The following is a 57,671-nucleotide window of genomic DNA, read 5'->3' as shown; positions in this document are numbered from 1 at the left end:
GCGACCAGCGTCGGCATCGTGCTGGCGCCGCGCGACGGCACCACGCAGCTCGACATCATGAAGAATGCCGACGCCGCACTGTATCGCGCCAAGAAGGCAGGTCCCGGCACGGTCTGCTTCTTCGAGGAAGCCGATGACAGGGTGTCACGCGATCGCAAGGCGCTGCAAGCGGACCTCGAAGGCGCCATCGCCAGGGACGAGCTGTTCCTGGTGTTCCAGCCGTTCCTCGATCTCGGCGAGAACCGCATCACCGGCTTCGAGGCGCTGCTGCGCTGGCAGCATCCCCGGCGCGGACTAGTGCCGCCGAGCGAATTCATCCCGATCGCAGAGGAGACCGGGCTGATCCACGAGATCGGCGAATGGGTGATCCGGCGTGCCTGTGCGACGCTTTCGGACTGGCCGGAAGACATCAGGGTCGCCGTGAACTTCTCCGCCGCGCAGTTTCACAGCACCGGCATCCTCCAGACCATCGTGCAGGCGCTCGCGGACGCGAAGGTCGCCCCGCACCGGCTCGAGATCGAGATCACGGAATCGATGCTGCTGTCGAAATACGGCTCCGCGGCGTCAATCCTGAACGCGCTGCTCGAGCTCGGCATCACGGTGGCGCTGGACGATTTCGGCACCGGCTTCTCCTCCCTGACCTATCTGCGCAAGCTGCCGTTCAGCCGTATCAAGATCGACCAGTCCTTCATCCGCGACATGCTGATGCAGCCCGACTGCGCCGCGATCGTGAAGTCGGTGATCTCGCTTGCGCGAGACCTGCGCATCGGCGTGGTTGCGGAAGGCGTCGAGACCGCCGACCAGCTCGAATTTCTGCGCCAGTTCGGTTGCGACGAAGCGCAGGGCTATCTGATCAGCCGGCCGGTGTCGGCCGACGGCGTGCTGGCGCTGCTGGACACGAAGAAGCTGCGGGCGACCTACGCAGCGTAGGGCATATACTCGCAAATGTGAGGAGGTCCGCTTCCAGCGGTGAAGCAGACTCGCGCAAGGCAGAATTTCTTCAAGCCGCCCTTTGCAAATGAATCACTGCCAGGCAGTTCTGCATCCCGCGCCAGTCTTCGCGGTCATAGGGTTGGTCTGCATCCCTGACCTAAGTCTGCCCGCTGTTTTGAGAACGTTTCCGAGTGTTTCGGCGCGCTACCACTCTCAAGACGGCTTGCCGTGTCGGCCCCATTAAGCAACACTTGCCTCATTTCAAAGTAATTATTTTGAGGGGCATCATCATGCCTGAGATATTTGAAGTCGTGCTGTGGTGTGCCGCGCTTGCGACATGGTTGATGCTTCTCTTCGCCCTCGTGAGCAAGACCCTGAAGCAGCTCTCAAAGAGCATCCGCCGCGCGATAGAGGAAGCTTTCAAGCCCGACTTGAAGTGATCTCGGCTACGATGCCCGATCGAAACTGAACCGGCCCGCCCCGGTGACGAAGATCAACATCGCGCCTCCCATGATCGAGACATTCTTCAAGAAGTGGTTGTATTGACCGATCTGCTGCGCACCCGCGGGATACTCCCAGTAGCGGTGCGCAATAGCCGTTGCCGCCAATACGAACACAAATGTCAGAATTGCGCAGTAGCGCGTACCGACGCCCAATATCAAACCGACGGATATCAATACTTCCAGTACGATGTTCGTCATCGTGAACAGCTCAGCTGCTGGAAGGTTCAGGGACCTGAAATAACCCACAGAGCCGCTGAAGTTGGATATTGCTCCATACGCGCTTCCGACGAATACCCACGCGAGGAGAATGCGGCCGATCAAAATCAGCGCGTCAGCTCGCCCTGTGGCGAACGCATCGACTGCCAGCGAGACAGAATTGGATTTCATAGCTGAATCTCCACCCTTGCTGTCCAAGACCGGCTGAACACTTTTATTGCCGAGAGCAAGCCTATCATGATTGGCGGACCGCACGAAGTGCTCTTGCCGGCCCATTGGCGCTGCAAACGAAGCCCGCTTCGTCGCCGCCCTTAGCTGCCTCGCCAGGACGACCTGCGCCCATCCGTTCCCGAGAGGAGAGCCGATGCGCTCAGGCTGATCGCGTTTTCCGAGTACGCCTTCCAGCCCCGGTCAGACCGCGTCCGCCCGCAGCAGCGTGTCCACGGTGATGGTGCCGCGGGCGCGGGAGACGCAGGCGCAGATCTTCTGGTTGCTTTGCTTCTGGTGATCGCTGAAGAAGACGTCGCGATGATCGATCTCGCCGTCGACCTCGACCACGTCGATGGCGCACAGGCCGCATTCGCCGCGCTTGCAATCGTACATCACGTCGTGGCCGCTGGCATTGAGCACATCAAGCATCGAGCGCTCGCGCGGGATTTCGAGCTCGACATCGGTCCCCTTCAGGCGCACGCGAAACGTCTCGGTCGGCAGCGTGCCGCTGGAGCCGAAGGTCTCGTAGCGGAGATCGGGAAGCGGATGGCCGGCGCCGATCCAGGCGTGGCGCGCGGCATCCAACATCCGCATCGGGCCGCAGAACAGCGCCAGCGCACCTTGCGGCAATGATCCGAACAGCGCATCGAGGTCGAGCCGCCGGCCCTCCTCGCTCGCGTGAACGACCAGGCGCTCACCGAGCATTTTGGCGAGATCGTCGAGATAGGCGGCATCGGTGCGCGAGCGCACGGCATAATGCAGCGTGACGTCAGCGCCGCGACGCGCCAGCGCCTGTGCGGCACCAAGGATCGGCGTGATGCCGATGCCGCCGGCGATCAGGCAATAGTTTTCGCGCGTCCAGTCGACCGCGAGCAGCGAAGCCGGCCGGGTGATGTCGAGCCGAGCGCCGGGTGCGAGCTGCCACATATAGCGCGAGCCGCCGCGGGAATCCTCGGCGCGACGCACCGCGATCCTGAAACCGCGCGAGGACGCCTCGCCGACCAGCGAATAGGATCGCGTCTCCGGCAGGCCGTCGATGGTCACGCTGATATTGATGTGGCTGCCGACCGGATAGGCTGTGCCGTCGAACTGATCCGGCAGGATCAGGAATTCGCGGATGCCCGGCGCAAGATCGCGCGTCGCGACCAGCGTTGCCGGAATCCAGGTTTCGATGAAGCGCATGGCGATTGCCCTAGTCGGTTGCGGTCCTGATCAGCGCGAGCGCCGGCAAAAGGTCGAGATGGGTGCGGTTGCGCAGCGCAAGCCGCAAGTTTCGCACCGCGAGCCGCGCGTGCTCGCGCATCACGGCTTCGGCGCGGGCGCCTTCGCGGTTCTCGATGGCGTCGATCACGACGCGATGGTGCTCCTGCCCGATGATCAGAATCTGCTGCGCCTCGGGCAGCGCCGATTGCGCCATCACGAAACCGCTGGGCGAGGCGAACGGCAGCGCCGAAGCGCGGTCGATCTGCCGGATCAGCGGCGGGCTGCGCGACAATTCCGTGAGCAGTGCGTGGAAGCGCGCGTTCAGCGTGACATAGGATGAGAACGCGTCGACCGAGATCGGCACCTGGCGCAGCAATTCGTCAATTGCGGCAAGGCACTCCTTCAGCGGCTCGAGCTCGCGTGCGGAAACGCCGCGCTCGGCTGCGAAGCGCGCGGCGAGCCCTTCGAGCGTGCCACGCAGCTCGATGGAATCGGAGATGTCGCGTTCGGAAAACGCCTTCACCATGAAGCCGCCGGAGGGAATCGCCTCCAGCAGGCCTTCCTCCTCGAGCCGCACCAGCGCCATGCGCACCGGCGTGCGCGAGGCGCCGGTCGTCTCCACCGCCTGGAGCTCGGAGATGCGCTCGCCGGGCCGTAAGCGACCCGACAGGATCTGGTCGCGCAGCGCGAGCTGCGCCTTCACGGTCTGCGAGACGGAGCGGTCGACCTCTCGCTCGGGCGCTGGCTTCACCTGGCCTACTCCGCGGCCTGGAGCTGCTGCGGCGCGCTTTCCTTCGCCACCATCCTATCGATCAGCTTGCGCGTCCACATCGCACCGGCGTCGATGTTGAGGTTGTAGAAGATCCGATCGGGGTTCTCGTCCATGGCGCGCTGCTGCGCCTCGAGGATCAGCTCGTCCTCGTGGAAGATCCCGGAGACACCCTCGCGGATCTCGGTGGTGATGCGCTGCTCGCCGATCTGATAGTTGCGGACGAACGCCCAGAAATAGTGGCAGGTCTTCTCGGTCTCCGGCGTGATGGTGTTGAGCACGAAACCGTTGACGCCCTGCGAGCGGTCGCCTTCCGGCGCGCCCGTGCCTGTCGGCGCCACGCCGACATCGATCGCGATCGTGCACGGGGCTTCGAAGCGGATGATCTGCCAGCGGTCGACGAGGCCGGGCTTGCCGAGCTGCTTGGCCCAGAACGGCGGCGCCTCGATGCCGCGCATCCAGCGCGTCACCGTCACCGTCTTCTCGCCATGGGTGACGTCGAACGGCGCCTCGGCGACCGCGTCGTTCCCAATCGAGGAGCCGTGCACGAAAGTCTCGTGGGTAAGGTCCATGAGATTGTCGAGCACGAGGCGGTAGTCGCAATTGACGCGGATGGTCTTACCGTCGCCGGCCCAGGCCGGATCGTGATTCCAGTGCATGTCCGGCACCAGCGCGGGATCGGCCAGCGCGGGATCGCCCATCCAGAGCCAGATGTAACGATGACGCTCGACCACGGGATAAGCGCGGACGCAGGCCGACGGATTGATGGTCTCCTGCGAGGGCATGAAGGTGCAGCGCCCCTGCGAATTGTATTTCAGGCCGTGATAGCCGCAGACGACGGTGTCGCCTTCCAGCCGGCCCTTGGACAGCGGCACCAGGCGGTGCCAGCAGGCATCCTCCAGCGCGGCCACCGAGCCATCGGCCTTGCGGTACATCACGACATGCTTGCCGCAGATCGTCCGCGGCAACAGCGCCGGCTTAACGTCGGCGTCCCAGGCCGCGGCGTACCAGGCGTTCATCGGGAAGGGTTTTGTCACGGGTCGCTCTCCCAAGGCTTATGGATACGTTATGTATACAATAGCGGAGGGATAGAATCGTTCAAGGCGAAAAATGCCGTAATATAATACCTATATGTGATGTTATGTATACAGGATTAACTCCGCTGTCATTCCCCGCGAAAGCGGGGAATCCAGTACTCCGCGGCAGTCATTGGTCCACGCAGCTCGCGCCGCGGAGTACTGGATCACCCGCTTTCGCGGGTGATGACACCGGCCGATACGGCGCCCCCTCCCTCGGAGCGGGACGGTGCAAACAGCGCGTTGGCCCCGCGGCTACGCCCCGAACACCCTCTTCAACCCCGCCTGGGCCTCTTCCTGAATCCGCTTCAGGTGCTCGGTGCTGCGGAAGCTTTCCGCGTAGATCTTGTAGACGTCCTCGGTCCCTGACGGCCTTGCGGCGAACCAGCCGAAATCGGTCTCGACCTTGATGCCGCCGAACGGCTGGCCGTTGCCCGGCGCCTTGCTCAGGGTGGCGCGCACGGGATCGCCGGCGAGATCCTTCAGGCCGAGCTGCTCGGGCGTGACGGACTTGAGGATGTTCTTCTGGGGCGCGGTGGCGGCGACGTCGATGCGCGCATAGTGCGGCACGCCGAGCTCCGCGGTGAGGTCGTTGAAGAGCTGGCTGGGATCGCGACCGGTCTTGGCCATGATCTCGGCTGCGAGCAGGCCGAGGATGATGCCGTCCTTGTCGGTGGTCCACACCCCGCCGTCGCGGCGCAGGAACGAGGCCCCTGCACTCTCCTCGCCGCCGAAGCCGAAGCCGCCCGTGAGGAGGCCGTCGACGAACCATTTGAAGCCGACCGGCGTTTCGACCAGCCTGCGGCCGAGCTTCTTGGCGACGCGGTCGATGATCGAGCTCGACACCACGGTCTTGCCGATCGCGGCATCCTTGCCCCAGTTCGGGCGGTTCGCGAACAGATAGGAGATCGCGGTCGCAAGGTAATGGTTCGGATTCATCAGGCCGCCGGTGCGCGTCACGATGCCGTGGCGGTCGGCATCGGTGTCGTTGGCAAAGGCGACGTCGAAGCGGTCGCGCATCGCGATCAGGCTCGCCATCGCGTAGGGCGAGGAGCAATCCATGCGGATCTTGCCGTCCCAGTCGACGGTCATGAAGCGGAAGGTCGGATCGATCGCCTCGTTCACGACGGTGGCCTTCAGGCCGTAGCGCTCGATGATCGGATGCCAGTAATGCACGGCGGCGCCGCCGAGCGGATCGATCCCGATATTGATGCCGGCGGATTTGACGAGATCGAGATCGACGACATTGCCGAGATCGGCAACGTAGGGCGTGATGAAGTCGTAGGCGTGCACATTCGCGGATTTGCGCGCCTTGGCGTAGTCGATGCGCTTCACGCCCTTCAGGCCATCGGCGAGATAGGCGTTGGCGCGCTTCTCGATGACGGAGGTCGCGTCAGTGTCGGCCGGGCCGCCATGCGGCGGATTGTATTTGTAGCCGCCGTCCTCGGGGGGATTGTGCGAGGGCGTGACGACGACGCCGTCGGCAAGGCCGCTAGCGCGGCCCTTGTTGTAGGTCAGGATCGCGTGCGAGATGACAGGCGTCGGGCTGTAGCCGCCGTCCTTGTCGATCATGATGTCGACGCCGTTCGCGGCGAACACCTCGACGGCGCTGACCAGCGCCGGCTCGGCCAGCGCATGGGTGTCGATGCCGATGAAGAGCGGGCCGGTCAGGCCCTTTTCTGTTCTGTAGTCACAAATCGCCTGCGTGGTCGCGAGGATGTGGCCCTCGTTGAAGCTGTTCTTGAACGACGTGCCGCGATGGCCGGAGGTTCCGAACGCCACCCGCTGCGCGGGATCGCCGACATCGGGCTTGCCGGCGAAATAGGCCGTCACCAGCCGCGGAACGTTGGTGAGCGCGTCCGGCGAGACCAGCTTGCCCGCCGCGGGATCAACATCAGCCACTGAAATATCCTCGTCCTGTCGTGCAGAGTTTGTGGAGTACCATAGCATCGGCCGGCCCCCCGCCAAGGGCACAACACGGGCGGCGGGCTGGCCGTTCCTGAGATCATGCTATGGTCTTTCAAATCGGGGCTTTTTCGAGTCGGGGCATGACGTTGTTTCACAGGCTCTTGGTTGTTCTGATGGCCTGGCTTGCGACGGCTGGCATCGCGCGCAATGCGATGGCCGCGGAGTTCTACACGGAAGACCTGCGCATCCCGATGACGGAGGCCGGGCCGCAGGGGCTGGAGGCCTTTCTGGTCCGGCCGGCCGGAACGAAGCGCTATCCGCTCGCGCTGCTCAGCCACGGCTCGCCGCGCAGTTTCGACGACCGCGCGACGATGTCGGCGCACAAATATTACGGGATCGCGCTCGAATATGCCCGGCGCGGCTTTGCCGCGCTGATCGTGATGCGGCGCGGCTACGGCACCTCGCCCGGCGGGCGCGTCGACAGCGTCGGCGGCTGCGCCAATGCCGCCTATCTGCCGGCGGCGGCGGTTGCAGTCGCGGATTTGCGCGCCGCGATCGATGCGATGGGGCGCAGGGCCGACGTCACGACATCGGGCATGATCGCGGCCGGCCATTCCGCCGGCGGGCTCGCCACCGTCGCGCTGACGGCGCAGGCGCCGCCGGGTCTGATCGCCGCGATCAGCTTTGCCGGCGGCCGCGGCTCGCGCGATGACGACGACGTCTGCAACGAGGATGGGCTGGTGCAGGCCTTCGCCACGTTCGGCAAAACGTCACGCGTGCCGATGCTGTGGGTCTATGCGGCCAATGATTCGTTCTTCGGTCCCGATCTCGCACGCCGCCTCTATGACGGATTTCGCAGCAATGGCGGTCACGCCAAATTCATTGCGGCGCCGCCTTACGGCGATGACGGCCACTATCTCTATTCGGGGGTGGGCCGCCCGCAATGGACGCCCTATCTCGACGCCTTCCTGCGCGAGCGCGGGCTCGGCCACGACATCCTGAGCCTTCCCGATCCGCTGCCGCCGCCGGGCCAGCTCAACGAGGCCGCGCGCGCCGAATTCTCCCGCTATCTCGCCAGCACCATGCCGCACAAGGCCTTTGCCGTGTCGCCGAACGGCGGTTACGGCTGGCGTTCGGGCCGCACGACCGCCGACGACGCCCGGCGCGATTCGCTTAGCGCCTGCATGAAATGGTCGCCGACCTGCACGCTGTATGCGGTCGATGACCAGCTGGCCGGGGCGGCGCAAAGGACATCGACGGATCAGAGCGCCCGCGCGCGATAGGCGCGAGGGTGATCGGATCTTTCGACGGATGAGGCTAGAGCCGCTCGCTGAGCGCGAGCTTGTAGCCGACGCCGGTGACGGTCGCGATCACGGGCGTGCCGCTGCCGACGAGCTTGCGGCGCAGCCGCGCCACCAGCGCATCCACCGTGCGGATGTCGACCTCGGCCTGGCGGTTGCTGACGACCTCGATCAGATAGTCGCGGCTGAGCGGCCGGCCGTCGGCGCCGACCAGCGCCGCGAGCAGGTCGAACTCGGCGCGCGTCAACGCCACCGGCTTGCCGTCGCTGCCGAGCAGCTCGCGCCGGGTCAGGTCGATGATCCAGTCGCCGAAGGCGATCGAATTGTGATTGCGCGCCGCCTTGCGGTCGATCGAACGCCGCCGCAGCACGCTGCGCGCGCGCGCGAGCAGGTCGCGCAGATTGATCGGCTTGGTGACGTAATGGTCGCCGGCGATCTCGAGGCCGAGGATGCGATCGACGTCGGTGTCGCGGCGCGTCACGAAGATGATGCCCGCGTTACTGGTCGCCTGGATCTCCTTGGCGAGCTCGAAGCCGTCGCCGTCAGGCAACTGCACGTCGAGGAAGACGAGATCCGTGCGCGAGCGCAGCGCCTGGCGGCATTCCGCGCAGGAGCCGGCGCCGACCACGTCGAAATTGTTCTCGCTGAAATAGCCGACCAGCATCGTCCGCGTCACGGGATCGTCTTCGACGACGATCAGCCGTTCGCGGCCGGCAGGCCTTAATTCCTGACGTGCGGAATCAACCACGTTGTTGGATGTCCTGTGTGCTTGTGGCGCGGCTTGAAAGTTCAAGTCGTCGCGCAGCGCACTGTCCTGTGAACGAACATTCACGACTTATTCGAGCCCCCGAAATTTGCCTGCTGGAATACTAGGCGTGTTGTGCTGCCCGAACAATATTGGTCATGGTATTGGCGTATTAAGTATGAATTGCCCCACAATTCTCATCGCGCGCATCATCATGCCGGCGTGGCGCGTGCGAGCGACGACCAGCCCCCTCGACACCGCCGATCCCGTACATTCGGCGTCGGACTCGACCGCTGGTTAACGTAAAGAAAGGCTTCGGCTTCGAAACAGCCGGCCGCGCCTCTATGGTCTCCGCTTGCAGATGCGAAACCACGGAGCAGGCGTGATGCAGGGGCAGGCCCGGTTGGCCGCCGAACGAACCGAGCAAGGTGCAACGCCTTTCGGCCGTTCTCACACGCTCGACGTCCTGCGCGGCCTCGCGATCGTCGGCGTGATGGCGATCCACGTCTCACAATCCTTTCCTTCAAAGATCCACGCCCTCGACTTCGCCTTCATGTGCGGCTGGACCGGCGTCAACGTGTTCTACTTCGTCAGCGCCATGACGATGTGCCTGATGTGGACGCAGCGCACCGAAACCGACCCGACGCGCAAATTCTACATCCGGCGTTTCCTGCGCATCGCGCCGCTGTTCTGGCTCGCGATCCCGCTCTACCTGCTCGTCAATGGCACGGGTCCGAGCTACAACGCGCCCAACGGCATCGGGCCGCTCCAGGTGATCCTGACCGCGACGTTCCTGCACGGCTTCTGGCCGGACAGCGTCAACAGCGTCGTGCCGGGCGACTGGTCGATTGCGGCGGAAATGACGTTCTATCTCGTCTTCCCCTTCGTGATCACGGCCTTCGGATCTCGCCGCCACCTCTATCTTGCGCTCGCGATCGCGCTGCATCTCGTCAATGTCTGCCTGTTCAAGCCTTGGGCGTTCGCATTGTTCTCGGCCTATTACGGGCCCGGCCACGAGGCCTTCGTCTGGAATGCGCTGCACATCAGCTTCCTGAACCAGTTGCCGGTCTTCCTCACCGGTTGCGCGCTGTTCTTCTCGCTGCGCGACGGCTTTGCGAAGTCGGACGCCGCGATCTTCGCCGCCTTCATCGCGCTGTCCTTCATCGCCGATCGCGCCACCGGCTCGCATGAATTCAACTATTTGATGATCAACCTCGTGCTCGGCGCGCTGGTTGCAGGTTGCATCCGCCTCGCGATCCGCTGCCGGCCGATCGAGGCGCTCGGCCGCAACTCCTATTCGATGTACCTGTCGCACTTCGCGGTGATCTCCGGCCTGCGCCAGATCTGGCCGCTTACGGACGGACTGCTCTCGCTGCTGATCGCCTATGCCGTCACCGCCGCGCTCAGCTATCTCGTCGCACGCGCGACCTGGCATCTGGTCGAGCGGCGGGCGCAGGATTTTGCGCATCGCCTGACGTCCGCGGGATCGGGCCGCTCGACGATCCGGCCAACCATTGCTGCCACTGTGGCCGGTCTGCACTGACGCGCGACTTGTCTAGCTGACGCCTTCGAATCTAAAGTACGCTACGAAAGATCTTCAGACACGCCGGGACGGCGTGATCAGGTCGACCGGCTTCACGCTGGAGTAGCGCCATGGAAGTCACACTGCTCGGCACCGGCGGCCCACGCCCGGACCCGCGCCGCATGGCGACGACCACGCTGATCAGGTTCGGCGAGGAGAATATCCTGTTCGACGCGGGCCGCGGCGTCATGGTGCAGCTCCACAAAGCCGGCGTGCCGCTCGGCGCCATCAACACGGTCTTTCTCACCCATCACCACTTCGACCACATCGGCGACCTCTATGACGTGATGCTGAATTCGTGGATGCATGGGCGCAAGGACGATCTGCGCATCTACGGTCCGCCCGATACCGAACGGCTCGTCAACACGCTGATCACACAGGTCTACGACAAGGACATCGCCTGGCGGGATCAGGGCGAGCCGACCTTTGGGGGATGGAAGCCGGTCGTCGCGACGGACATCATTCCCGGCCCCGTCCTCGACACCGGTCGCTGGAAGATCAGCGCCGAGCTCGTCTCACATGGCGACGGTCTCGACATGTCGCCGGCGTTTCTCGCGCGCTGGATGTGCCTCGGCTTCCGCTTCGAAGCCGAGGGCAAGGTCATAGCGATCTCCGGCGACACGGTGCCCTGCCCCGGTCTCGAGCGGCTGGCTGAAGGAGCCGACCTACTGGTGCAGTGCTGCTTTCTCGCGACGCCTGAAATCACCAACGACCACTTCCGCCGGCTCGCGAAATACACGCTCGCCTGCGGCGACACGGTCGGCAAGATCGCAGCCAAGGCCGGCGTCAAGAAGCTTGCGCTGACCCATCACCGTCCGCGCACCGACGATGCCATGCTGGATGCGTTGCTCGCGGACGTCAGGAAGGACTATTCGGGTCCCGTCGTGCTCGGCGAGGATCTCACGCGGATCGAGGTCTGAGGGCCACAGGCACGCGAAGGCCTGCCTCAGGACGACCCGACCTCGATCCGGTACGACAGTTCTTCGTTCGCGCCGGCCGCGATGTGCATCAGCGCCGGCTTGTCGCTGAACTCGCCATCGAAACCGACGGGACTGGCATAGCCGCGCCAGGGCTCGATGCAGAGGAACGGCGCGCCTGTCGGTTTCGACCAGACGCCGAGCTCGCGAAAGCCGCGCCATGACATTTTGAGCCAGGGCCCGCCCCCCTGCCCGGCCGCATAGCGGACCGCATGGCTGTTGACGGGGTCGAGGATGACGGCGTCATTGGTGAACAGGGATTCCGACAAAGGAAGCACGGTGCCTCTGACGGGGCTCGGATCCGTTGCCGCGAGCAGGAGTCCGCCCTCGACACGGCGAACCGGAGACGGCTCCTCGTTCGTGAACGTCAGCGCGTAGCTCTCCTTCGACATTCCAGGCTGAAGCGGCCAGTTGAAGGCGGGATGGCCACCGAGCGACACCGGCAATGTCTCCTTGCCAGTGTTCACGACCGTGAGCGAGAGATCGAGACCAGCGTCGTCGATCGCATAGGTGGCCGTCAGGCGAAATGCGAACGGATAGAGCGCGCGCGTTGTCTCGCTGTCTTCGAGCGCCAGCGTGCAACGGTTCTCGCCGCGCTCTACCCACGCGAACCGGCTGTCGCGCGCAAAACCGTGCTGGGTCATCCGGTAGGTCTTGCCCCGGTGCCGCATTTCGTCATTGGCGAGACGCCCGACGATCGGAAACAGCAGCGGCGCGTGGCGTGGCCAGGCCGGCCCCGCCTGCCAGACAAATTCGACACCGCTGCCGTCCTTCAACGAGCACAGCTCGGCGCCGTGTGCCTTGATGGTCGCGGTGAGCCCGCCACTTCGGATCGTGTGCGTGTCGTCGGTCATGACAATCTCCATCGCGGCAACGAGGCCAAACGCGGCGACCTGATGCGACCGGATCATATCGCATCAGAAACGATTTCGCCCGCCCCAGGATGAGGCGGGCGAACCCGAACTTCAAACGACCAGCTTAGACCTGGGACGATCGCCCGATGCTCTCGTAGGTGAAGCCGGCGGCTTGCATCTCTTCGGGCGGGTAGATGTTGCGGAGATCGACGACGACGGGCTGGGTCATGGCCGCCTTCAGCCGGTGGAGATCGAGCGCGCGGAACTGCACCCATTCGGTGACGATGACGAGCGCATCGGCGCCTTGCGCGCAGGAATAGGCGTCCTCGCAATAGGTGATGTTCGGCAGCTCGCCCTTGGCCTGCTCCATGCCGACGGGATCGAAAGCCTTGACCGTCGCGCCCATGTCGATCAGGCCGGTGACGAGCGGGATCGACGGCGCATCGCGCATATCGTCGGTGTCGGGCTTGAAGGTGAGGCCGAGCACGGCGATGGTCTTGCCGCGCAAGCTACCGCCGAGCGCCTGGCTGACCTTGCGCGCCATCGCGCGCTTGCGGTTCTCGTTGACGGCCAGCACGGCTTCGACGATGCGCAAGCTCACGTCATAGTCCTGCGCGATCTTGATCAGCGCCTTGGTGTCCTTCGGGAAGCAGGAGCCGCCGAAGCCGGGACCCGCGTGCAGGAACTTGGTGCCGATGCGGTTGTCGAGGCCGATGCCGCGCGCGACTTCCTGCACGTTGGCGCCGACCTTTTCCGAGAGGTCCGCGATCTCGTTGATGAAGGTGATCTTGGTCGCGAGGAACGCGTTCGCGGCGTATTTGATCATCTCGGCGGTGCGGCGCGCCGTGAACATCAGCGGAGCCTGGTTCAGCGACAGCGGGCGATAGACGTCGCCCATCACCTTGCGGCCGCGCTCGTCGGAGGTGCCGACGACGACGCGGTCGGGATACTTGAAGTCGCGGATCGCCGCGCCCTCGCGCAGGAATTCGGGGTTGGAGGCGACGACGACGTCGGCCGCGGGGTTGGTCTCGCGGATGATGCGCTCGACCTCGTCGCCGGTGCCGACCGGGACGGTCGACTTGGTCACGACAACGGTGAAGCCCGACAGCGACTGCGCGATCTCGCGCGCGGCGGCGTAGACATAGGACAGATCGGCGTGACCGTCGCCGCGGCGCGACGGCGTGCCGACCGCGATGAAGACGGCATCGGCATCCGCGACCGGCTTCGACAAATCGGTGGTGAAGTCGAGCCGCTTGGCCTTCACATTGGTCGCGACCAGTTCGTCGAGGCCGGGCTCGTAGATCGGAATCTCGCCGCGATGAAGCGCCGCGATCTTCTTCTCGTCCTTGTCGACGCAGGTGACGTCGTGACCGAAATCCGCAAAGCAGGCTCCGGACACCAGTCCCACATAGCCCGTTCCGATCATCGCGATTCGCATGAAAAACTCTTTCCGTTGAAGACGGATGTTCCACTGAACACCCTAGACTATTTCTGTATCCGGCCGCACGCCCAACATTAGGGCAGGTTGCTTCGCGAACCGAATAAACCTTAACCGCCGCGCGTGACAGGCGTTGCGGTCATCTCCTGAAATACGCGACATGCATTGGTTGCATTCTACGTATGCGACAGATACGCCTCGTATGCGCGTCTTACGCCGTCCTCGAGCGAGGTCGTGGCGCGCCAGCCGAGCTTGGCGAGCCGGCTGACGTCGAGCAGCTTGCGCGGTGTGCCGTCGGGACGCGAGGTGTCGAAACTGATCTCGCCGCCGTAGCCGACGATGTCGGCCACGACGCGCGCGAACTCGGCGATGGTGATGTCCTCGCCGGTGCCGATGTTGACCAGCTCCGCGCTCGAATAGGTCTTCATCAGGTGCACGCAGGCATCCGCCATGTCGTCGACATAGAGGAACTCGCGCCGCGGCGTGCCGGTGCCCCACACGATGACGCTCTTTGCGCCTGCGACTTTTGCCTCATGGAAGCGCCGGATCAGCGCGGCGACGACGTGGCTCAGCTCGGGGTGATAATTATCGCCGGGGCCGTACAGATTGGTCGGCATCACGCTGATGAAGTCGCTGCCATACTGGCTGCGATAGGCCTCCGCCATCTTGATGCCGGCGATCTTGGCAATCGCATAGGGCTCGTTGGTAGGCTCCAGCGGACCGGTGAGCACGGAATCCTCGCGCAGCGGCTGCGGCGCCAGCTTCGGATAGATGCAGGACGAGCCCAGAAACATCAGCTTCTCGGCGCCGTTGAGATGCGCGGCCTGGATCACGTTCGCGGCAATCGCGATGTTGTCATAGATGAACTCGGCGCGCAGCGTGTTGTTGGCGACGATGCCGCCGACCTTGGCCGCGGCGAGGAAGATCACTTGCGGCCGCGTCCTGGCGAACCAGTTGAACACGGCGGCCTGGTTGCAGAGATCGACCTCGCGCCGGTCGACCGTGACGAGGTTGACGTCCTCCCGCGCCAGCCGGCGCACCAGTGCGGCTCCGACCATGCCGCGATGGCCGGCGACGTAGACGCTTTTGCCCCTCAGCTCAAACGGTGCGTTTGCCACTGGCCGCATCCCGTTTTGCCTCCGCCAGATCGCTCGTCATCATCTCCTCGACGAGCTGGGCAAAGCTGCGCTTCGGCGTCCAGCCGAGCACCTCGCGCGCCTTGCTGGCGTCGCCGACGAGGAGATCGACCTCGGTCGGACGGAAATAGCTCGGATCGATCTTCACCACGGTCTTGCCGCTCGTCTCATCGACGCCGGTCTCCTCGACACCCTTGCCGCGCCAGGCGATGCGGCGGCCGACATGGGCAAAGGACAGCTCGACCATCTCGCGCACCGAGCGCATCTCGCCGGTGGCGAGCACGAAGTCGTCGGGCTTGTCGGCCTGCAGGATCCTGTGCATGCCCTCGACATAGTCGCGGGCATGGCCCCAGTCGCGCTTGGCTTCGAGATTGCCGAGATAGAGCGTCTGTTCCAGCCCGACCTCGATACGCGCGACGCCGCGGGTGATCTTGCGGGTCACAAAGGTCTCGCCGCGGATCGGGCTCTCATGGTTGAACAGGATGCCGTTGCTGGCGAACATGCCGTAGGCTTCGCGGTAGTTCACCGTGATCCAGTAGCCGTAGAGTTTTGCAACGCCATAGGGCGAGCGCGGATAGAACGGCGTCGTCTCCTTCTGCGGGATCTCCTGCACCAGGCCGTAGAGCTCGGAGGTCGAGGCCTGGTAGAACCGCGTCTCCTTCTCCATGCCGAGGATGCGGATCGCTTCCAGGAGGCGCAGCACGCCGATGGCGTCGGCATTCGCGGTGTATTCCGGGCTCTCGAAGCTGACGGCGACGTGGCTTTGAGCTGCGAGATTGTAGATCTCGGTCGGCCGGATCTGCTGCACCAGGCGGATCAAATTGGTCGAATCCGTCATGTCGCCATAGTGCATCAGGAACGGCACGTTGCCGACATGCGGGTCCTGGTAGAGGTGATCGACGCGCGCCGTGTTGAACGAGGACGAGCGCCGCTTGATGCCGTGCACGACATAGCCGAGCGACAGCAAATATTCGGCGAGATAGGCGCCGTCCTGACCGGTCACGCCGGTGATGAGAGCGATCCGCTCAGCCATGGGCCCGCGCCTGGTTCGGGGTCAAAGAGGTTCAGAGGGACGGGATAACCACCGTTCGCGCCCGCTGACAAGGCCGCCGGCGGTCAAAAGCGCAAGAACCAGCGCAAGAACCAGCTTAAGAACCGGCTTAAGAGCCGGCATTCCCGGGCGACACGCAGGTGCCGCGGCCCGCGGGATCAGACGCCGTGGTACTTCCGGTACCATTCGACGAAGCGGCCGAGGCCATCCGCGATCGTCGTGGACGGCGAGAAGCCGACGTCGCGCTGGAGCGCGGAAATGTCGGCGCGCGTCTCCAGGACGTCGCCGGCCTGCATCGGCAACAGCTGGCGGATCGCCGGCTTGCCGATGATCTTCTCGAGCGTCTCGACAAACTCCATCAGGTTGACCGACCTGTTGTTGCCGATGTTGTAGACGCGATACGGCGCATAGCTCGACGAATTTTCCGGCCGCTCGGCATTCCACGCGGGATTCGGCGCCGCGGGCCGATCGAGGGTGCGGATCACCCCTTCTACGATGTCGTCGACATAGGTGAAGTCGCGCCACATGTCGCCTTTATTGAAAATCCTGATCGGCTCATTCGCGAAGATCGCGCGCGTGAACAGATAGGCGGCCATGTCGGGCCGGCCCCACGGGCCGTAGACGGTGAAGAAGCGAAGCCCGGTCACCGGCAGCTTGTGAACATGCGCAAAGGTATGCGCCATCAGCTCGTTGGCTTTCTTGCTTGCGGCGTAAAGGCTGACCGGATGGTTCACCGAATGCTCGGTCGAATAAGGCAAGGTGCGGTTGGCGCCATACACCGAACTCGACGAGGCGTAGACGAGATGCGCCAGACCATGGCGCCGGCCGGCTTCGAGCACGGTGACAAAGCCGTCACAATTGGCCCGGATGCTGGTGATGGGATCGTCGATCGACGCGCGCACGCCGGGCTGCGCCGCCAGATGCACGACGCGATCGGGCGAGACCTCGTCGAAGACGCGCGTCACTGCGGCGAAGTCTGCGAGATCGATCTTGTGGAATTTGAACCCTGGATGGTGTTCGAGCGTTGCGAGACGCGCACGCTTCAGTGCGGGATCGTAATACGGAGTGATTGCATCGATGCCGACGACCTGCTCGCCACGTGCCAACAGCCGTTCACAAACATGCATTCCGATAAAGCCGGCAGCGCCGGTAACGATCACTGGCCGCAAAGTTGTCATCTCGTTCATTCCGCGGAGCATTGCCAGACCAGGACATGAGAGGCAAGGTTTGGACAGTCACGACAATCATCAAATCAGTCCGCCCATGTAAGCGCATCGAAATGTGTAGGAAACATGATGGCGTCATGCACCATCGCATGCTATCCGCCTGCAAGGATGCTCGGACGATAGCGCCACATGTGCTAGACGTCATAGGACGTATATTCGGCGCCTGATGCTCAGTCTTCGGGCATTGTTCGCGCAAGAACCCGCAAAGAAAAAGATCGACTTTGAAACTCTCCATCAACGGCAGGTTCCTGTCACAATCGCTCACGGGCGTGCAGCGCTACGCCGCCGAGATCGTCAAGGCGATGGACCGCTTGCTCGCGAGCGGAGAGGCTCCGCAGCAACTGCTGGATGCAGATTGGCAAATCCTTGCGCCGCCGAATGCGCAGACGCTTCCAGGTCTTCGCCGCATCGCCATCAAGCAGATCGGATCATTGCAGGGGCACGCGTGGGACCAGATCGATCTGGCGCGCGCCGCGGCCGGCACCCGTCTCGTCAGTCTCGCCAATTCCGGCCCTGTACTCCACCGCGACCATCTCGTCGTGATTCACGACGCGCAGGTTTTCCGGCGGCCGGACTTCTTCAGCTGGCGCTACCTCGCCCTGCACCGGACGCTCGGCCATCTGCTGGCGCGCACGGCAACGATCGCAACAGTTTCGGCGTTTTCACGCAACGAACTTGCCGAGGTGCTGTCGCTGGATCCGGCTTCGATCCCCGTCATTGCGAATAGCGCGGAACATTTTGCGACCGTCGCGCCCGACTTCTCGATCATCGACAAGCTGCGTCTTGCGCCCCATCAATTCTTCCTCTTCGTCGGCTCGATGACGAAGAACAAGAATGTCGATACGGCCATTCGCGCCGCCGAGCAGCTTGGCCGCGCCGATTTTCCGCTGGTCGTGGTCGGTGGCGATAACAACAAGGTGTTCGGGGGCGCGGCCGCGGAATCGAGGGCCGGCGTCGTCATCGCCGGGCGCCTGAAGGACGAGGAGATTGCCGCGCTGTTCTCCCGGGCCGCCGCATTCGTGTTTCCGAGCCTTTATGAGGGATTCGGCGTGCCTCCCCTGGAGGCGATGTTCTTCGCCTGTCCGGTGATCGCGAGTTCCGCCGATGCCGTGCGCGAGACCTGCAACGATGCCGCCGTCTATTTCGATCCGCTCAACGCGGATCAGCTGTCGGCACGAATGCGCGAAAGAATTGAACTCGGCAGGATCTCGCCGGTGGAACAGGAGAAGCAGCGGCAGCGCCTTATGACATATTCCTGGGCCAAGTCCGCCGCAGCGATGCTCGAATTCCTCGCCAAGCCGGCATCCCGATCCACATCCGACCGTGCGAAACAATGACGCGGCCCGATTATTGCTGCTTAGCGAGGTTAGACGTGCGTCTGCAAGATCCGGCGTCTCCAGTATCTGGCGCCTTCAAGACAAGGAAGGAATGACCGTTGTCCAGCGGCCTGAAGATTCTGCATGTCGCCGAAACGGTCCGTGGCGGCATCGCGACCTACCTCAACGAGCTGCATCCGCACCAGAGCGCGAGCTTCGGCCCCGGCAACGTCAACTATGTCGTTCCCTCCGACCATCGCAGCGACCTGGTGAACATCGAGGACGACGCGGTCACCACGTTTCCGCGCGACGGACGCAACGCGGTCGGCCTGTTTCGCATGCTGTTTGCAACCATGCGCGCGGTCCGGCAGCTTCGTCCTGACGTCATCCACCTGCACTCGTCGTTCGCCGGGCTCGTGGTGCGCCCGGTGCTCTGGCTCACCTATCGGCGCTCGCGCATCGTCTATTGCCCGCACGGCTGGGCCTTCGGCCGCGAAACCGGCCGCCTCAGCCGCGAGGTGACGAAGTTCACCGAGCTCGTGCTGTCGAAATTCACCCATCGCATCGTCTGCATCTCGGAAAGCGAGCAGGCCGACGCCAAGCAGGTCGGAATCGCGGCGAATCGCCTGGTTCTTGTGCACAACGGGATTTCCAAGCAGCGTCCTGCGCTCGACAAGGGCGCAGCGCAATGGCGGTCAGAGAAGATCAAGGTCCTCTTCATCGGGCGCCTCGACCGTCAGAAGGGCTACGATCTCCTGATCGAGGCGGCGCGCGCACTCGGAGACAAGCTCGACGTGCGCCTGATCGGCGCCTCGGTCGTCAGCAAATTCCGCAGAAGCGATCTGCCCGCCAACGTCTCTTTTCTGGGCTGGATGAACCGCAACCAGATCGAGGCCGAGCTCGACCAGGCCGACATGGTCGCGATTCCCTCGCGCTGGGAGGCGTTTGGCCTGGTCGCCATCGAGGCGATGCGGGCGGCCAAGCCGATCATTGCCTTCCGCATCGGCGCCCTGCCGGAAATCGTCGAAGACAATGCGACGGGCGTGCTGTGCGACGAGGTCTCGGCCGAAAAGCTGGTTGAAGGTTTTCAACGCGCAACCAGGCTCGACCTGGCTGCGGTCGGCCGTGCCGGATATGAGCGTTTCACCCGCCTCTACGACATCGAACAGACCCACCGCACGCTCAGTCAGGTGTATGCCGACGTCGTGCATGTGCGGATGAGCGAATCCGGGCAGCAGGCGAAGTTGCAGTCCGATTTCCCGAACAATCTGCGATCGTAGCGACCGGCTGATCAGGCCAGCCGGCGGGCATCGCCCTGCGCGAACTCGCCGTCATTCACGCGGTTATCGGAGAACGACCAAGCAATAGCCGATGCGACGATCATCGCGCAGGTGAGAAAGCCGGCCGCGAACAGCAGTGATCCGGTGTGCAACATCGTCTTCGCCTTCCTTTTGTTTGGCCGACCACTAGCCGGATCAGGATTAGGAAGACCTTACGGACGCCAGCGTGACGCCAGCTTCCAAATCTAAGCGTTAACGGAGGTGGAATCCCGTCGCAGAAACATTGGTCCGATGACCCGGCGAGAACGTCCGCTCGGGCGCCATGCCCGCCGCAGGACGACGAAAACACAACGCAGGATCACTCAGGACGGGATCCAACACTTGAAGCTTATGGCGATGTCATCTCGCGACAATGCCGTCGCATCTGCATATTCGTCGCCGCGCGCTGCTCATTGGTTCGATCGCGGTCTCAATCGTGACATCGATCTGACACGTGTATGTATGGTTTGCGAACTGCTTATTTAAGAGGATGTTCCGCACAAATTTTGGACAGAGATTTCGGCGTGTATCCACGTTCACAAGTGGCAATAAGGTCACAGCCACAAGTGCTTTACCATAAAGTCGAAGACGTAGCAGTGACTCCGCAGCACGGGATTTGTACGGTGATTCCGATTTTAGATGAGTGCGAGGGAATAGTGGTGGCTAAGACCGAACGTTTTGATTTTGATTTCGGTATTAGCCGAATCCTGGCCGTTGCTGCGATCAGCTTCTCCTTGACGGGTTGCGGTAGCTTCATTCCGTTAGACTCTCCTGATGCCGTCGCAACGCAAACAAATGCGGCGCTGATCACCGAGCCGAGCGCGCCGCTGGCCTATGCCCTGATGCCGGTCAATCCGGCGATCCTGCAGGCGACCAACGCGTTCACGGACTCCGCCGGAATGGTGTTCTCCCGCCTCCCCGGCGGCAACTACCGCGACGTCACCATCGGCATCGGCGACATCGTCACCGTGACCGTATATGAAGCGCAGGCAGGCGGCCTGTTCATTCCGCGCGAAGCAGGCGTGCGACCGGGCAACTTCGTCGACATTCCGCGCCAGCAGGTCGACCAGTCCGGCAACATCAACATCCCCTACGCTGGATCGATCAAGGTCGCAGGGCTGACGCCGCGCGCCGTGTCGAACATCATCCGCGAGCGTCTCAAGGACCGCGCCATCGACCCGCAGGCCGTCGTGAGCGTGGCGGAACAGCGCGGCAACCAGATCAGCGTGCTCGGCGAAGTCAACTCACCGCTCCGCTTCCCGGTCGATCCGGGCGGGATTCGCCTGATGGGCGCGATCGCGCGTGCCGGCGGCCCGAAATATCCGTCCTACGAGAGCACGATCACGATCAAGCGCGAGGGCCGCACCTACAGCGAGACGATGTCCTCGGTCGTGCACAACCCCAACGAGGACGCGCTGCTCGCTCCAGGCGACGTCGTCTTCTTGACCCGCATTCCGCGCGTCTACATGGTGTTCGGTTCGACGCCGTCTCCGGGATCGATCGGTGGCACCAACAACCGTCGTTTCACGTTCGAGAACGACAACATGTCGCTGGCTGAAGCCATCGCGAAGGCAGGCGGTCTCGACGGCGCCCGTGCGGACTCCAAGTCCATCTACGTCTACCGTTTCGAGCCCAAGCCGCTGCTGGAGAGGATCGGCATCGCCGTATCCCAGTTCCCGACCAAGTCGGTCCCTGCCGTCTACAAGTTCGACATGAGCAAGCCGGACGGCTGGTTCCAGGCGGATACGTTCAGGATGCGCGATCACGACGTGATCTCGGTGGCGGAATCGCCGTCGATCGAATTCATCAAGCTCATGGCCCCGCTGAACGCGGCAACCGCCAACGCGGACAACATCAGCTCGGTGGTCGTGAACTCCAAATAGCCCAACTCAGCGCGCTCAATGACGAGCGCGCAGACAAGGCGGCCCCACCCCATTGGGGCCACAGAAGAGTATTAGCCTTGTCGGGTTGACGCGAGCAGGAGTGGACACGAGCGTGACCGAGCAAAACAGGAAACGCGCCCTGCGTCGTTTCCGGATGTTGATGTGCGGGCTCTGCGTCGCGGCCGGCCTCTCATATCCTGCAGACGCACAGAATGCGCAGCCGCTCGATCAGCGCTTCCTGCTGGGCGTCGGCACGCACCAGGGCCTCGGCGGCGTCACCAGCGCCCGCGGCTATGTGCCCGCGACCGCCGTCAAGCAGATGAAGGAGCTGGGGGTCACCTCGTTCCGCGACGACTTCCCCTGGTCGGATTTCGAGCTGCCCGGCAAGCGGCTCGGCTTCAATGCCCTGAACGGCCGCCTCGAGACCCAGATCAGGTCCGGCGTCGGAATCCCGCTGCTCATTCTCGGGACCGGCCATCATCTCGTCCCGAATTCCGATCCGCCGACGACCGACGAAGCGCGCCAAAGATTCGTCACCTATGCCGCGGCAGCCGCGCAAGCGGTCGCATCACGGCAGCCGATCTTCGAATTGTGGAACGAGTACAATCTCAGAGCGCGCGCGGAGCCGCTGTTCACCGTCGAAAATTATGTGACGCTCGCCCGATCGGTGCAGCCCGCGGTCAAGCAGGCGGCGCCGTCCGCGCCCTTCGTGGTCGGAGCGCTGGGCGACGATCCCGGCTGGAAATGGACCGACGCCCTGCTGAAGACCGACCTGCTTCGTATCGCGGACGGCATGTCCATTCACATCTACAACCATTGCTTACCACCGGCCGGGCGGACCGCAGCCGAGGCGATCGAACGGCTGCAAAATCTTCATCAACGCGTCGCACAGGCGACCGGCAATCCCGACTATCCGATCTATCTGACCGAAACGGGCTGGCCGACACCAAGCGCGAAATGCGGCGTGACCGAGCAGCTTGCCGCCGACAACATGGCGCAGATCATCCTCTGGGCCTCGACCGCCGGTCCCTGGCTCAAGGGGATATGGCTCTACGAGCTGAAGGACAGTGGGACGAAGCCTGGTGAACTGGAGGACAATTTCGGCATTTATCATTTCGACAATTCGCCGAAGCCTGCCGTGTGTTCCATTCGCGAAAGCTGGGCCTTCATCCGCTCCAGCCTGAAGGCAACGCGAACCACGCCGGCGCCCGGCGTCGTGCAGATTCGCAGTGACAGTGGATCGGAAACGAAACTCGCGCTTTGGTCGGAGACTGCGTCGAAGCGCTTCGAAGTTCGATTAAAAAATGCGGAACCTAATGCCGAGATCAGCTATGTATGTCAGCAAGCGCCGGGCCCTGCCGCCGGCGCCTGGACGGCGTTATCGACAACGCCGTTGCTTGTCAGCGTCAAGGGCACGGCCGTGCCGGATCTCGAGATCCGGCCATCGAACTGACGCTGCGGCGGGCTGCTAATCCGAGGCTATCCTTGAAAATACTGATCGTTAACACGCTCTATCCGCCCGAGATCATCGGGGGCGCCGAAGTGTCTGTGTCGCTGCTCGCGGAGGCGTTCGTCCAGCGCGGCCATCAGGTGTCGGTGGTCTGCCTTCAGAACAAGCAGGAACGCACGATCGACGAACTCAAGGGCGTGCGCGTGTACCGTGTGCCGATGGACAACGACTACTGGCCTTTCGGCAACGACAGGAAGCCCTCCTCGGTCCAGCGCCTGAAGTGGCATCTCAAGGACACATGGAATCGCAAATCCGCGGCGCGGTTCGCCGAAATTCTCGACATCGAGAAGCCCGACGTCGTCCACACCAACAACCTCACGGGCTTCTCAGTCTCGCTGTGGTCGGAAGCCAGGCGGCGCAGCATCAGGATCGTGCACACCCTGCGCGACTATTCCCTGCTGTGCAAACGCTCGACGCTGTTTCGGGGCGATGCGACATGCGCGCAGCGCTGCACCGTCTGCGCCGCCATGACGTCGCCTTATCTGCTGGCCTCGCGTATGGTCGATGCGGTGGTCTCGAACAGCCAATTCGTGCTCGACCAGCACACCAGGCTGAAATATTTCCCCGGCACCGATGGCCGCGTCATCTTCAACATCGCCGATCCAAGCTCCGTGGTGCCGTCACCAGCTTCGAGCTCGGATGATCTGATATTCGGGTTCATCGGGCGGCTCGAGGCTGAAAAAGGTATTGAGGTAGTCCTCAAGGCGGCCGAGCAGCTTCCCGATGAAGGCTGGCAACTGAAAATTGCCGGAAAAGGGCTTGAGGATTACGTGCGGGGGCTAAAAAGCCGCAGCGGAAGGAAGGTCGAATGGCTTGGCTTTACCAAGGCAGCTGAATTCTATGCCAGCATCGACGTCTGCCTAGTGAGTTCGGTCTGGCCGGAGCCGCTGCCGCGCACGTTGATCGAAAGCATCAACGCCGGCCGGGCGACGATTTGCTCGACGGCCGGCGGGATTCCCGAGATCGCGGGGTTTTCCAATATGGTTGGGTCCTACGAGCCCAGCGATCATAAGCGACTGGGAGAATTGATGCTGAAGGCCGTCAACGAAAGGTCACACTGGAAAGTCTCCCGGCCTCCGCAGCCAGGATTTGCCGAGAGGTTTTCGGCGGATTCAGTGACAGGACAATATTTGGACGTCTATTTGAACAACAATCGAACCAACCGGCATTGAGCCGAAACGGAGATTTCAGCAAAGCCATTTGGCAGGATAGCTGGACAGACCTTTTCGATGAAGATCCTTATCACGTCATCCCTCTATCCAACGCCATTGGCACCGAAGGTGGTCGGGGGCGCGGAAACGTTCGTCCGCCGCCTCGCCGAGACCCTGGTCGGGCAGAACGACGGCGTGGAAGTGATACGTGCCGCGTCCGCATCGAACCAGCAGATGGAGACCTGCAACGGCATCGACGTGTATTCGGCGCCCGTACACAACATCTATTTCCCTTTCGCCAAGCAGCACAGTTCGCCGGTGCGCGGCATCTGGCACGCGATCGAGGACTGGCAGACAATGTCGGAGCTCGTTGCGGCGCGCATCAAGGCCTTCAAGCCTGACATCCTGCACTCGAACAATCTCTCCGGCCTGACGACCGCGGTGTGGCGGACCGCCGCCGAGCTCGGCATTCCGGTCCTGCACACGCTTCACGACTATTATCTCACCTGCCCGCGCTGCTCGCGCTTCTCGGACGGACATGCCTGCGAATCGAGCTGCATGAGCTGTCAGATCCTGACCCTTCGCCGTCGCGGGGCGACGCGACATCTGGATGCCGTCGTCGGCGTCAGCCAGCGCATTCTCGACATCCATACCCAGCTCGGCCTGTTCACGCAGACACCGCTGAAGATCGTCATTCGAAACGCCTCGACCGCCGACGTCGGCAACGCAGACACCGCGATGGTCGACGGCACCGTCACGTTCGGCTTCATCGGACGCCTGACCGAAGAGAAGGGCATCTACAATCTCGTGCGCGCCATCGCGACGATTCCGCCTGACCGGTTTCGGCTCGTCATCGCAGGCCACACAACCGAGAGCCAGCAGAAGCAGCTCAAGGCGCTCGCTCCGAATGCGCGGATCGAATTTCTCGGCTTCGTACAGCCGAAGCAGTTTTACGAACAGGTGAACGTGGTGGTCGTCCCCTCGGTCTGGGAAGATCCCTGCCCGCTCGTCGTCGCCGACGCGCAGGCCGCCTGCAAACCCCTGCTCGGCACGCCGTTCGGCGGCATTCAGGAGGCGATCAAGCCTGGCGTGACCGGCTGGCTGACGTCGCCCGATCCCGCCTCGATCGCCAAGAGCATTTCGGCGATCATCGAAGCGCCGCAGCAGATCGTGGAGATGAGCGAGCGATTGAAGTCCGGCATCGACAAATGGGTTTTTGACGACGTCGTCGCCGGCTATCGCAACGTCTACGACGAGCTCACGCGCGGCCGCGGCACGCCTCGCACATAGCCGAAGCTGACGCAGATGCCGCCAATGGCCCTCAACCATCCCGCCATGTTCTTTCTCACGCATTGCCAGACATGATCAGCCTGCTCGCATTCGGCAGCTATATCTACCAGAGTGCGTCCGCGATCATTCTGATCTTCGCCGTCAGCCATATCCTCTCGCCGGCCCAGTACACCTCGTTCTCGCTGGCGCTGGCGACGAGCCAGTTGTTCTGCGTCTTCGTGTTCGAATGGCTGCAACTGGCCGGCGTTCGTTTCCTCGCCGCAGCTTCCGGAGAAGAAGCCGCGCGCCTGCGGTTCTCGCTGTTCAGCGCCGGGCTGCTCAGCGCGCTGGTGCTGCTGCTCGTCGGCGGCGTGGCGGGACTGCTGGGCACGCTCGAGACGAGCGTCGTCGCCCTCGCGCTGGCGATGGCCGTGCTGCAAGGCGCCACCGACCTCTATTTCATGATCGTCCGCGTGTCCGACCGGCTGGGGACCGCGTCCGTCCTCCTGATCCTGCGTGCCAGCGTGCTTCTGGCCGGCGCCATCGCGGGCGCGCTGCTCCACGGCACGGCTGCAGCGACGCTGTGCGGCATGGCCGCGAGCTACGGCGCGGTGCTTCTCCTGAGCCTGGTCGTGCATCGCACCTCGCTACGGCGCGCGTCGCGACGCGCCATGCTGACCGACTGGGGCAATTTCTGCCGCTATGGCATCATGGCTGCGGCCGCCTCCGTCATTCATCTCTCCGTACCCGTCACCTTGCGCCTGATCGTGATCGCCACGCTCGGCCGCGCGTCGACCGGAGCGGCCGGCTTCTCGATGGCGATCGACCTCCTGCAACGCCCGTTCTCGGTCCTGGTGGCCGCCATTCACACCGTCTGCTATCCTAATGTCGTGGTCCAGTTCGAGCGCGGCGTCGACGGCGAAGCGCGCAGGGCCACCGCCCGCATGCTCGAATTCATCCTCTGCGCGACGATCGTGATGTTGGGCGGGCTGATCGGCCTCCTGCCCGACGCGGCGCATCTGTTCGTGCCCGCCGATCTGCTGGTCGATTTCCTCAACGCGGCGCCGGTCGCGGCGATCTTCTACTTCCTCCACACCCACGTTCAGGCCACGCTCGCGATCGTGCCGCATCTGACCAAATCGGCGACGAGACTGGTCGTCGTCGCGGCGTGCCAGCTGCTGCTGGTGTCGGCGGCATCCTCGATCGGCGCGTTGCTGCACATATCGGTGGCGGGACAGATCGCGAGCGCGGCCTTGGCCACCGCGCTCATCATCCTCTTCGCCAGCGGTCCGCTGATCCGGTTCAGGGCGGCGCCAAGGGCGCTGCTGATCCTGGAAGCTACCGTTGCGGCCGCCGCGATCGCGATGCTAGCGGCGGCTCCGTCGGACTCCCTGACCTGGCTCGCGGGAAAGATCGTCTTTGCCGGCCTCGCCGTCGTTCTGGTGACGTGGCGAGGCGATCTGCTGGCCTCGGCACGCAGTTAGGATCAGGCCTTCACCGCGTGAGCCAGCGCGTTGCCGCTGGTATCGCCGGTCAAACCGTAGATCCTGAGAGTCTCGTCGACCATCGGCCCGACACCGAAATATTGTTGGGCGCGCGCAAGAGCATTGCGCGACAGCGCGGCGCGCATCGCGGGGTCGGCCACCTTCTCGAGCGCACCGACGAGCGCGTCGACGTCCTCGAACGGGACGATGAAGCCGGTCTGGCCCTGGATGATCTGATCAGTCGCGCCGCCCGCCGGAGTCCGGACCGGAACGAGGCCCGTCGCCATGGCTTCGGCAACGCCGAGCGGGAATCCCTCGAACCGGCTCGGCAGCGCGAACACGTCGGCGGCCCAGAGGATTTCGCGGACGTCGCCCATGAACCCGAGGAACTTGAAGGTGTCCTTGTCCTTCTCGCCAGCATAAGCGAACGACTTGATTTCCTTCTCGCGCTCGGCTCCGCCGCTGCCGACAAAGTAGCATTTGATGTCGATCGGCGGAGAACTGGCGCCGTCGCGGATCTTGCGCGCCGCCTTGATGAGGAGGTCGTGGCCCTTCACCCAGGCGAGACGGGCCGCCAACAGGCACATGAACTCACCGTCGCCAACGCCGAATTTCGCGCGCGCGTCGCGGCGCTCGGCATCCGAGGGCGGGCGGAAATGAACCGTGTCGACGCCGCCATAGACCTTGGCGATCCGGTTCTTGCCGAACAGCACGTAGCGGCGCAGATGCCGGAGCGATTCCTCCGACATCAGGATGAGGGTGTGGGGAAAGAAGAGGTTGAAGAACAGGACCTGGACCGGGCTGAAGGTCGATTGCGGCGCATTCTGCACCTTCTCGATGTTCCCGAGCACCGAGGGATGATAGGTCGCAACGCAGCGCGCGCCGGTGAGCAGCGCGAGCAGCCGGCCCCACATCAGCATGCCCAGCCCGTGGACGTTGATCACGGTGATGTTGTTCTTCCGGATCAGCTTCAACAACCGCATGAAGATCGACAGCGAAGGCAACTTCCGAAGTCCCGGAATGACGTGCCATTCCTTGACGGCCGCCGCCAGCTTCTGACGCTTGTATTCGGACTTCTCGTCCGAGCGCACGGCACCGGAGACCAGGTGGATCTGCACGCCCCGGCCATGCAATCCCGTGGCCAGGGTCTCGCAATAGGATGCAATCCCGTCATTGCAATTCACGACCTCAACCAGAAACATGACATTCGGGGCGGGATCTTGCATGGGAATGGCCTTACTCCGTTCAATCGACGACATTTCGGTCAGTGCTTAGCGGCAAATTCCATGCCGTGCCAGCGGTTTGCCCGCAACAGCGTTGCGCGCCTAACATATTGACGTTGCGGATCTGCGACACTCCGCCCCGGCACTGCAGACGACGTCCGAAGTCCGCTTCTCGGGTTCGCGCCTTCCGCCGGAAGTCGGCGTTCCCTTCAAATTCCGCAAGCAACGCCCGGTTGAAACGTCCCCCGGCCCCTTGCCCGCCGGGTCCGCGACCGATTGTCCCGCCGTCAACGCACCGATCGCCGCACCTCGTGCACACAGATCGGACCTCTCGTCCGGTCGGTGTCGTTCGTTCGACTGACCCTGCACATCAACGAGGCGTTTCTTCATCGGCCAAAGACAGACTCGATATCCTTCTGCATTGACGTCGACACGAATGTCGCAGCGACCAGGAGAGAAAACAAAACTCCGGTAGCGAGTTCCATAGATTTACGTTCTCGCTTCCCGACTGCACGCGGGAAAATTCGGAAGCGCGCTGCAAGCCTTCAACGCCCGAACAACTGTCACATTCGAAATTCGATCGATATTTTTTTGCGGTCGTGACTCGCAGGCAACTCGATCCGCCCACGCCACAGGCTTAACGGCGCTTAACACAATAGATTCGAAGCAAGGCTGCTCGCGCGACAAGCAAATGCGTTTCGATTAGGCACCGGCACAACATCGATCGAACATCGTCGTTGCATCGCCATTCGAACGTCACGCTGCAAGCACATTGCCGTGGTCTTCATCGATCAATCTCAGTCCACGCAGATTCGTGCGCTGTGGGCGTCGCGCAGGAAGCGTCGGTGAGAAAATCTCCGGGTGCTTCCATTTTTACCGATCTCACCAACTCGAAAAACAGAGATTGGCCGATACGACAGACGCAGGCGGCACCGAACTCTCGCGTTTCAGAAAAGGCTCCGAAATACCGATGACTACCGCATCACCAGATCAGACGATCCTGTCGGCGAGCACCTTTGTCAGTTCCATCGGCGTCAATGTTCACGTTGGATATTCCTGGGGCGCCTACGACAACCTCGCCCTCGTCGAGGACAATCTTAGATATCTCGGGGTGACGAAACTGCGGGGCGGACTCGCCACGAGCCCGGAAGCGCAACCGATCGTCGAGGGACTTGCGAAGGACGGTTACAAATTCGACCTCGTGGTTCCGTCGGGCGTTCCGGCCGGCGGCGCGGCTGCGCTCCAGTCTTATCTGGAATCCGTCAAGGAGTTCGCGGCCAGCCATCCCGGCAGCGTCATCGCGCTGGAAGGCCTCAACGAGGTCAACATCCAGGGCTTCAGCTATAATGGGAGTTCGAGCGTCTCGGCCGCAGCGCAGTTCCAGGCTGTCTATTACAGCGCCATCAAGGCGGACGCCGCGCTCAAGGACATCCCCGTCTACAATTTGTCGATCGGCTACAATGACTCGGCCGACTACGCCAATCTCGGAAACATGTCGGGGTCGACTGACTACGCCAACTCTCACGCCTATGTCAGCACCGGCCTAACGCCCGAAACCGCCCTCGAGCAATTGCTCGGTAACGCCACGTCGGTCACCGGCGGCAAACCGGTCGTGATCACCGAGACCGGATATACGACCAAGAGCGATACCCCGTATGTCGGCGCCAGCGAGAACGTACAGGCGAAATCGATCCTGAACACGCTGGTCGATGCCTACAAGGACGGCGTCAGCACCACCTATCTCTATCAACTGCTCGACGCCTCGGCGAGCAACGACCCTACGGATCCCGAATCGCACTGGGGCCTGTTCAACGCCGACGGAACCCCGAAGCTCGCGGCGACTGCGGTCCACAATCTGACGACGATCCTGGCCGACGACGGCAAGGGCGGCCACGCGCCGACTGCCTCGCTGAACTATACGCTCGACAACATGCCGGCGAGCGGGAACAGCATGGTTCTCGGCAAGAGCAACGGCGCCTATGAGCTCGTGGTCTGGGCGGAACCCAAGGTCTGGAACGACGCCACCGACACCGAGATCGCGAATCCGACGATATCGGTTACCGTCAACCTGGGCAGCGTCCACCACCTGATCAACGTCTATGACCCGCTAAAGGGCAGCTCGCCGATCGCGACCTACACCGATGTCAGCCAGATCGTGGTTCCGATCACGGACCACCCGCTCATCATCGAGATCGACGCTCCCGCAGGAGGCGGCACTGCACCGCCCGCCGTGACCGACGTCAGCGGAACCGCCGCCGACATCGTATCGCAGATGTCCGACCTGAACGCCTCGGGTTCGCTTAAGACCATCACGCTCACCGACACCCACGTGCTTCCGGTCGCTTCCAATGCCACCATGGAGTACATGATCTCGCATTACGGGAAGGCGCTCGCAGCCATCCAGGGCGGCTACCAGTTCTCCGTCACCAACTCGACCGACACCTGGAGCGTGACCAGGGTCTACGACTCCTCCGCAAAGCTTCTGTCGACCAGCACGTCCAACTTCACCGACGGCGTCATCACCAGCAAGGTGACGCTCAATACCGACGGCTCGTCGGAGAACATCGCCTATACCGGCGGCAAGATGGTGCGTGACGTCACCGTCTCGGCGATCGGCGACAAGGACACCAAGACCTACGATACGAGCGGCAATCTCACCGCGGATCTCGTCCAGAACAAGGACGGCTCGTCCTCGAACACGCTCTATTCGAACGGCGTCAAGACCAAGGTCTACGTCACCAATGCCGACCGCACCCACGACAACTACTATTACAACATCACCGGCCAGTCCTATACCAGCGAGCACGACCAGCTCGACGCGGGCGGGAGGCTTCTATCAGTCGTCCGGATGCATGCCGACGGCTCGATGGCCTACAGCCAGGTCTACAACAGCGACGGCAGCAAGGTCACGACCCAGTACGACGCCACGGGCCACAAGACCTCTGTCGTCACCGTGACATCGACGGCGACCAGCACCGATTTCTACACCACAGCCGGCGTTCTCAAGCAGACCGTCGTGCAGACGACCTCCGGCAACGTGACCACCACGAACTACAATGGTTCGCTGCTGGTGTCCGTCTACGTCGTCAACGCCGACGGCTCGAAGGACTCCAAGCTGTACGACGCCAAGGGCGTCATCGCGAGCGACGTGGTCCAGAACGCGGACGGCTCGTCGTCGACCACGCTCTATACGGCAGGCGTCAAGACCAAGGCCTACGTCACCAACGCGGACGGCAGCCGCGATAACTATTATTTCAACATCACCGGCCGGTCCTATACCGGCGAGCACGATCACCTCGACGCGAGCGGCAAGCTGCTGTCGGTCAGCCGCACCCATGCGGACGGCACCATGGCCTACAGCCAGGTGTTCAACAGCGACGGCAGCAAGGTCACGACCCAGTACGACTCGACCGGCCACAAGACCTCGGCCGTCACCATAACGTCGACGGCCACCACGACCAATTTCTATACCACCGCGGGCACGCTCAAGCAGCAGGTCGTGCAGACGACCTCCGGCAACGTGACCACGACCAACTACAACGGCTCGCTGCTGGCGTCGGTCTACGTGGTCAACGCCGACGGGTCGAAGGAGTCGAAGCTGTACGATTCCAACGGCATCATCGCGAGCGACCTGATCCAGAACAAGGACGGCTCGTCCTCGAACACGCTCTACACGGCTGGCGTCAAGACCAAGGTCTATGGCACCAATGCCGACGGCAGCCACGACAACTACTATTACAACATCACCGGCCAGTCCTATACCAACGAGCACGACCACATCGATCCGAGCGGAAAGCTGCTTCTGGTCAGCCGTACCCATGCCGACGGCTCGATGGCCTATAGCCAGGTGGTCAACAGCGACGGCAGCAAGGTCACGACCCAGTACGATTCCACAGGCCACAAGATCTCGGTCATCACCGTCACGTCGTCGGGCACGACGACCGACATCTACGATGCATCGACCGGCGCATTGAAGCAGGAGATCTCCAAGACGAACTCCGGCGACACCACGACGACGAACTACAACGGCGCCAAGCTGGCGTCGGTCTACGTGGTCAACGCCGACGGGTCAAAGGACACCAAGCTGTACGATTCCAGCGGGATCATCGCCAGCGACCTGGTCCAGAACAAGGACGGTTCGTCCTCGAACACGGTCTACTCCGCCGGCGTCAAGACGAAGCTCTATGTCACCCATGCCGACGGCAGCCATGACAACACCTTCTACAACATCACGGGCCAGAGCTATACGACCGAGATCCAACACCTCACCGCCGCCGGCACGCTTACGGCCCTGACCCGCCTTCATGCCGATGATTCGCTTGCCTACAAGCAGGTGATCAACAGCGACGGCAGCAAGGTCACCGACCTCTACGACAGCACCGGTCACAAGACGAGCGAGATCCTGAACGCCACCGATGGATCGACCACGACGGACACGTACAACTCGTCGGGAGCTCTGGTCCAGGACGTTCAAAAGACGGCGGGCGGCGACGTGACGACGACGAACTACGCGAACGGATTGAACTCGTCGATCTACGTCGTCAACGCCGACGGCACCAAGGAAACGAAGCTGTTCGACGGCAGCGGCAGCCTCACCAGCGACTACGTGCTGAACAAGGACGGCTCCAACTCGACCACGGTGTTCACGTCGGGCGTCAAGACCGCGGTCTACGCCAATAACGCCGACGGCTCGCACGACAACACGATCTACAACATCACCGGCAAGAGCTACGTCACGGAGCAGCAGCACATCGACGCCGCGGGCAAGATGACCTCGATCACCCGGTCGCACGCGGACGGTACGCTCGATTACACGCAGGTCGTCAAGTCGGACGGCAGCAAGGTCTCCGACGTCTACGACAGCACCGGGGTCAAGACGACCGAAACCATCAACAACGCCGACGGAACGTCTGACGTGTTCAAGTTCAAGGTCTCCGGCCTGCCGGGCGCCGTCGAGCACGACAGCTACAATACCAGCGGCTCGCTGCTCTCGATCGACGTCCTCAACACCGATGGGACCCACGCCGTCACGGCGGTGACTGCGGGACTGACACTGGCGGGCGGCAGCGGCAACGACGTCTTCTCCGCGGCGCCGGGCACGACCACCGTCATGTTCGACGGCGGCAACGACCAGATCAAGAGCTTCCACGCCGGAACCGCGTCGAACCACGACACGATCGAAATCCTGAAATCACTGGTGGCCGACTACAGCCACCTGCAGATCTCGCAATCAGGTTCCGACACGCTGATCCAGCTCACCTCGGCCGATTCCATCCTGTTGAAGAATGTGAATTCGACCACCCTGGATCACGGCAACTTCCTGTTCGTCTGATGCCGAGCCAGCTGGCAGGTGCCCCTGCCAGCTGAAATAGGAAGACGGGTGAAGCAACGTCAGTGCGGCCGCGCGGGTGTGGCCGCACCGATGAAGATGATATCCTCGGCCAGCAGCGGAAGCCGCCGCAGCAGCATCGACTTCAGCTTTCCGGCGCGCATGAAGGTGGCCATCTTCACCTCGACGGGCGCATAGCCGGCGTCGATTGCGACCTTTGCGATGGTGTAGGGCGTGAAGAAGAACCGGTGATCGCTGTTGATCGTCTCGACGTTCTTCAAGATGCCCTTGATGTTGCCACCCCTGAAGGCGTTCGGAACGGTGATCACGATCTGATCGACGACGTCGCCGTAATTCTCCCTGAAGCGCGACAGGAACGAGACCGGATTCGGAATGTGCTCGACGACTTCGCCAAACACGGCGATGTCGAACTTCCGGCCGGATATTGCCTCGATCTTCTGGCCGGACGTCACGTCGCCCGCGACCATGTTGTCGAGCCCGGAAATCCGCGACGCCTCCCGCACCGCATCCGCATCGATGTCGACGCCGACGGTGTATTCGGAACACTCGGTGATCAGGCCGTGCAGCCAGTCCCGATTGTCGATCTTTCGTTTGATGAGCGGCAGATGATCACAGCATCCGACATGCAGGACTCGCTTGCCCCGACAGATGTCCACGAGGACGTCGCATCTGTATCTGACGTCGCCGTCGCCCCGATACTGCACGACGATGGTGTCTTTGAACTTGGAGCCGTCGAGATAGGGATAGACCTGCGAAAAATCGGTAATGATCGACGACATGGGCTTGCTTCCTGTGTCCGAGACGTTTCCGGACACAACTATACATGGCAAGCAATCAGAATTGTGACCGGGTTGAACCGGCGGACCAACCGCGAATCGCCGAAACCTCGCCGTCGGTTCGCGGGCTGTCAGGCGCGCAGGCGACCTGGTGCTTCCGAGCGCACGATCCGCGCAGGTGCTCCCGCGGCGACGGAATGCGGCGGGACGTCACGCGTCACGACCGCGTTGGCGGCAACGTTTGCTCCCGCACCAATCGAAGTCGGGCCAACGATCACGGCACCGGTGTAGATGACGGCGCCGTCGCCGATGGTCGGGCAACCCGGTTCATCCCAGGCACGCCGGCCGAGCGTGACGTTGTGATAAAGCATCACGGAGCGACCGATCCGCGCCCCCTCGCCGATCACGACGCCGGTCGGATGCGGCAAGATCAGCCCTGGACCGATCTCCGCGAGAACCGAGATGTAGCAGCCGCGCCGCATCAGCGCCCGCACGAGCAGCCAGGTGATCTGATGTCCCCAGCGTGTCTGGAATCGCAGCATCTTGGCAATGCGCCAGGTCGTGATCACGGCAAAGCCCGGGCTCGTCAGCATGGCGACGAAAGCGGCACCCACACCAGACCTGCCGGTGTTTGCCATCAGGTCCTCGCGCCACGGAAATCCCGCCTGGGACTTGCCGCTCATTCCCTCAACTGATGACATCAAACGTTCTCTACTAACCTGCCGAGGAAACATTCGCCTGGATCGGCGGAACCGAGCCGCCGAGCAGCGACTGCATGCTGTTCCAGATACGACGCCTGAATATCACGTAGCTGCCAAGCACGATCAGGGCATAGACGACCGTCGCCAACAGCCAATGTGACAGGCTTGCGACGTCTCCCTTCGTGGCGACGAGCGCGCACAATGCGCCGAGCGCGGTGGCGACGGTGGCCGGCATCAGGGCGCCCAACAAAGAGGCATAGGAGATCGCGCAGTTGCGGGCGCCAATCATCAGCATCAGGACGCAAACGAGGATCGATACGATCAGGTACACGGCCGCCACGGCCGTGAGCCCGAACGGCAATGCCACGACAAAGGCAAGGATCATGCTGGCACTGTTGGCGGTGCTCACCCAGAACTGGAGCCGGGCCTTGTTGTGAGCCAGCAGAATCGGCCCGGCATAGGCCGCAATCGACTGTGCCGCGCCTGCGGGCGCGAGGATGGCAATCAGCGGCAGGACCTCCTGCCAATGCGGCGAGAGGAACGTCGCAACGGGATATTTCAGTCCGAATGTCAGGTAGATCATCGCCGGGAATGTGATCATCGCGGTCATGCCGAGCACCGCGCAGATCGCCGACCGGCGCCGTTCCTGTTCCCGCTCGCCGTTCATCCGGCTCAGGGTGGCCATCAGAACGCCGCCGCCCGGCCATGACAGGATCATCAGCGGAAGCGTCATGAACTGGAAGGCGAGACCGAACAGGCCGACCGCCGCCGCGCCGAGCTTGGCGCCGATCATGAGATTGCCGACGTTTCTCGCAGTGAAGTTGAGGACGTTCGAGGCCAGCACCCAACCGCCGAACGACAGCATCAGCGCGACGCCGCGCCATTTGAAGGACAGATGGATATGGCGCCTGGTGTTCACATAGAAAGCGACGGCGCGCACCGCCTGCATCAGGACATAGTATGCGATCAGCGCCCAGATCCCCCATCCGAGCAGCGCTCCGGCCACGCCCACCGTCGCGGAAGCCAGAGCCGCGCCGGCTTCGATCAAGGCGATGGTCTTATATTGCAGGGAGCGCTCCAGGACCGCGCGCGGCCCCATCGCGGAAATGGACAAGACGACCGAACCGGAAAGAGCAGCCAGCACGGACGGCAGCCCCTGCATGTCGACGGCAGCCCCCAGCGGTTTCGAGGCGGCGGCCAGCACCAGGGCACAACCAATCCCGATCGCGACCATCAGAGTCGTCGCCGCGCCGGCTTCCTCCCTGGTGAGCGACGTCCGCTGGATCATCGCGCTCGACAGCCCAAGGTCGGTCAGCATGGAGATGAAGGCGATGAAGGGCAGCGAAAACGCCACGAGCCCAAATTCCGTGGGCGTCACGAAATAGGTGATCAGCAGCGTGATGAGGAACTGAACGGCCGACTTCACGACGTTCACGCTCGACATCGAGAGCAGATTCTTGATGATCATGACGTCTCTCGTAAGTGATCCGGCTGAAACGATTGCGAAGGGATGCGCTCAGGCGACATAGCGAGCTTCACGGTGCACTCCGAACAACAGGCCCCGCAGCGCCGGATCGAGCAAGCGGCGGAGTCTCACTTCGATCAGCTCGTAACTGACCGTCCCCGCTATCAGTGCGGCAATCAGGCCGAGGCCCGCGAACCCGGCCCAGAGGAGCCAGAGATTGACGCCATGCGCGGCCAGCTTCACTCCGATGACCTGCAACGGAAATAGCGCAAAAGGATGGACCAAATAGAGGCTATAGCTGATCTTTCCGAGGAACTGCAGGAATTTGCCGCTCAAAGCGGCGGCAATACCGGAGTCCGGAGCAAGGACCATTCCAAACAGCAGCGCGCCCGGCAGCAGCCCGACCAGCGGATGCACATATTCGATCGAGACGTACATCGCTATCCCGCAAAGGATGCCCGCCAGCAATCCGGGCCAGCCGACGACGCGGATCCGCAAATCGATCAGGCTAAACAACAGCCCGACCAGAAAGAACGCGGCGATCGGCCGAAAGGCGATGCCCGCGAGACCGAGCAGGATGAACGGCGCCGCCAGCAGCCAGTTCCTCCGCCGCACCAACATCACGAAGATCACCGCGAACAGAATGTAGAACGCCCATTCGTAGCTCAGTGTCCACGCGTTCTGCTGGCCGATCGGCAATCCCAGCGCGTCCGGCAGGAACGCCAGATTGACGAAGAACAGCTTGAGATAGGTCGGCAGATCGATCCCCTTGAAGAACTTGTAGCCAACCAGGGGGCCTGCCGTGAACAGGATCAGGTGCAGGATCACGAACACGGGCAGGATTCGCAGGGCGCGATCGAGAAAGAACTTCCCGACGCTGCGGTGACGCATCAGGCTCGCCGGAATCAGGAAGCCGCTGATCATGAAAAACAGCTCGACCCCGTGCCCGCCCATGTTGACCGTCGCTTCCAGCCACGGCCAGATCGGAGGCAGGAAACCTGCCAGAAGCGGCATGTCCTGAAGATGGACGATCAGCACGGTGAGCGCGGCGACGCCGCGCAGCCCCTGGATCGCCTCCACGAAATTCTTGCTGTCTCCGCTCACCACCGCGATCCGATATCATGATGAAGGAAAGTTCCGGACCAGCGCCCGTGCTGCGCATCGCAGCTCATTGCATGCGGCAACATCGCGATCATGCCGGCCGAGAGACCAGATCATCGACGTCAGGCGCGAGCGGCACCGCGTCCGCGACGGTCTCGTCACGTCTCTCTCGGGCGAAGACTTCGCTGAAGGCGACGCCGAGCATGATCAAGCCGCTTGCCGGACCATAGGCCAGAACGGTGATGGTGAAGAGGTTCATGGCGACCGCGAAAGACAGCTTGTAGATGTCCCTGGTCCTTGCGACCGCGAGGATGACCATGACCATGAACAACACGAAGATCGGCCCGAACATCAGGTAGGTACCGAGGTAGAAATTATCCACCGGAACGTAATAGCTGAGCTTGTTCGAGAACAGCAGCTGCGGATAGTTGAAGCAACCGAGGCCGCAGCCGGTGAAGAAGCCGACCGGCATGAGCTCAGCCATGTAGACGAACGGCAACTGCCAGCTGTTGTTGACGCGGTCCTGCAGGCTGAACAGGCCGCGCGACATGCTGACAAGCCCGTTGCCGGAGAACAGGGCGATCAGCACCGCAGGCACGAGGATCGACAGGAACGACAGCAGCGCCATGCGCCGGAGCATGGGAAACTTCTCACGCTCGGGAACGAGGCGAACGATGATCAGGCAAGCGACGTAGATCACCATCACGCCGAGCGACGTCTTGTTCGTGGTCAATTTGATGGCGTAGAGACCGATGGGGGCCCAGAACAGGCACCACAGCAGGCTCCGGCGCACCGAGCTGATCGTGAACGAAATGAACACGAAGAATGCGGCCATCGTGCTGTCGGCGGCAAGTCCGGCGAGGCGCGTCTCGGACGCCGACCACCACAGCCGCGTCGCCTGCCGCGTCGTGCCGAAAGTCTCGTAGGCATATCCCACCCAAGGCAACTGCATGCGGGACGACAATATGATCCCGACGATCGTCAGGTAGAAGATCGGGTGAAGCCACCGCAGCAGTCGATCGTAGTCGCCGAAATTGCGCCCGCAGAAGCAGAAGCCGACGAACACCGGCGCGATCATCTTGAACGACGACATCATGCCGCTGAAATAGCCCAGGAACACGTATCCGAGGTAAAGCGCAAAGCAGATGTAGAACAGCGTGAGGATCGCGACGAGGTTACGCCCCATCAGGACGTAGCGCTGCACGAAGGCAAAAATGCAGACCAGCGCGAAAATGTCAGGCAGGAACCACAGCGGGCTGATCTTGAGAACGGCCAGATAATAGCGCAGCGCGCCTGCGAGCGCATCGCGGTAGAAATAAAGCAAGAGCGCGATTGCCTCGAGACTGAAGAATGCACTGCCCTCCTGCTGGTGATGCCGGGGCAAGGCCACCGGATCGACCATGCGCCAGTCCGACCTCGGTAGAGCCGAAGAGCTGCTGGACATGCCCGTCACTCCGCCGCGACCACAGCGGGAACGGCGCGGCGATTGAAAAGCCGAAGCACGAACCGCGACCCCGGCATCTCGACCCAGAGGTAGGTGAGGTTGGAGAGCACGAGCACGGCGGCGACGAAGACGGCGAGCAGCAGTGAGGCTGCTAGTCCGGGAAGAATGTTGTCCACGATTTGCAGGCGCCCGGTGCCTACGCCACGCGCGAAGTACTGGATGAGGACAAGTATCAGCGCATGCGTCATGTAGATCGAATAGGAGCGCTTGCCCAGCCAGACCAGCGGACGGACGGACAGCAGCTTCGGCAGGAGCCGCTCCGGAAACGCCATCAGCGAGCCCAGCAGGGCGCCGAAAACGATCGGCGCCACGAAGCTGAGCCGTTCGTCGAAGCCGACGACGGAAACCAGCACGATGGCGACGACGGCCGCACCGATCTGGCAGGCCGACTGAACGAAGGGGCTCACTGAACGACCTTTTCCCGAGACGAAACGAAGCGTGAGCACGCCGACGAAGAAGCCCAGGAAGCATCGGGTGAAGGCGTTGGTCTGGAAATCGAGCGTTTCATTCTTGAGCACGAAGATAATGAGAGCCGCGCCCATCACGGCCAGCACGGCGCTGAAAACATAGACGAGCCTGATGTAGCCAAGGCGCTGCGACAGGACGACGACGGCGCCAAACACGAGATAGGTGTAGAACTCCGCGCTGATGCTCCAGCTCGGGCCGTTCCAGCTCAGATAGTCGAGCACGCCCATAGCATGGAGCAAGAATACGTTCGCGACAAACGAGTACACATTGTTAACCTGGAGATCCGCCGTCTCGTTGGTCGAGAAGTGCAGCAGGTCCAGTTCGGTGAGCGTGAGCCGCATCAGGCGAAACGCCAGAAAGGCGAACAGCATGACGATGTGGAGCGGATAGATGCGCGCGATACGACGCAAGGTGAACGTTCGGAAGTCGAACCCGCTGAACTCCGACTGCACGTAGCTCATCGAGATCACGATGCCGCTCAACACGAAGAACAAGTCGACGAAGAGCCAGGAATTGTGAAAAAACGCGACGTCGATCCAAGCGCGATGAGGCAGCGCAGCGGCGAGCGGATCCGATCCGACGAAGTGATGGACGACCACGCAGAGGGCGGCGAGGCCACGAACGCTGTCCAGCGGAACGTAGTGCGCCTTTGTTTGATGAGCTAGCACTTGATAGAGGCTCTACGATTCGACCAAAGCGAAATGCTGCGGTGCAATATAATGCCTCCACCGGGTGGTTTATTCAACTGAAAAGAGCCGCGAAGCGCCGATCTAGACCAGGACAGTGCACGACAGATGCGGCAGCAAGACGCCGGCCGGCATCTTTGCTCCGACGACATGCTCATAAACTTCAATTCAGCTTTCGTGAGGCAACGGGCATTGCGTCTGGAACAGATCAGGGCTGCACACGCGAGCCGCCGCGACCTTGTTTGCGATGTTGCGAATGACCATCAACGACCCGGCCTCGCATTAACTTGATCTCGCGCGAAGTTCTGATAGCTCCATCGCGGCTGAGCTGAACCACAGAGGGGCCTTTGGGCGCGATATCGCGATTTTTCGCCACAGCCGTGTTTGTGCTGGCGCCACTTCCGCTCGGATCCCTCGACCTCGCGTGGATTTGCTTCTGGAATTTTCTGCTCGTCTGCAGCCTGCTGACCGCCGATCTTTCGGCCGTGAGCCGTCGCAATGCCATGTTGCTCATTCCATTGGCAGTGGCGATCGCAGCGGTGGTTGTCATCGTGGCGTTGCAAACGTGGAGCGATCCGTCCAGTGAATCGGCCGCGGTCTGGGAACTGCCGCGGCGTTTTTTCGGCCTCGTACTGCCTGACCGTCTCTCGGTCACCGCGCGCGGAACGTGGCTGGCGTTCGGATCGGTGCTGCTGTTGTCGCTCGCCTTCACGCGCGCCGTGATTCTTGCAAGCGATGCGGGAGCCGCACGTTCGCTGCTACGCATACTGGCATGGGCGGGTTGCCTGTATGCATTGTATGGAATTCTGGCGGAGCTGATCGCACCGGACATGGTGCTGTTCAGGCAGAAAGAAGCCTACCTGGGCTTTGCCACGGGGACCTTCGTCAATCGAAACACGGCAGCGACGTTCTGGGGCACCTGCGCCCTGCTGTTTCTGGTGCCGCTTCTGCGCACCATGCACCGCCAGGAAGGCGGGCCGCCGGAACAACCGGATTGGCGATCGCAGCTCGAGCAAATCCTCTCCGCGCCGGTGGCGCTCGGTGCGGGATTCGCGATCTGCACGATCGCGCTTGCCATGACCGGATCGCGCGCAGGTCTTCTGCTGTCGGTCGGCACGTTCGTGCTGGCCATCATCCTTTATCTCGTGCCGCTCGAGCTCGGCAGATCGCGGAAGTGGCTGGTCCTCGGCGGCTCAGCGGCGGCAGGGCTCGTGCTCTTGCAGCTCGTAGGCGGCCTCGTGGCGGGGCGAATCGTCGAACACGGGCTGATCGATCCGCAGCGGGTTGCGGCCTACCAGGCTTCATTGGGGATCATCGCCGATCATCGGCTGCTCGGTGTCGGGTTGGGCAATTTCGAAGCTGTTTTTCCCGCCATCAGACCCACAGCGCTCGGCAGTCTCGGCATCTGGGACCGCGCACACAGCACGCCGCTGGAAATTGCCGTCGAATTAGGCATCCCCGCCTTCGCCGTCATCGCGCTGGCTTGCCTCTGGTATCTTTACCATCTGTTTACCGGAAGCTTGCGCCGAAAGCGCGACCGCTACATACCCGTGATCGGCGCCAGCGTCGCTGTATTGGGAGTTGCACATAGCTGCATCGATTTCTCGTTGCAGATACCTGGTTACGGCGTGTTTTTCGCAGCCATCGTCGGGTGCGGCCTCGCGCAATCGCTACCATCACAGATGCGAAAAGAACGTGGCAAATCCGTGCAAGTCGAGCTAAAGTCAAATTAATTGAAGTTTAAAGCCAAATTGATTGAAGTGGGCAGGGCAATGAGCTGGAATTCTGGTAGGCGCTTCACCGTGATCGTCGGAGCGCTGGCAATTTTCGCCGGAATGCCGGCAGCATTCGGCGCAACGGGCGTCAGCTCGGGCTGCGTTGCCAACACGGGCGTTGTTTCAGCCGAGCGCGCCACCGACTTTCTGGCCAATCCCGGCGGGCTGCTCGACCAGTTCAAGGACGGACAAGGCGGCCTCGCCTCGGCTGTGCGCGACCTTCTGACCGCGCGTCCCGAGACAGTCGATGGCATTGTCTCGCTGGCGAAGGCCAGCAGCACCGATCAAAGCCGCGCCATTGGCGCTGGTCTCGGCACCGCCGCATCGGTTTGCGTTCTGTCGCAGCCCGGCGTTGCCCAGCTGATCCAGGAGGCGGTTCTCAAGACCGAGAATCCCGACCTGATCCAATCGTTCACCAGCATCACCGGCGATATCCCGACCGAAGCGACCAACGGCGCCGATCCGACGGGCGAGACCACAGCCGGCGGCGGACCTGGTTCGACCGCGGCGGAGGCACGCGGTGGCGGAGCAAGTTCGACCGAACCCACGGTCGTGAACCAGAGCGGGCCCGGTGCGGCGTCACAGACGCAGACGCTGTTTGCGGCGACGTCGACCGCCGTTCTGACCTCGGTAAGCCCGTCGCGCTGACGGCTGGAACCGTTAACCACCCCTCCCAGACCGGTCCCGTGACCGGTCTATTTAGCTACAATTGTAAATTTCCGCGGAACCAAAGCTCAAATCGTTTGTGAGATACCCGTAGCGTCAAAAAAGAAAACGCGAGACGGGGATGTCATGAGCTGGATTATCAAATCGCTGGTCGCGATCGGGATCGCGTCGACCGGCACCGCCGCCAAGGCCGAGATGTTGAACGACAGTTCGCTCAATCAGGCGAAGAGCGCGTTCATCCGCGAGTACGACAATGCGCTCGCGCCGCTGCAATTCGTCAAGTTCTGCATGAACAACGACGGCGAATGCGCGAGCGACGCCGCCGACCGGACACTGCCTTCGGGCGACCGGGCGATGAGCATGCTGCGCGAGGTGAACAGCTCGGTCAACGCGTCGATCACACCGATGCAGAAATCGACCAATCCGATGGTGGCGCGCTGGAGCCTTTCGCCGTCCGCCGGCGATTGCAACGACTACGCGGTCACCAAGCGTCATCAACTGATCGAGATGGGCTGGCCCAAGTCGGCACTGCGCCTCGCAGTGGTCCTGACAAATGGCGGCCAGGGCCATCTCGTGCTGGTGGCGCGACTTGCCGACGGCGACTTCGTCCTGGACAATCTTTCCGCTTCGGTGCGCCCCTGGAACGCCGCGGATTACGAGTGGATCTCGATGCAGTCCGGCGGAAATCCGCGCTTCTGGGTCGCGATCGGCGAGCATGGCGAGCGCCTGCGCGCCACGCGTCTCGCGATGTTGCGGACCTCCGAATAGACCGCGCGAAGTTTCGCTCTACCGCCCTCAATCGCAGGTTGCGACAGGCGCGAGGCGATGGTCTGCCAGACCGTCCCTCGCGCCTTTGCCTTGGCATGGTGCTTGGCCTTGGCATGGCGCTTGCCTAAAATTCGTGCTTATCGCATACGAGCGCGCGCAACCATTCGCCGAATCCGCGCCTGATCGCAGCAAGAATTTCGTTCATGCGAAACGGGGATGCAGAGCGGGCAAGGATGGCAATTTGGTCCGTACTGGTTTATATTTTGCGCCGCACAAGAATTTGACATAGTTTTGGGTCATCAAGGACCTAGGGCCTAAATCCATACGTCATCGCTAGTTTGCAACGAGATATGAGCGCGATCCTAATCAAACTCGATAGCTTGTTGCGTGGCTCCCTGCCGGTCTTACGGATCGCGGCGGTGATCGCCGTTGCCGTGTCTGCGACGCTGTCCGCGCCGGCACAGGCTCAATGCGTCGATCGCGCCGAACGAGCGCCGTCGTCCGCGGTCAGCGCATTCGTCTCGGACCCCTCGGTTTTGTTGCGACAGTCGAAGAACGACAGGGACAAGCTTTCGGGCCGGCTCACCGGATTGCTGGTGACCGACATAGCCGCGCTCGATCCGGTTCGGGACATGCTGCGCCAGGCGAGCCAGGCCGACCGTGTCGCAATCGGCGCCGGGCTTCACCGTGCCGAAGAGCGCTGCATCGCGACCAAGCCCGACGTCGCGCGCCGGATCAGCGAATTCGTTGCCAAGCTGCACGACGGGTCCGTCCTCAAAGGATATCTCACGGATCAGGACGCAGCGGCTGCGCCCGTTCCGGGAAGCCCGGCTCCCGCCACGGCCAGCAATGCACCGGCGGGTCCGGGTGCAAGCGCCGGTCTGATGTCGGGTGAGTGGAAGACCGAACTCGCCGACCCGTTCAAACCCGTTCCCCTTCCCGAGTGACAACCTCAAGATTCCCAGAGATGTTTCAGCCACGAGATCAGTTTCCGCAACGCCCGAGATATGCCATCGAGGTCGGTGGCACGACGCTCAGCGCCGAGCGCGCTCTGGACATCGTACGCCGCCAATGGCCGCTGATCGTCGCCATCGTGGCCGGTACGCTCGCGATCGTTCTCGTCTACCTGATCGTGGCAACGCCGATGTACACGGCAAATGCGCGCATCCTGATGGACACACGCCAAACCCAGGTACTGGACAAGGACAGCGGAACCGCCAACGCGCTGATCGACCCGGGCTTCGTCGACAGCCAGGTCGAGATTCTCCAGTCTGACGACCTCCTCCTGTCGATCGTCCGTCGCCTGAAGCTCACCGAGGATCCGGAGTTCAACGGCTCGGATCCCGGGTTGATTCCGCTGGTCATCGGCAAGGTCATCTCGATGTTCGGGTCGGACGGTCCTCCGAGCAAGGAGCGGGTCGAGCGCGGCGCGGTCGAGCTTCTCCAGAAGAACCTTAAGGTCGAGCGCGTGCTGACGACCTATGTCCTCTCGATGAACTACCGTTCGATCGATCCTAACAAGGCTGCGCAGATCGCCAACGCGATTGCGGACGCCTACATCGTAGGCGCGCTGGAGGCGAAGTATCAGTCGACCAAGCGCGCCGGCGAGTGGCTCCAGCAGCGCAGCGCCGAGCTGCGTGAACAGGCGACGGCGAGCGACCGCGCCGTGCAGACGTTCAAAGCGCAAAACAACATCGTGGGCACCAGCCGGGGTCTGATGAGCGAGCAACAGCTTGCGGACGTCAACTCCCAGCTGATTGCCGCTCATGCCGCGACCGCCGAGGCCAAGGCCCGCCTCGACCGGATCGAGGCGCTGCTCGACAAGGATCTCGTCCAGCCGACCGTGACGGACGCACTCAACAACACGGTGATCACGCGCCTGCGCGCCCAATATCTCGACCTGGCGGCGCAATATGCCGACTGGTCGAGCCGTTACGGCAAGACCCACCAGGCGGCCGTCAACCTCGCCAACCGAATGGAAGAGCTGCGCAAGGCGATCGCGGACGAGGTCCGTCGTATCGCGGACGCATATCGCAGCGAGTACGAGATCGCCAAGAGCCGCGAGTCGTCGCTTGAGGAGAATCTCAAGAATCTCGTATCCCAGGCCGGCAGCACGAGTCAGGCGCAGGTCAAGCTGCGCGACCTCGAGAGCGCGGCAGATACTTATCGTAACCTCTACAACAACTTCCTCGAGAAGCTGCAGAACGCGACGCAGAACCAGAGCTTCCCGATCAGCGAAGCGCGCATCATCGGCACGGCGGTCAAACCCGACAAGAAGAGCTCGCCCAAGACGCTGCTGGCGCTGGTCGGCGGCCTGCTCGGCGGTCTCTGTTTCGGCTTCGGGGCAGCCTTCACGAAGGAACTGATGAGCGACGTGCTGCGATCTCCGAGCGACGTCGAGGATCAGCTCGGGGTGAAATGCCTCGGCGTTCTTCCCGACATCCGCGCGGCGAGGGCTTCGGCAGATCATCCGGAAGGAAACATATCCAGCTACGTCGTCGAGCACCCGTTCTCGCGGTTTGCGGAGACGCTGCGGAACATCAAGGTGTCGATCGACGTCGCGCGCCTGTCGCGCGAGGTCAAGATCATTGGAATCCTGTCGTCCTTGCCGAAAGAGGGAAAAACGACGGTTGCCGCCAATTTCGGTCATTTGACCGCGTTGACCGGACATCGCACGCTACTGATCGACGGCGACCTCCATACCCGCTCGCTGACCAGGGCGCTGGCCCCCCATTCCAAGACCGGCCTGGTCGAAGCCCTCAAGGATCCGCGCTCGTTCGGCTATCATATCCAGCGCAGCAAGGAGAGCGGGCTCGACTTCCTGCCCTCCGTCGTCGCATCGCGCATGGTGAACTCGGCGGACGTCATCGCCTCCAAGTCGATGGCTGACCTGCTTGCAGTGGTGCGCGAGGAATACGAATACATCGTCATCGATCTGGCGCCGGTGATGCCGGTCACCGACGCCAAGGCTGTCAGCCATCTCGTCGATGCGATGGTTTACGTCATCGAGTGGGGCCGTACGACCCGCAACGCGCTCCAGGAGTCGATGGCGAGTTCCGAAGGCATTCAGAAGAAGCTTCTGGGCGCCGTGCTCAATCGCGCCAATCCGAAGATGCTCAAGAGGATCGAGGCGTATAAGGGCTCGCACTACAACAGCTACTATGTCGAGGGAGCCTAGCGCCACCGAGCCGGCGGCACAGGCAACGGGGATCGCCTATCGCCGGCTTCTGCGCGGCTCGACCATCGCGCTTGCCGCAGCCGCGCTGGCGTGGATCGCGGCTATCGCCCCGGATGTGACCAATCCCGCGGTTCCGCAGATTGCAGGACGTGTCGCGCGCGGCGAGCGATATGAAGTCGATCGCCTGAGACGGATCGTATCGGACAATTTGCTATCCGCCCGTCGCCTATGCAGCGCCAAGACGCTGCGCGAACTCCTGCTGCTCCAGCTCGCAATCGCTGACGAATCGACACGCGCAGGCGACCTGAAGCAGACCGACCTCGATGCAGACGCCGTCGCGTCGACGAGCCGTGCCTTGCTGGCGTGCGCGCCGACTGAAGGACTGGGCTGGTTCGGCAGCTACTGGGCCGAAATTCGCCAGGCCGGCTTTGGGCCGCGAACGGCGGAACTGCTGGGTCTTTCCTATCGCTTCGCGCCACACGAGGCCTGGCTCCAGCTCATCCGCGCGCCACTGGCGCTTCGCGCCTTCAATGCGGCCTCGCCCGAGCTCAGGGATTACGCCACCCAGGACTTCGCGGATATCTTCCAGGCCCGCCTGTTCCCAAGCGCAGCCACGTTCTATCAGGCGGCAGGCACTGAGGCGCGCGCCGCGCTGCTCGAACGTACCTGCACCGCGCCCGAAGCCGATCGGGAACTGTTCTCGCATTTCGTCGCGGAGAAAGGCCTGCGAATTCGCCATCGCTGTTATCCAGCCGATGGCGACGGCTTTCGGATGAGCCGCTAGGCTATTTCAGCTCGGTTCGCGGCACGCCCTGCGAGGGATTCTCGGGCAGGTATTGCAGGAAGAATTTGGTCAGGCCGCGACGGCTGCGCAGGATCGGCGATTCGAAGTACTTCCAGGACACATGCGCGACAGCGTAGGAGATCACGAAACCGATGGCTGCGCCCGCGGTAATCTTCACACTCTCGGGCACCGACATCCCGCCATAGAGCGTCAGCGCCTTGCCGAGCGGGTTCGGGATGAAGTTGTGAACGAGATAGAAGCCGTAGCTGATCTTCCCGAGATGCTCGAGCGGCTTCCACTCCAGCGCCTGAACAAAGGCACTGCCCTGGTTGGCGCGTACCCACCAAACCAGCGCGACCAGGCAAAGCCCGATCGCAATGTCGATCGCGGGGGAAAGATAGGAAGGGGCCTCGTAAATCACGCCGTTCGAGCACAGCGCGAACACGACGATGAGGAGACAGGCAAAGATGCCGTTGCCGTTCGGGGCCCATCCCTGCCTGCGAAGATGCAGGATCGTGATCGCGCCACCGAACGCGATCAGGCTAAAATTCCAGGGCGACAAGGTGTGGATGGCGGTGTGATTGAAGCCCGATGAATACATCAGGAAATGGCCGATCAACCCGAGGGCGACGACGCTCATGCAGGTGACGAAATGGCGCTCCAGCGGAAGCAGGATGAACAGGAAGGGCGCGATCACGTAGAACTGCTGCTCGACCGAGAGCGTCCAGAGCACGCCGAAGGGACCGGCAGTCCCGCCGATGACGCTGCCGATCCAGTAGTTCGACAGGTACACAACGTGATAGCGGAAGCCGAGATCGGGCCCCGCGTGCTGAAAATAGGACCGGGTCAGGAACAGGATGGCGAGAAGCGCATAATATGCGGGAAAGATGCGCGTCGCCCGCTTGACCCAGAAGGTGACGATTTCCGCCGCGGGCCGGGACGCGGCCGTCCCGACCTTGCCTCGCTGCCTGTTGAGCTCGCCGATGATCAGGAAGCCGCTCAGGATGAAGAATATCCAGACGCCGACGCTGCCCGAGTAGAACTGCAGTCCGCACTTGTGATTGAGATAGACCAGGACGACCGAGAGACCGCGCAGCCCGTTGAAGCCCAAGATGCTGCCCGACTTCTCGGTGTTGACGCGCTCAGATCCAGGTAAAGGCATTGCAGGTTCTTTTCTTCGCACGGAGACCGAAAAGCTACAGTCCCCTGGTTCTCAACTCAGTCGATTCTTCAGCCGACAGGCGGCCGCCGGCAAATTCCGAAAGAAGGAAGAGCGCAACCTTGGGCCTGTCGATCTCGTACATCAGCCCAAACCTGTTCTCCGGCGGCTTCTTCTGCGGCTCGTCGAACAGCTCGTAGACCATCACACTCTCGATCTCGACGTCTTTCTGGTTCTTCAGATACTGGAAGGTGTCCCGCAGTGAGCGGAGGCATTGCTCCGTCAGGGGATCGCCGGGCCGATTTCCATAGGCCGGCTTGTAGATCTCGGCGCAATTGACCTCGTTGAACGTCACCGGGCGGTGATAGGACGCCAGCTTCTTGAAGAGGTCGAAGGGCGGATTGCGTCCATTCCAGTGCCGATGCGGGTTCTGCCCCGCCACCTCGTAATAGTGGTAGGAGATCACGTCGTATTTCACGCCCCGGGACTCCATGAAGTCGAGGAAGCCCAGCATCGTCGACGTCGTGTTCAGCACCTTGCGCAGACGACTTCCGGTCTCGCGGTTGATCTGGTCGATGGCATCGGACGCGCCGTGCAACACCTGGGCCCAGTCTTCCATCACCGGCATTTCGAAGTCTGCCGCGGTCATGCCGCGCCCGAACAGCTTCTTCCCGTCGGAATCGACCGCGAACAGGTTGATCTCGTTCTCAAGCTCCCAGTCGGACACAGCGTCCTTGAATTGCCGGACGAACGCGTAGGTGCGGTCGTAGCCCTGCCTGTAGAGCGCGTCCCGGTCTCCTTTGGGGTACCGCCCCTTGTCGGTGCGGTCACCGTAGCGGAAAGGGAAGTTGACCAAAGGGTGAAGCGTGATCGAGTATTTTCTGGCGAGCGCAATGGTCTGCCGGAACATCGTGGCTTCGCCCGGCTCGGCATCTTGCGTCAGGTTGAGACCGGTCCTGTATTGCGTGAGCCCCCGCTCCCTCATGAGCTGAAAGATCGGCGCGAGATCCCTGCGTTTTTGCGGCGGTCCGCCGACCCCCCACTCCAACGCGTTCGCATGAGAACAGGCGGCAGCGATCGCCCAGGTAACGAGCAACGGCAAGGCGACGAACTTGGCGAGGCGATGGCTCAATCTGCAAGGCTCGGCGTTTCGGGGGTGCAAATCGTCAAAGGGGCAGCAACGAATCACATGCTGCAAATTGCAGGCCGTTTCCCCTCTGCACGGGCGGCGTGCGGGTCGGGCGCGGCAACGCGCGCCCGACGTCGGCCTGGCTCAGTAGGCTTCCTGATGGATCAGCGCCAGCGCGGTCTTCAGGATGATCCTGATGTCGAGCCAGATGCTCCAATTGCTGACGTACCAGATGTCGTATTCGACCCGCTTTTCCATCAGATCGATGGTCGGCGTCTCGCCGCGGAAGCCGTTGACCTGGGCCCAACCGGTCAGGCCCGGCTTCATGTGATGCCGGTACACGTAGTTGCTGATGATCGGATCGTAGTAATTGTCGTGCGCGAGCGCATGCGGGCGCGGCCCGACCAGCGACATCTCGCCGCGCAGAACGTTCCAGAGCTGCGGCAGTTCGTCGATGCTGGTCCGCCGCAGCGCACGGCCGACACGGGTCACCCGCGCGTCGCTCTTCGTCGCCTGCGTGACCACATGACCGTTCTCCGCCACCGTCATCGAGCGGAACTTCCAGATATCGAATTGCTTGCCGTTGAAGCCGCGCCGGGCCTGCTTGAAGATCACTTTGCCCTTGGAATCGAGCTTGATCATGATCGCAGCCGTGATCAACAGCGGCGCCAGCAGCAGAAGCGCGAACGAGGCAAGGCCGATGTCGAGGCAGCGCTTCTGCGCCTGCTCGAACACGCTGAGCGGCGCGCGCTGGATCTCGATCGCGACCGTGCCGCTGACGGGCTGGAACGGACGCGAGACCAGATCGGCGATCGGGAAATCCGGCAGAAGGCGGATCGGCTGGGGGACAACGCGCAGATGCTGGCTCAGCTTCTGGAGAAGCGGCATCTCGTCCCAGTCGATGACCAGGAGATATTCTTCCACATCCGCCGTGCGCGCCTGACGGGTGATGTCGCGAATCTCGTGATCCCAGCCCGCGCCCTCTTCAGACGGATCGAGCACGAAATGTCGCACGACGTTGAAGCCGTGCTTGCGCAGATCCTTGAACCGGGTCGAGGTGAAATCGAGAGGCTTGAGGCTGAGCAGCACGACCTTGCGGTCCACCAGACGGCCCTTGGCGTAGCTCGAGGTCAGCGCCAGGCGCCACAGCACGCGCAGACCGCCCAAGGCGACGCCGCCGGTCGCGGCGAACAGCAGCGTGGTTCCGCGCGACAGGTCCGCGGACGATTTGAGCAGGAACGCCTCGACGGCGAGAATGGTGAGCGAGATCAGCCAGACCGCCAAGGCCTTGCGCAGCTGCCAGACCGTGTTCAGCAGACGATGGTGATCGTAGACGCCCTGGAAGTAAGCGATGGTCACGAACACCGCGCCGACGACCAGGCCTGCTCCGACGGATGAGTCCTGCTCGATCACGAGCACGCGATACAGGCCGCTCGCCACGAAATAGCTGAGCAGTACGGCGACGAAGTCTCCGGCGATCAAAGCCACTTGCAGGGGTCTTTGGAGGGCACCGCGTCGGTTCGAGATAACCGAATAATAGTTTTCCGAACCGTAAGTTGCTACAGCCATCCGAACCTCGCTGCCTCGTCACCACTCGCAATCAGAATTGCGAGCAAATCGATCTAATTTTTTCGATGTGCGCCGAAGTATATCTTAACTAAACAAAGCGACATTGCGGCAGTGCACCGAAAAAATCAAATCGATTTTCATGCAATGCAGCGTCGCAGCAAAACAATGCTCAAACTACTGTCACACGCGTGACAATTAAGCAGGCATCACGCCGCGTTTCACACCAAATCGCGTCATTTTCGCACAGCATTGTCGCGCGCATTTGAACGGCTGTTCAACCATGCCGCTTAAGCCGTTATTAGTCCGCGGCCATTAACACTCGTGACCAATTCGAGGAGTTGCGTCGTGAGTACGGTTGCCATTTTCAGTCTGCTGATCGGATCGTTGCTGGGAGGCCGATTCCGGATCTTCATCCTGCCGCCCGCCATCGTTCTCGGCGCCACGATCCTCGGTGTGGGCTCCGCCTGGCAGGGACATGATTCAGCTCACATCGTTGTGACGATCCTCGTCTTCGCGTCGGTGCTCCAGCTTGGCTATTTCTGCGGCGCGGTTCTGGTCCGCGCGCGAGCGGCCGCCTATCGCGGCAAGGCTGCACCATCGTTCGACAGCGGCAACTCGGCCAGCCTCGCGCAAGCTTGGGGACGGGTGATTCGCAGCGCTGGTGAATGATCGGGCAGGCGCAGGCTTGCTGGCAGGGGTAGAAAAAAACCTGCTCGGGCACCCAAATCCGCCGATAGCATATTGACATCCCGGGCGAAGCTCTTTGAAAGAGTTGCACCCCATGTCCATGATTGCGCCCCGAAATTCGCCCCGGCCGAAGCTACCGAACGGCGTGCGCATCTATGCGATCAGCGATATCCACGGCTGCGCGCATCTGCTCGAGCAGATGTTCGCCGTGATCGATGCGGACATGGCGAACAGCCGGCCATATCGCGCGATCGAGGTCTTCCTCGGCGACTACATCGATCGCGGACCGGACTCGCGCCATACCCTCGACCTCCTGATCGACCGCAGCCGCCGCCGCAACACCGTCTTTCTCAAGGGCAATCACGAGGCCTATTTCACCTCGGTGCTGGAAGATCCCGCCCGCGCCGCCGAATGGTTTCAGTTCGGCGGGCTCCAGACCCTGATGTCGTACGGCGTGTCGGCCGCGCCCGGCCTTGGCAAGGACGAGTTGCCCGATCTGGTTCGCGAGCTCACATCCGTGATGCCGCCGGAGCACATCGCGTTCCTGCGCCAGTTGCGGCCGACCTTCACATGCGGCGACTTCTTCTTCGTCCATGCAGGGGTGCGTCCGGGAATTCCGCTCTCCGAGCAGCGCGAGCAGGACCTGTTGTGGATCAGGGACGAATTCCTGCAAAGCAATAGGCGCTTCGGCAAATACGTCGTGCACGGCCATACGCCGGTGAAGCAGGCCGAGCTGCTCGAGAACCGGGCCAACATCGATACCGGGGCCTATGCCACCGGAAATCTGACGCTGCTGTCCATTCAGGGCAACAGCATGCTCGCGATCTAGCGGTCTCGCTCGCGCGCCGTACCAGGCGTCAGTTGGTGGGGCTCGCCGGAGGCCGGTAGTCCGGGAAACGGCTCAGCATCGCCGCCTTCAGGAACTTGAAATGGGCGATCGAGGCGCCGAGCTCCTTGAGTCGGCGCTGGCCGTTCAGGATTTCCTTGTCGAACAGGTCCTGGTGGTGATTGTCGAGCGCCTCGCGCTCGAGATATTCGTCGTCGCCGTTGCCGATCGTCACGGCGGCGCGCGCCAGCACGTCCTCGACCCGGCGGTTGAGACCTGACTGCTCGCGCTCCGCCGCATGCAGGGCGTCATCGATCGCAACCATGATGGCTTCGATGCGGGTGCGATCGGTTTCGGCGTCGCGCTCGGGCGAGCGCGCGCGGAACACCTGCTCTCCGCCGAAACGGTCTTTCAGGAAGTTATGGGTGCGGGCCCGCAGGAAGAGCTGAAACATGCGTGCATTTTCCGGTTCGAGGCGCCAGACCAGAAAATGGGCCCGCGATGGTTAATAAAGGTTGAATCCTTCGCGCCGCTCGGTGCGGCTTTGCGCCATCCAGGCCCTCCAGGCGCCCTCGTGCTTCTCATAGAGCTCTAGCCTGCGCCGCTCGCCGGCATCGGGCGCGACCTGCGCCTGCTCGCTGTCGAGCCGCTCGAACTCGAACGTCTCCTCGGGCGTCAGGCCGATCAGGACGCGGCGACCTCCCCCGTCGACGAAATACCGCCGTGGCGCGTTGTACGTCGGGCTCGTCATGGCGTCTCCCCGAGATCCCGTCATGATTCACTCCCCTCCACCGCCATGCGAGCCGCAACGCGAGAACCGCACGTCGGTTGTAAATCCTCAGAATGCACGCCGCGCCCTCGCCAATGAACTGTTCTGCCGGAACGCGGTGGGACTGTAGGGACGGTGGAACGGATGACGCTCCGCGCGCTCGCGAGGCCGCAGCGCGCGTGTCGCATAGCCTGCGCCAAAGCCAGCGAGGAGCGAGACCAGGATCGCGAGCAGCATCATTCGTAATTCGTTCCAGTGACGCTGGCAGTCTCATCCTCGAGTTGTGTCGAGATCATGATCACCGCCGCTGATTTTCTCGTCATGCCAGGGATTTTTTTGGGCAGCGCCCTGCATGCGAAATGATCGGGCTCGTGCGTCAACCGAAGAACCAGAGGAACAATCGCACCAGCAACAGCGTGATGAAATACACCCAGCCCGCCATCGCGATCAGCGCAACGCTGAAAAACGCGCCTTCAAACGCCCGCTCTCTGAGCTTGGTGAGAGGAAGTGCCGCTCGCGCCTTTTGAAGCATCTCGGTCTTCTTGATTTTGTTGATTTTGATTTGTTCGTGCGCGCGCACCATAGCCGAACGAATTCGACGATCTCGTGACGACTCAACCGAGAGAAGCACAATACTGCTCGTCAAACCGCTGCCGCATGCATCGCGATTAGATTTTTTTCTCGTTCGAAGCCGTTGCGACCAACCGGCGCCGATTCAATTCAAGTTGATCGCTCGAATCGACGTCGTGATTTCGAAGCAAACAATGTCGTGATCTCGAAGCACTTAATTCCTAATCGCGCACAAGTGCTGACGCCGAAACGCCGTGCCATCCATTATCAAGGGGAGATTGCCGCCTGAGCTTGGAGGACATTGAGGGCGCAGGGAACAAGTTCCCTGCTCGCCTCCATCGTCAGCATGGCGTCCGAGCGGCTCCTGCCTGTCTTCGGCAAGCCGATGATCCAGTGTCTGCGGTCCAGCCTGACGTTCGCCGACCTCAGGAGAATCCTCATCACCACCACGCGGCAAGACCGGTCGCTGTTTCGACGGCTGCTCGGCGACGGCTCGGGGATCGGCACTTCTTCCATGCTCATCAGAACAGTCCGCGCCGATTGGCGGAGCTGCTGAGTCTTGCCGCAGCGTCGAGACGCGAAGTCGGGTCTCGGATATCGGCAGGCGCCCCCCGCGAGGATTTCGAGTGCGGACGTGCGAAGACCGTGCACCGGTTCTGCGACAACCGGACGTGGTGGCGGAACATCCTCGATCCCCACCATCAAAACGTGCAGACCGATCTTGGTTAGCGAAACTCCGTGGTTATACGGAGCGCAACGCGCCGATTTCATCGCGGTAAGGTTGAGCGGTTAGCTTAATCCGCGTTGTTTGTTGCGAACCTTAGTGGATCGCATATCCATCTTCTCACCGGGCTCCCCCAGGCCCGGCCCCACCCAAGCAAAGCCGTCGAGCGAACGTGGGTCCGCTTGGCGGCTTTGTCTTTGTCTCGACGAGAGGATGATTTCGGTTATGGCGCGCAGGCCCTGGTCGTTCAAGGAAGACCGCCGGCTGATGGAATTGGCCAAGTCTTCGACTTCGCTGGAAGAGGCAGCAAAACTTCTCGGGCGCTCGCCCGATGCGATCAAGCGTATGGCCTTGCGCCTCGGCCTGTCGCTGAAATCCAAGGGCGCCAAGAAGGGCTAGCGTCGGCCGCGCGCGACACGTCATGGACGGGCGCGTCCGCCTCATCAATCGATGCATGGCAGCCGCCAATCGACATGGGCCGATCGCTTTCAGCGCTCTCGATCTCTCCGCGCCCGGCTGCTAGACTATCCAACGACGAAGATTGAACATCGTCCCTTTTCGGCGCAGAACGGTCGCCGGACCGGCTTCGGTCTCAGTTTGATAGATTGTTGGAGGAATGCACCATGTTGTCCCGCGCGCTCGCCGTAGCTCTGCTCCTGGCTCTGCCCTCAGTAGCGTCGGCGCAAGTCCCCGTGGGCTTCGGATTTCCAAACGGCGCGCCGTGGTGCGCCTTCGGTTTCGATTGCCGATTCCTGAATTACCGGGAATGCGCCGACTGGATTTTCGATCCCGCGCGCAACTGCCTCAAGAATCCGTACTTCGCAGCCCACTACCCGACCAATGTCGACAAGGGCTGGTCCTACAATCGGCGTTGAACGTCGGTCCCTGCGAACGGCTTGGTCACGCGGTCAGGCGCGTTGCTTTGTGCCTGACCGGTGGCGTGGTTTTGTCGATGACGAGAATTTGGGCAGGTGCGATCGCCTGCCCGTTCCCCTGACGGCGGAACTCTCAGCCGCGCTCCGCATTGCTTTCGAAAGAAAGCGGGAGGCGGAGCCGTCATGGCAAGCTCTTTCCTAATCGTGTTGTCGATCTGGTTCGGCATCAACATCCTGTTCTTGGCAGTCCGGCTTTGGGTCACCAGGCCGAAGAACTGGCAGATGAATGCCTGCCCTCGCCAACTCAGCGCCGTCCGCGTGACATCGCGACTACACCGCCACGTTTGACGTCAACTGCATGCATGCGGATTGGGCCGTAGCCACGGCTCCGCGGCTCGCCCGTGAACCTTGGTTCATGCCCTCGAGGGTTTGTGAACCTTAACGATGTTCTTGGCTTTCGAAAGCGGCCAGCCGGTCGACCGGCTATGTTGGCGCAATGCGCCGCAACCATCTCATCGCAGCCGCGGTTATCTGTCTCGTGCTCATCGTCTATGCGACGCTGGCCAAGCTCGCGGGCCGGCCGGCACTCATGGGCCACGCGGAGGCCTACTGGGTCGTCGTGATTGAGCGCTTCAGCGCCTACGGCCTGTTGGGCTTCCTGCTGTCCTTCCTGCTACCGGGGCGCGTCAAGCTGGCTTGCGCGTTCGTGATCGCCGTCGCAGTCGGATTGGAGGTCTTGCAGGCGGTGACGCCGGATCGTGATCCACGATTCATCGATGTGCTGCAAAAGGCCGCCGGCGGCACCGTCGGCGTCCTTCTGGCCCAGACCATCCTGGCTTTCCTGCCGAGGCCGCCGTCCTGAGGCTGGCCACCGGCGCCGGCTTACGCCACTCCGCGCCGCAAGCTCGGCTGACTGGTCGAAAGAACCCCGGACATCTGGCGATGGGCATCGCGCAGCGCCGTGATCGCGTCATCGAGGTCGAATTCGGCTTCGCGAACGGTCTCGAAGAACCGGGCCATCAAGGCGAGGTTCAGCTTGACGCGGGTGTTCCCGTCGCGGCTCTTGCGGCGATCGAGCGACAGATGCATCGCCTGCATCCTGGCCTCGGCAGCGCTGCAGCCGCTGAGGGTCGCGAGTTCGTCATATGTCATCCAGATCTGAGGCATGTCCCTGTCCGCCTTTTGTTATGGGCCCCAACCTAGATTTCACCTCTAAAACTAGTGTTGCCGCAGTCCAGTCGCGCCGTGATTTCGCGACAACAGCGTCAATGCAAAGCTAAAAGCCCGCACCCTACGACACAGGCGCCTTGGGCGGCGTGAACGGATGACGCGGCCGGGAACGGTTGTCGAGGCCCTTGGGCAGCTTGTCGGCGTTGAGCTTCACGACCGCGCATTTGGCGTCGGCTGCCGGCGCATCTTCCTGGCTGTAGATCAGCGTCGCCTCGAACTTCACGTCGGGTGCTTCCTTGGCCGTTCCCGAACAGCTCGCCACCAGGCCGTTGCACACACCCGAGAGTTTGACCTCGACCTCATCAGGCCCAAACACGCTCAGCGGGCCGTCGGCATGCCGGTTCACGGTCAGGACGGCCGAGAAGTGCTGCTCATCGACCCGGTAGGAACCACCATAAGTAAAGAAGCTGTCGCGGCCCGAGATCCGGCCCTCGGCCAGATCCACGATGCCGGTGCCCTGACCTCGTGAGGTCCTGAACCAGGCAGCGTATTTACCGTCTCTCAGCATGGGGAAATTTCCGAGGTGAAGATCGCCCTGTATTTGCGACCAACTCTGGGGCGCGACAATGACCTAACGGCCAGCCCTTCGGGCAAGGTTAATGCTCGGAAAACCCAATCCGTCGAATTG

The 57,671-nt window shown here is 62.4% G+C and carries 53 protein-coding genes (1 of these 53 cut by a window edge); 25 read left to right on the top strand and 28 right to left on the bottom strand.

Annotated features, from left to right (window positions below):
• Positions 1-930 carry the end of a putative bifunctional diguanylate cyclase/phosphodiesterase gene (locus ABIB95_RS39265; protein ID WP_354247951.1) on the top strand. The gene continues 1,032 nt to the left of window position 1, outside the view, so the window shows 930 of its 1,962 coding nt (coding positions 1,033-1,962); the start codon falls outside the window, past its left edge; the stop codon is at positions 928-930.
• Positions 931-1,223: 293 nt separating this feature from the next.
• Complete coding sequence (locus ABIB95_RS39260; RefSeq protein ID WP_166084486.1) at positions 1,224-1,373, top strand: hypothetical protein; 150 nt, start codon at positions 1,224-1,226, stop codon at positions 1,371-1,373.
• 6 nt (positions 1,374-1,379) lie between these two features.
• Here ABIB95_RS39260 and ABIB95_RS39255 read toward each other — a convergent pair whose 3' ends face one another.
• The 5 genes from ABIB95_RS39255 to pgm form a co-directional block, all read right to left on the bottom strand.
• A complete protein-coding gene (locus tag ABIB95_RS39255) occupies positions 1,380-1,823 on the bottom strand; it encodes a DoxX family protein (RefSeq protein WP_354247949.1) in 444 nt (147 codons plus the stop codon).
• Between the two features lie 240 nt (positions 1,824-2,063).
• Entirely contained in the window at positions 2,064-3,044 is a 981-nt protein-coding gene (locus ABIB95_RS39250; protein ID WP_354247946.1) for a PDR/VanB family oxidoreductase, read from the bottom strand.
• Positions 3,045-3,054: 10 nt separating this feature from the next.
• On the bottom strand, positions 3,055-3,816 hold the full coding sequence (locus ABIB95_RS39245; protein WP_063979735.1) for a GntR family transcriptional regulator: 762 nt from the start codon (positions 3,814-3,816) through the stop codon (positions 3,055-3,057).
• A gap of 5 nt (positions 3,817-3,821) precedes the next feature.
• A complete protein-coding gene (locus tag ABIB95_RS39240; protein ID WP_354247943.1) occupies positions 3,822-4,871 on the bottom strand; it encodes an aromatic ring-hydroxylating dioxygenase subunit alpha in 1,050 nt (349 codons plus the stop codon).
• Positions 4,872-5,165: 294 nt separating this feature from the next.
• Complete coding sequence (gene pgm, locus ABIB95_RS39235) at positions 5,166-6,812, bottom strand: phosphoglucomutase (alpha-D-glucose-1,6-bisphosphate-dependent) (protein WP_354247940.1); 1,647 nt, start codon at positions 6,810-6,812, stop codon at positions 5,166-5,168.
• A 146-nt stretch (positions 6,813-6,958) separates the two neighbouring features.
• Here pgm and ABIB95_RS39230 point away from each other — a divergent pair, with 146 nt between their 5' ends.
• Entirely contained in the window at positions 6,959-8,101 is a 1,143-nt protein-coding gene (locus tag ABIB95_RS39230; protein WP_354247937.1) for an alpha/beta hydrolase family protein, read from the top strand.
• A gap of 34 nt (positions 8,102-8,135) precedes the next feature.
• On the opposite strand, the gene ABIB95_RS39225 is transcribed toward ABIB95_RS39230, so the two are convergent.
• Positions 8,136-8,951 carry a response regulator transcription factor gene (locus ABIB95_RS39225; protein ID WP_063979731.1) on the bottom strand — a complete coding sequence of 272 codons (816 nt, stop codon included), beginning with the start codon at positions 8,949-8,951 and terminating at the stop codon, positions 8,136-8,138.
• Between the two features lie 298 nt (positions 8,952-9,249).
• Here ABIB95_RS39225 and ABIB95_RS39220 point away from each other — a divergent pair, with 298 nt between their 5' ends.
• Both ABIB95_RS39220 and ABIB95_RS39215 read left to right on the top strand, forming a co-directional pair.
• Positions 9,250-10,407: an acyltransferase family protein gene (locus ABIB95_RS39220; RefSeq protein ID WP_354247934.1), complete on the top strand. Its 1,158-nt coding sequence runs from the start codon at positions 9,250-9,252 to the stop codon at positions 10,405-10,407.
• Between the two features lie 110 nt (positions 10,408-10,517).
• Positions 10,518-11,366 (top strand): MBL fold metallo-hydrolase, encoded by an 849-nt coding sequence (locus ABIB95_RS39215; RefSeq protein WP_354247931.1) that lies wholly within the window; start codon positions 10,518-10,520, stop codon positions 11,364-11,366.
• A gap of 26 nt (positions 11,367-11,392) precedes the next feature.
• Here the strand turns inward: ABIB95_RS39215 and ABIB95_RS39210 are convergent, their stop codons facing one another.
• The 5 genes from ABIB95_RS39210 to ABIB95_RS39190 form a co-directional block, all read right to left on the bottom strand.
• Positions 11,393-12,277: an aldose 1-epimerase family protein gene (locus ABIB95_RS39210; protein WP_354247928.1), complete on the bottom strand. Its 885-nt coding sequence runs from the start codon at positions 12,275-12,277 to the stop codon at positions 11,393-11,395.
• 124 nt (positions 12,278-12,401) lie between these two features.
• A complete protein-coding gene (locus ABIB95_RS39205) occupies positions 12,402-13,715 on the bottom strand; it encodes a UDP-glucose dehydrogenase family protein (protein ID WP_354247925.1) in 1,314 nt (437 codons plus the stop codon).
• Between the two features lie 176 nt (positions 13,716-13,891).
• Positions 13,892-14,833 (bottom strand): GDP-L-fucose synthase, encoded by a 942-nt coding sequence (fcl, locus tag ABIB95_RS39200; protein ID WP_502917921.1) that lies wholly within the window; start codon positions 14,831-14,833, stop codon positions 13,892-13,894.
• Entirely contained in the window at positions 14,814-15,884 is a 1,071-nt protein-coding gene (gene gmd / locus ABIB95_RS39195; RefSeq protein WP_354247919.1) for a GDP-mannose 4,6-dehydratase, read from the bottom strand. The genes fcl and gmd overlap by 20 nt, the downstream gene beginning before the upstream one ends.
• Positions 15,885-16,060: 176 nt before the next feature.
• Positions 16,061-17,080, bottom strand: coding sequence for an NAD-dependent epimerase (locus tag ABIB95_RS39190; RefSeq protein WP_354247916.1), 1,020 nt, complete (start codon positions 17,078-17,080; stop codon positions 16,061-16,063).
• A gap of 269 nt (positions 17,081-17,349) precedes the next feature.
• Between ABIB95_RS39190 and ABIB95_RS39185 the strand changes: the two genes are divergently transcribed.
• Both ABIB95_RS39185 and ABIB95_RS39180 read left to right on the top strand, forming a co-directional pair.
• Positions 17,350-18,465, top strand: a complete 1,116-nt coding sequence (locus ABIB95_RS39185; protein ID WP_354247913.1) for a glycosyltransferase family 4 protein — start codon at positions 17,350-17,352, stop codon at positions 18,463-18,465.
• Positions 18,466-18,563: 98 nt separating this feature from the next.
• Positions 18,564-19,724: a glycosyltransferase gene (locus tag ABIB95_RS39180; RefSeq protein ID WP_081369340.1), complete on the top strand. Its 1,161-nt coding sequence runs from the start codon at positions 18,564-18,566 to the stop codon at positions 19,722-19,724.
• Positions 19,725-19,735: 11 nt separating this feature from the next.
• Here the strand turns inward: ABIB95_RS39180 and ABIB95_RS39175 are convergent, their stop codons facing one another.
• Complete coding sequence (locus ABIB95_RS39175; RefSeq protein ID WP_166350075.1) at positions 19,736-19,879, bottom strand: hypothetical protein; 144 nt, start codon at positions 19,877-19,879, stop codon at positions 19,736-19,738.
• Positions 19,880-20,221: 342 nt separating this feature from the next.
• Between ABIB95_RS39175 and ABIB95_RS39170 the strand changes: the two genes are divergently transcribed.
• The 5 genes from ABIB95_RS39170 to ABIB95_RS39150 all read left to right on the top strand — a co-directional run bounded on the left by ABIB95_RS39170 (position 20,222) and on the right by ABIB95_RS39150 (position 27,060).
• On the top strand, positions 20,222-21,646 hold the full coding sequence (locus tag ABIB95_RS39170; RefSeq protein WP_354247908.1) for a polysaccharide biosynthesis/export family protein: 1,425 nt from the start codon (positions 20,222-20,224) through the stop codon (positions 21,644-21,646).
• A gap of 160 nt (positions 21,647-21,806) precedes the next feature.
• Complete coding sequence (locus tag ABIB95_RS39165; protein WP_354248006.1) at positions 21,807-23,099, top strand: glycoside hydrolase 5 family protein; 1,293 nt, start codon at positions 21,807-21,809, stop codon at positions 23,097-23,099.
• Positions 22,982-24,328 (top strand): glycosyltransferase family 4 protein, encoded by a 1,347-nt coding sequence (locus ABIB95_RS39160; protein WP_354247905.1) that lies wholly within the window; start codon positions 22,982-22,984, stop codon positions 24,326-24,328. The genes ABIB95_RS39165 and ABIB95_RS39160 overlap by 118 nt, the downstream gene beginning before the upstream one ends.
• Before the next feature lie 57 nt (positions 24,329-24,385).
• The gene (locus ABIB95_RS39155; protein WP_166350071.1) at positions 24,386-25,597 is read left to right on the top strand and encodes a glycosyltransferase family 4 protein; all 1,212 of its coding nucleotides are present in this window, start codon (positions 24,386-24,388) and stop codon (positions 25,595-25,597) included.
• Between the two features lie 71 nt (positions 25,598-25,668).
• The gene (locus ABIB95_RS39150) at positions 25,669-27,060 is read left to right on the top strand and encodes a hypothetical protein (protein WP_354247902.1); all 1,392 of its coding nucleotides are present in this window, start codon (positions 25,669-25,671) and stop codon (positions 27,058-27,060) included.
• Positions 27,061-27,062: 2 nt separating this feature from the next.
• On the opposite strand, the gene ABIB95_RS39145 is transcribed toward ABIB95_RS39150, so the two are convergent.
• Entirely contained in the window at positions 27,063-28,286 is a 1,224-nt protein-coding gene (locus ABIB95_RS39145) for a glycosyltransferase family 4 protein (RefSeq protein WP_354121075.1), read from the bottom strand.
• A 967-nt stretch (positions 28,287-29,253) separates the two neighbouring features.
• On the opposite strand from ABIB95_RS39145, the gene ABIB95_RS39140 reads away from it, so the two are divergent.
• The gene (locus ABIB95_RS39140) at positions 29,254-33,615 is read left to right on the top strand and encodes an RHS repeat protein (protein ID WP_354247898.1); all 4,362 of its coding nucleotides are present in this window, start codon (positions 29,254-29,256) and stop codon (positions 33,613-33,615) included.
• Positions 33,616-33,674: 59 nt separating this feature from the next.
• On the opposite strand, the gene ABIB95_RS39135 is transcribed toward ABIB95_RS39140, so the two are convergent.
• The 6 genes from ABIB95_RS39135 to ABIB95_RS39110 all read right to left on the bottom strand — a co-directional run bounded on the left by ABIB95_RS39135 (position 33,675) and on the right by ABIB95_RS39110 (position 40,316).
• A complete protein-coding gene (locus ABIB95_RS39135) occupies positions 33,675-34,412 on the bottom strand; it encodes a class I SAM-dependent methyltransferase (protein ID WP_063985219.1) in 738 nt (245 codons plus the stop codon).
• Between the two features lie 128 nt (positions 34,413-34,540).
• Positions 34,541-35,110 carry a serine O-acetyltransferase gene (locus ABIB95_RS39130; protein WP_354247895.1) on the bottom strand — a complete coding sequence of 190 codons (570 nt, stop codon included), beginning with the start codon at positions 35,108-35,110 and terminating at the stop codon, positions 34,541-34,543.
• Positions 35,111-35,123: 13 nt separating this feature from the next.
• Entirely contained in the window at positions 35,124-36,578 is a 1,455-nt protein-coding gene (locus ABIB95_RS39125) for a lipopolysaccharide biosynthesis protein (RefSeq protein WP_354247892.1), read from the bottom strand.
• Positions 36,579-36,626: 48 nt separating this feature from the next.
• Positions 36,627-37,679, bottom strand: coding sequence for an acyltransferase family protein (locus ABIB95_RS39120; RefSeq protein ID WP_354247889.1), 1,053 nt, complete (start codon positions 37,677-37,679; stop codon positions 36,627-36,629).
• A gap of 88 nt (positions 37,680-37,767) precedes the next feature.
• On the bottom strand, positions 37,768-39,120 hold the full coding sequence (locus ABIB95_RS39115; RefSeq protein WP_354247886.1) for a hypothetical protein: 1,353 nt from the start codon (positions 39,118-39,120) through the stop codon (positions 37,768-37,770).
• A 5-nt stretch (positions 39,121-39,125) separates the two neighbouring features.
• Positions 39,126-40,316, bottom strand: coding sequence for an acyltransferase family protein (locus tag ABIB95_RS39110; RefSeq protein ID WP_085402137.1), 1,191 nt, complete (start codon positions 40,314-40,316; stop codon positions 39,126-39,128).
• Between the two features lie 365 nt (positions 40,317-40,681).
• Here ABIB95_RS39110 and ABIB95_RS39105 point away from each other — a divergent pair, with 365 nt between their 5' ends.
• The 6 genes from ABIB95_RS39105 (at position 40,682) to ABIB95_RS39080 (ending at position 47,505) form a co-directional block, all read left to right on the top strand.
• On the top strand, positions 40,682-42,067 hold the full coding sequence (locus tag ABIB95_RS39105) for an O-antigen ligase family protein (RefSeq protein WP_354247883.1): 1,386 nt from the start codon (positions 40,682-40,684) through the stop codon (positions 42,065-42,067).
• Between the two features lie 39 nt (positions 42,068-42,106).
• A complete protein-coding gene (locus ABIB95_RS39100) occupies positions 42,107-42,757 on the top strand; it encodes a hypothetical protein (RefSeq protein ID WP_354247880.1) in 651 nt (216 codons plus the stop codon).
• 144 nt (positions 42,758-42,901) lie between these two features.
• Positions 42,902-43,543, top strand: a complete 642-nt coding sequence (locus tag ABIB95_RS39095) for a transglutaminase-like cysteine peptidase (protein WP_063985225.1) — start codon at positions 42,902-42,904, stop codon at positions 43,541-43,543.
• A gap of 350 nt (positions 43,544-43,893) precedes the next feature.
• Entirely contained in the window at positions 43,894-44,490 is a 597-nt protein-coding gene (locus tag ABIB95_RS39090) for a hypothetical protein (RefSeq protein ID WP_063985226.1), read from the top strand.
• A gap of 20 nt (positions 44,491-44,510) precedes the next feature.
• Positions 44,511-46,721, top strand: coding sequence for a GNVR domain-containing protein (locus ABIB95_RS39085; protein WP_354247876.1), 2,211 nt, complete (start codon positions 44,511-44,513; stop codon positions 46,719-46,721).
• Positions 46,705-47,505, top strand: a complete 801-nt coding sequence (locus tag ABIB95_RS39080) for a hypothetical protein (protein ID WP_354247873.1) — start codon at positions 46,705-46,707, stop codon at positions 47,503-47,505. The genes ABIB95_RS39085 and ABIB95_RS39080 overlap by 17 nt, the downstream gene beginning before the upstream one ends.
• Position 47,506: 1 nt before the next feature.
• On the opposite strand, the gene ABIB95_RS39075 is transcribed toward ABIB95_RS39080, so the two are convergent.
• The 3 genes from ABIB95_RS39075 to ABIB95_RS39065 all read right to left on the bottom strand — a co-directional run bounded on the left by ABIB95_RS39075 (position 47,507) and on the right by ABIB95_RS39065 (position 51,362).
• The gene (locus ABIB95_RS39075) at positions 47,507-48,667 is read right to left on the bottom strand and encodes an acyltransferase family protein (RefSeq protein ID WP_354247871.1); all 1,161 of its coding nucleotides are present in this window, start codon (positions 48,665-48,667) and stop codon (positions 47,507-47,509) included.
• 34 nt (positions 48,668-48,701) lie between these two features.
• The gene (locus ABIB95_RS39070; RefSeq protein ID WP_354247868.1) at positions 48,702-49,796 is read right to left on the bottom strand and encodes a glycoside hydrolase family protein; all 1,095 of its coding nucleotides are present in this window, start codon (positions 49,794-49,796) and stop codon (positions 48,702-48,704) included.
• 141 nt (positions 49,797-49,937) lie between these two features.
• A complete protein-coding gene (locus ABIB95_RS39065) occupies positions 49,938-51,362 on the bottom strand; it encodes an undecaprenyl-phosphate glucose phosphotransferase (protein WP_166350045.1) in 1,425 nt (474 codons plus the stop codon).
• Between the two features lie 345 nt (positions 51,363-51,707).
• On the opposite strand from ABIB95_RS39065, the gene ABIB95_RS39060 reads away from it, so the two are divergent.
• Together ABIB95_RS39060 and ABIB95_RS39055 are read left to right on the top strand one after the other, a co-directional pair.
• A complete protein-coding gene (locus ABIB95_RS39060; RefSeq protein WP_028159057.1) occupies positions 51,708-52,031 on the top strand; it encodes a hypothetical protein in 324 nt (107 codons plus the stop codon).
• A gap of 112 nt (positions 52,032-52,143) precedes the next feature.
• Entirely contained in the window at positions 52,144-52,878 is a 735-nt protein-coding gene (locus tag ABIB95_RS39055; protein ID WP_354247863.1) for a metallophosphoesterase family protein, read from the top strand.
• A gap of 28 nt (positions 52,879-52,906) precedes the next feature.
• Here ABIB95_RS39055 and ABIB95_RS39050 read toward each other — a convergent pair whose 3' ends face one another.
• The 4 genes from ABIB95_RS39050 to ABIB95_RS39035 form a co-directional block, all read right to left on the bottom strand.
• Positions 52,907-53,329, bottom strand: coding sequence for a hypothetical protein (locus ABIB95_RS39050; RefSeq protein ID WP_028150369.1), 423 nt, complete (start codon positions 53,327-53,329; stop codon positions 52,907-52,909).
• 51 nt (positions 53,330-53,380) lie between these two features.
• On the bottom strand, positions 53,381-53,626 hold the full coding sequence (locus ABIB95_RS39045; protein WP_039146277.1) for a hypothetical protein: 246 nt from the start codon (positions 53,624-53,626) through the stop codon (positions 53,381-53,383).
• A gap of 87 nt (positions 53,627-53,713) precedes the next feature.
• The gene (locus ABIB95_RS39040; protein ID WP_162136531.1) at positions 53,714-53,884 is read right to left on the bottom strand and encodes a hypothetical protein; all 171 of its coding nucleotides are present in this window, start codon (positions 53,882-53,884) and stop codon (positions 53,714-53,716) included.
• Positions 53,885-54,020: 136 nt separating this feature from the next.
• On the bottom strand, positions 54,021-54,227 hold the full coding sequence (locus ABIB95_RS39035; RefSeq protein ID WP_039146274.1) for a hypothetical protein: 207 nt from the start codon (positions 54,225-54,227) through the stop codon (positions 54,021-54,023).
• Between the two features lie 288 nt (positions 54,228-54,515).
• Between ABIB95_RS39035 and ABIB95_RS39030 the strand changes: the two genes are divergently transcribed.
• The 4 genes from ABIB95_RS39030 (at position 54,516) to ABIB95_RS39015 (ending at position 56,675) form a co-directional block, all read left to right on the top strand.
• Positions 54,516-54,770 carry a sugar phosphate nucleotidyltransferase gene (locus ABIB95_RS39030; RefSeq protein WP_354247859.1) on the top strand — a complete coding sequence of 85 codons (255 nt, stop codon included), beginning with the start codon at positions 54,516-54,518 and terminating at the stop codon, positions 54,768-54,770.
• Between the two features lie 393 nt (positions 54,771-55,163).
• The gene (locus ABIB95_RS39025) at positions 55,164-55,337 is read left to right on the top strand and encodes a hypothetical protein (protein WP_166103634.1); all 174 of its coding nucleotides are present in this window, start codon (positions 55,164-55,166) and stop codon (positions 55,335-55,337) included.
• Between the two features lie 224 nt (positions 55,338-55,561).
• Positions 55,562-55,813 (top strand): hypothetical protein, encoded by a 252-nt coding sequence (locus ABIB95_RS39020; RefSeq protein WP_014497530.1) that lies wholly within the window; start codon positions 55,562-55,564, stop codon positions 55,811-55,813.
• Positions 55,814-56,309: 496 nt separating this feature from the next.
• Entirely contained in the window at positions 56,310-56,675 is a 366-nt protein-coding gene (locus ABIB95_RS39015) for a VanZ family protein (RefSeq protein WP_014497531.1), read from the top strand.
• 20 nt (positions 56,676-56,695) lie between these two features.
• On the opposite strand, the gene ABIB95_RS39010 is transcribed toward ABIB95_RS39015, so the two are convergent.
• Together ABIB95_RS39010 and ABIB95_RS39005 are read right to left on the bottom strand one after the other, a co-directional pair.
• Positions 56,696-56,980, bottom strand: a complete 285-nt coding sequence (locus tag ABIB95_RS39010) for a hypothetical protein (protein ID WP_166103640.1) — start codon at positions 56,978-56,980, stop codon at positions 56,696-56,698.
• 124 nt (positions 56,981-57,104) lie between these two features.
• Positions 57,105-57,551, bottom strand: coding sequence for a hypothetical protein (locus ABIB95_RS39005; protein WP_014497533.1), 447 nt, complete (start codon positions 57,549-57,551; stop codon positions 57,105-57,107).
• Positions 57,552-57,671: the final 120 nt, after the last annotated feature.

This window comes from Bradyrhizobium sp. LA2.1 (assembly GCF_040547725.1).
GTDB lineage: Bacteria > Pseudomonadota > Alphaproteobacteria > Rhizobiales > Xanthobacteraceae > Bradyrhizobium > Bradyrhizobium barranii.
This window is presented reverse-complemented; position numbering and strand designations above follow the sequence as displayed.

Coding starts and splice junctions, on each gene's coding strand:
- ABIB95_RS39045 (WP_039146277.1), bottom strand. CDS start 53,626: ATGACGAGCCCGACGTACAACGCGCCACGGCGGTATTTCGTCGACGGG.
- gmd (WP_354247919.1), bottom strand. CDS start 15,884: ATGGCTGAGCGGATCGCTCTCATCACCGGCGTGACCGGTCAGGACGGC.
- ABIB95_RS39260 (WP_166084486.1), top strand. CDS start 1,224: ATGCCTGAGATATTTGAAGTCGTGCTGTGGTGTGCCGCGCTTGCGACA.
- ABIB95_RS39155 (WP_166350071.1), top strand. CDS start 24,386: ATGAAGATCCTTATCACGTCATCCCTCTATCCAACGCCATTGGCACCG.
- ABIB95_RS39175 (WP_166350075.1), bottom strand. CDS start 19,879: ATGTTGCACACCGGATCACTGCTGTTCGCGGCCGGCTTTCTCACCTGC.
- ABIB95_RS39115 (WP_354247886.1), bottom strand. CDS start 39,120: ATGTCCAGCAGCTCTTCGGCTCTACCGAGGTCGGACTGGCGCATGGTC.
- ABIB95_RS39135 (WP_063985219.1), bottom strand. CDS start 34,412: ATGTCGTCGATCATTACCGATTTTTCGCAGGTCTATCCCTATCTCGAC.
- ABIB95_RS39095 (WP_063985225.1), top strand. CDS start 42,902: ATGAGCTGGATTATCAAATCGCTGGTCGCGATCGGGATCGCGTCGACC.
- ABIB95_RS39075 (WP_354247871.1), bottom strand. CDS start 48,667: ATGCCTTTACCTGGATCTGAGCGCGTCAACACCGAGAAGTCGGGCAGC.
- ABIB95_RS39140 (WP_354247898.1), top strand. CDS start 29,254: ATGACTACCGCATCACCAGATCAGACGATCCTGTCGGCGAGCACCTTT.
- ABIB95_RS39220 (WP_354247934.1), top strand. CDS start 9,250: ATGCAGGGGCAGGCCCGGTTGGCCGCCGAACGAACCGAGCAAGGTGCA.
- ABIB95_RS39100 (WP_354247880.1), top strand. CDS start 42,107: ATGAGCTGGAATTCTGGTAGGCGCTTCACCGTGATCGTCGGAGCGCTG.
- ABIB95_RS39040 (WP_162136531.1), bottom strand. CDS start 53,884: ATGATGCTGCTCGCGATCCTGGTCTCGCTCCTCGCTGGCTTTGGCGCA.
- ABIB95_RS39065 (WP_166350045.1), bottom strand. CDS start 51,362: ATGGCTGTAGCAACTTACGGTTCGGAAAACTATTATTCGGTTATCTCG.
- ABIB95_RS39080 (WP_354247873.1), top strand. CDS start 46,705: ATGTCGAGGGAGCCTAGCGCCACCGAGCCGGCGGCACAGGCAACGGGG.
- ABIB95_RS39050 (WP_028150369.1), bottom strand. CDS start 53,329: ATGTTTCAGCTCTTCCTGCGGGCCCGCACCCATAACTTCCTGAAAGAC.
- ABIB95_RS39145 (WP_354121075.1), bottom strand. CDS start 28,286: ATGCAAGATCCCGCCCCGAATGTCATGTTTCTGGTTGAGGTCGTGAAT.
- ABIB95_RS39250 (WP_354247946.1), bottom strand. CDS start 3,044: ATGCGCTTCATCGAAACCTGGATTCCGGCAACGCTGGTCGCGACGCGC.
- ABIB95_RS39090 (WP_063985226.1), top strand. CDS start 43,894: ATGAGCGCGATCCTAATCAAACTCGATAGCTTGTTGCGTGGCTCCCTG.
- ABIB95_RS39215 (WP_354247931.1), top strand. CDS start 10,518: ATGGAAGTCACACTGCTCGGCACCGGCGGCCCACGCCCGGACCCGCGC.
- ABIB95_RS39230 (WP_354247937.1), top strand. CDS start 6,959: ATGACGTTGTTTCACAGGCTCTTGGTTGTTCTGATGGCCTGGCTTGCG.
- ABIB95_RS39005 (WP_014497533.1), bottom strand. CDS start 57,551: ATGCTGAGAGACGGTAAATACGCTGCCTGGTTCAGGACCTCACGAGGT.
- ABIB95_RS39025 (WP_166103634.1), top strand. CDS start 55,164: ATGGCGCGCAGGCCCTGGTCGTTCAAGGAAGACCGCCGGCTGATGGAA.
- ABIB95_RS39130 (WP_354247895.1), bottom strand. CDS start 35,110: ATGTCATCAGTTGAGGGAATGAGCGGCAAGTCCCAGGCGGGATTTCCG.
- ABIB95_RS39035 (WP_039146274.1), bottom strand. CDS start 54,227: ATGGTGCGCGCGCACGAACAAATCAAAATCAACAAAATCAAGAAGACC.
- ABIB95_RS39205 (WP_354247925.1), bottom strand. CDS start 13,715: ATGCGAATCGCGATGATCGGAACGGGCTATGTGGGACTGGTGTCCGGA.
- ABIB95_RS39085 (WP_354247876.1), top strand. CDS start 44,511: ATGTTTCAGCCACGAGATCAGTTTCCGCAACGCCCGAGATATGCCATC.
- ABIB95_RS39010 (WP_166103640.1), bottom strand. CDS start 56,980: ATGCCTCAGATCTGGATGACATATGACGAACTCGCGACCCTCAGCGGC.
- ABIB95_RS39190 (WP_354247916.1), bottom strand. CDS start 17,080: ATGACAACTTTGCGGCCAGTGATCGTTACCGGCGCTGCCGGCTTTATC.
- ABIB95_RS39150 (WP_354247902.1), top strand. CDS start 25,669: ATGATCAGCCTGCTCGCATTCGGCAGCTATATCTACCAGAGTGCGTCC.
- ABIB95_RS39125 (WP_354247892.1), bottom strand. CDS start 36,578: ATGATCATCAAGAATCTGCTCTCGATGTCGAGCGTGAACGTCGTGAAG.
- ABIB95_RS39020 (WP_014497530.1), top strand. CDS start 55,562: ATGTTGTCCCGCGCGCTCGCCGTAGCTCTGCTCCTGGCTCTGCCCTCA.
- ABIB95_RS39160 (WP_354247905.1), top strand. CDS start 22,982: ATGTCAGCAAGCGCCGGGCCCTGCCGCCGGCGCCTGGACGGCGTTATC.
- ABIB95_RS39055 (WP_354247863.1), top strand. CDS start 52,144: ATGTCCATGATTGCGCCCCGAAATTCGCCCCGGCCGAAGCTACCGAAC.
- ABIB95_RS39170 (WP_354247908.1), top strand. CDS start 20,222: ATGTATGGTTTGCGAACTGCTTATTTAAGAGGATGTTCCGCACAAATT.
- ABIB95_RS39165 (WP_354248006.1), top strand. CDS start 21,807: ATGTGCGGGCTCTGCGTCGCGGCCGGCCTCTCATATCCTGCAGACGCA.
- ABIB95_RS39015 (WP_014497531.1), top strand. CDS start 56,310: ATGCGCCGCAACCATCTCATCGCAGCCGCGGTTATCTGTCTCGTGCTC.
- ABIB95_RS39210 (WP_354247928.1), bottom strand. CDS start 12,277: ATGACCGACGACACGCACACGATCCGAAGTGGCGGGCTCACCGCGACC.
- ABIB95_RS39255 (WP_354247949.1), bottom strand. CDS start 1,823: ATGAAATCCAATTCTGTCTCGCTGGCAGTCGATGCGTTCGCCACAGGG.